At 40.3% G+C, this 57,671-nt stretch carries 44 protein-coding genes and 1 riboswitch (2 of these 45 running past the window's edge); of the genes, 25 read left to right on the top strand and 19 right to left on the bottom strand.

Going from position 1 to position 57,671, the window contains the following annotated elements:
- The 5 genes from CHA01nite_RS03650 to CHA01nite_RS03630 all read right to left on the bottom strand — a co-directional run.
- A protein-coding gene (locus CHA01nite_RS03650) for an efflux RND transporter periplasmic adaptor subunit (protein ID WP_146939871.1) crosses the window boundary here: on the bottom strand, positions 1-957 show its 5' portion. The gene continues 276 nt to the left of window position 1, outside the view; 957 of the gene's 1,233 nt are visible here — the first part of the coding sequence; the start codon lies at positions 955-957; its stop codon lies beyond the left edge, outside the window.
- Position 958: 1 nt separating this feature from the next.
- The gene (locus tag CHA01nite_RS03645; RefSeq protein ID WP_146939870.1) at positions 959-5,317 is read right to left on the bottom strand and encodes a CusA/CzcA family heavy metal efflux RND transporter; all 4,359 of its coding nucleotides are present in this window, start codon (positions 5,315-5,317) and stop codon (positions 959-961) included.
- Positions 5,318-5,542: 225 nt separating this feature from the next.
- On the bottom strand, positions 5,543-5,959 hold the full coding sequence (locus CHA01nite_RS03640) for a DUF6660 family protein (RefSeq protein WP_228458330.1): 417 nt from the start codon (positions 5,957-5,959) through the stop codon (positions 5,543-5,545).
- Between the two features lie 11 nt (positions 5,960-5,970).
- Positions 5,971-7,464, bottom strand: a complete 1,494-nt coding sequence (locus CHA01nite_RS03635) for a RagB/SusD family nutrient uptake outer membrane protein (RefSeq protein WP_146939869.1) — start codon at positions 7,462-7,464, stop codon at positions 5,971-5,973.
- A gap of 18 nt (positions 7,465-7,482) precedes the next feature.
- On the bottom strand, positions 7,483-10,392 hold the full coding sequence (locus tag CHA01nite_RS03630) for a SusC/RagA family TonB-linked outer membrane protein (protein ID WP_146939868.1): 2,910 nt from the start codon (positions 10,390-10,392) through the stop codon (positions 7,483-7,485).
- An 83-nt stretch (positions 10,393-10,475) separates the two neighbouring features.
- A riboswitch (SAM riboswitch) is annotated at positions 10,476-10,574 on the bottom strand.
- 224 nt (positions 10,575-10,798) lie between these two features.
- On the opposite strand from CHA01nite_RS03630, the gene CHA01nite_RS03625 reads away from it, so the two are divergent.
- Positions 10,799-11,206 carry a type II 3-dehydroquinate dehydratase gene (locus CHA01nite_RS03625; RefSeq protein WP_146939867.1) on the top strand — a complete coding sequence of 136 codons (408 nt, stop codon included), beginning with the start codon at positions 10,799-10,801 and terminating at the stop codon, positions 11,204-11,206.
- A 483-nt stretch (positions 11,207-11,689) separates the two neighbouring features.
- On the opposite strand, the gene pckA is transcribed toward CHA01nite_RS03625, so the two are convergent.
- The 11 genes from pckA to rimP form a co-directional block, all read right to left on the bottom strand.
- Positions 11,690-13,309, bottom strand: a complete 1,620-nt coding sequence (gene pckA / locus CHA01nite_RS03620; RefSeq protein WP_146939866.1) for a phosphoenolpyruvate carboxykinase (ATP) — start codon at positions 13,307-13,309, stop codon at positions 11,690-11,692.
- A 130-nt stretch (positions 13,310-13,439) separates the two neighbouring features.
- Positions 13,440-14,342: a GYDIA family GHMP kinase gene (locus tag CHA01nite_RS03615; RefSeq protein ID WP_146939865.1), complete on the bottom strand. Its 903-nt coding sequence runs from the start codon at positions 14,340-14,342 to the stop codon at positions 13,440-13,442.
- A 14-nt stretch (positions 14,343-14,356) separates the two neighbouring features.
- A complete protein-coding gene (gene fabD / locus CHA01nite_RS03610) occupies positions 14,357-15,232 on the bottom strand; it encodes an ACP S-malonyltransferase (RefSeq protein ID WP_146939864.1) in 876 nt (291 codons plus the stop codon).
- Between the two features lie 72 nt (positions 15,233-15,304).
- Positions 15,305-17,212, bottom strand: a complete 1,908-nt coding sequence (locus CHA01nite_RS03605) for a LysM peptidoglycan-binding domain-containing protein (protein ID WP_228458329.1) — start codon at positions 17,210-17,212, stop codon at positions 15,305-15,307.
- 73 nt (positions 17,213-17,285) lie between these two features.
- The gene (gene bshC, locus CHA01nite_RS03600; protein WP_146939862.1) at positions 17,286-18,872 is read right to left on the bottom strand and encodes a bacillithiol biosynthesis cysteine-adding enzyme BshC; all 1,587 of its coding nucleotides are present in this window, start codon (positions 18,870-18,872) and stop codon (positions 17,286-17,288) included.
- 12 nt (positions 18,873-18,884) lie between these two features.
- Positions 18,885-20,816 carry a putative porin gene (locus CHA01nite_RS03595; RefSeq protein WP_146939861.1) on the bottom strand — a complete coding sequence of 644 codons (1,932 nt, stop codon included), beginning with the start codon at positions 20,814-20,816 and terminating at the stop codon, positions 18,885-18,887.
- A gap of 137 nt (positions 20,817-20,953) precedes the next feature.
- A complete protein-coding gene (locus tag CHA01nite_RS03590) occupies positions 20,954-22,429 on the bottom strand; it encodes a RagB/SusD family nutrient uptake outer membrane protein (RefSeq protein WP_146939860.1) in 1,476 nt (491 codons plus the stop codon).
- A 12-nt stretch (positions 22,430-22,441) separates the two neighbouring features.
- Positions 22,442-25,261, bottom strand: a complete 2,820-nt coding sequence (locus tag CHA01nite_RS03585) for a SusC/RagA family TonB-linked outer membrane protein (protein ID WP_146939859.1) — start codon at positions 25,259-25,261, stop codon at positions 22,442-22,444.
- 309 nt (positions 25,262-25,570) lie between these two features.
- On the bottom strand, positions 25,571-28,615 hold the full coding sequence (infB, locus tag CHA01nite_RS03580; RefSeq protein ID WP_146939858.1) for a translation initiation factor IF-2: 3,045 nt from the start codon (positions 28,613-28,615) through the stop codon (positions 25,571-25,573).
- 77 nt (positions 28,616-28,692) lie between these two features.
- Positions 28,693-29,928, bottom strand: coding sequence for a transcription termination factor NusA (gene nusA, locus CHA01nite_RS03575; protein ID WP_146939857.1), 1,236 nt, complete (start codon positions 29,926-29,928; stop codon positions 28,693-28,695).
- A gap of 14 nt (positions 29,929-29,942) precedes the next feature.
- Complete coding sequence (rimP, locus tag CHA01nite_RS03570; protein WP_146939856.1) at positions 29,943-30,410, bottom strand: ribosome assembly cofactor RimP; 468 nt, start codon at positions 30,408-30,410, stop codon at positions 29,943-29,945.
- 219 nt (positions 30,411-30,629) lie between these two features.
- Between rimP and CHA01nite_RS03565 the strand changes: the two genes are divergently transcribed.
- From CHA01nite_RS03565 to CHA01nite_RS03465, 21 genes are all read left to right on the top strand, one after another.
- Entirely contained in the window at positions 30,630-31,943 is a 1,314-nt protein-coding gene (locus CHA01nite_RS03565) for a UDP-glucose dehydrogenase family protein (protein WP_146939855.1), read from the top strand.
- Positions 31,944-31,947: 4 nt separating this feature from the next.
- Positions 31,948-33,027 (top strand): dTDP-glucose 4,6-dehydratase, encoded by a 1,080-nt coding sequence (rfbB, locus tag CHA01nite_RS03560; RefSeq protein ID WP_146939854.1) that lies wholly within the window; start codon positions 31,948-31,950, stop codon positions 33,025-33,027.
- Positions 33,028-33,042: 15 nt separating this feature from the next.
- Complete coding sequence (rfbA, locus tag CHA01nite_RS03555; RefSeq protein ID WP_146939853.1) at positions 33,043-33,906, top strand: glucose-1-phosphate thymidylyltransferase RfbA; 864 nt, start codon at positions 33,043-33,045, stop codon at positions 33,904-33,906.
- A 169-nt stretch (positions 33,907-34,075) separates the two neighbouring features.
- Complete coding sequence (locus CHA01nite_RS03550) at positions 34,076-34,918, top strand: ABC transporter permease (RefSeq protein ID WP_146939852.1); 843 nt, start codon at positions 34,076-34,078, stop codon at positions 34,916-34,918.
- On the top strand, positions 34,918-36,114 hold the full coding sequence (locus CHA01nite_RS03545; protein ID WP_146939851.1) for an ABC transporter ATP-binding protein: 1,197 nt from the start codon (positions 34,918-34,920) through the stop codon (positions 36,112-36,114). The genes CHA01nite_RS03550 and CHA01nite_RS03545 overlap by 1 nt, the downstream gene beginning before the upstream one ends.
- A gap of 8 nt (positions 36,115-36,122) precedes the next feature.
- Entirely contained in the window at positions 36,123-37,205 is a 1,083-nt protein-coding gene (locus CHA01nite_RS03540; RefSeq protein WP_146939850.1) for a DegT/DnrJ/EryC1/StrS family aminotransferase, read from the top strand.
- A gap of 3 nt (positions 37,206-37,208) precedes the next feature.
- The gene (locus tag CHA01nite_RS03535; RefSeq protein ID WP_146939849.1) at positions 37,209-37,844 is read left to right on the top strand and encodes an acetyltransferase; all 636 of its coding nucleotides are present in this window, start codon (positions 37,209-37,211) and stop codon (positions 37,842-37,844) included.
- On the top strand, positions 37,841-38,731 hold the full coding sequence (locus CHA01nite_RS03530) for a glycosyltransferase family 2 protein (RefSeq protein WP_146939848.1): 891 nt from the start codon (positions 37,841-37,843) through the stop codon (positions 38,729-38,731). Before CHA01nite_RS03535 ends, CHA01nite_RS03530 begins: the two co-directional genes overlap by 4 nt.
- Positions 38,731-39,654, top strand: coding sequence for a glycosyltransferase family 2 protein (locus CHA01nite_RS03525; protein WP_146939847.1), 924 nt, complete (start codon positions 38,731-38,733; stop codon positions 39,652-39,654). Before CHA01nite_RS03530 ends, CHA01nite_RS03525 begins: the two co-directional genes overlap by 1 nt.
- Positions 39,651-40,610, top strand: a complete 960-nt coding sequence (locus tag CHA01nite_RS03520) for a glycosyltransferase (protein WP_146939846.1) — start codon at positions 39,651-39,653, stop codon at positions 40,608-40,610. The genes CHA01nite_RS03525 and CHA01nite_RS03520 overlap by 4 nt, the downstream gene beginning before the upstream one ends.
- 23 nt (positions 40,611-40,633) lie before the next feature.
- On the top strand, positions 40,634-41,566 hold the full coding sequence (locus CHA01nite_RS03515; protein WP_146939845.1) for a glycosyltransferase family 2 protein: 933 nt from the start codon (positions 40,634-40,636) through the stop codon (positions 41,564-41,566).
- A 12-nt stretch (positions 41,567-41,578) separates the two neighbouring features.
- On the top strand, positions 41,579-42,247 hold the full coding sequence (locus CHA01nite_RS03510; RefSeq protein ID WP_146939844.1) for an NAD-dependent epimerase/dehydratase family protein: 669 nt from the start codon (positions 41,579-41,581) through the stop codon (positions 42,245-42,247).
- A 13-nt stretch (positions 42,248-42,260) separates the two neighbouring features.
- Positions 42,261-43,190, top strand: a complete 930-nt coding sequence (locus tag CHA01nite_RS03505) for a glycosyltransferase family 2 protein (RefSeq protein WP_146939843.1) — start codon at positions 42,261-42,263, stop codon at positions 43,188-43,190.
- Positions 43,191-43,221: 31 nt separating this feature from the next.
- Positions 43,222-44,151, top strand: coding sequence for a glycosyltransferase family 2 protein (locus CHA01nite_RS03500; RefSeq protein ID WP_146939842.1), 930 nt, complete (start codon positions 43,222-43,224; stop codon positions 44,149-44,151).
- Between the two features lie 178 nt (positions 44,152-44,329).
- On the top strand, positions 44,330-46,126 hold the full coding sequence (gene asnB / locus CHA01nite_RS03495; RefSeq protein WP_146939841.1) for an asparagine synthase (glutamine-hydrolyzing): 1,797 nt from the start codon (positions 44,330-44,332) through the stop codon (positions 46,124-46,126).
- Between the two features lie 8 nt (positions 46,127-46,134).
- Entirely contained in the window at positions 46,135-47,034 is a 900-nt protein-coding gene (locus tag CHA01nite_RS03490) for a GT-D fold domain-containing glycosyltransferase (RefSeq protein WP_170234680.1), read from the top strand.
- The gene (locus CHA01nite_RS03485; protein WP_146939839.1) at positions 47,031-47,984 is read left to right on the top strand and encodes a glycosyltransferase family 2 protein; all 954 of its coding nucleotides are present in this window, start codon (positions 47,031-47,033) and stop codon (positions 47,982-47,984) included. Before CHA01nite_RS03490 ends, CHA01nite_RS03485 begins: the two co-directional genes overlap by 4 nt.
- Entirely contained in the window at positions 47,974-49,047 is a 1,074-nt protein-coding gene (locus tag CHA01nite_RS03480) for a hypothetical protein (protein WP_146939838.1), read from the top strand. The genes CHA01nite_RS03485 and CHA01nite_RS03480 overlap by 11 nt, the downstream gene beginning before the upstream one ends.
- A gap of 3 nt (positions 49,048-49,050) precedes the next feature.
- Positions 49,051-49,848: an FkbM family methyltransferase gene (locus CHA01nite_RS03475; protein WP_146939837.1), complete on the top strand. Its 798-nt coding sequence runs from the start codon at positions 49,051-49,053 to the stop codon at positions 49,846-49,848.
- A 104-nt stretch (positions 49,849-49,952) separates the two neighbouring features.
- Complete coding sequence (locus tag CHA01nite_RS03470; RefSeq protein WP_146939836.1) at positions 49,953-50,894, top strand: glycosyltransferase; 942 nt, start codon at positions 49,953-49,955, stop codon at positions 50,892-50,894.
- On the top strand, positions 50,894-52,204 hold the full coding sequence (locus CHA01nite_RS03465; protein ID WP_146939835.1) for a hypothetical protein: 1,311 nt from the start codon (positions 50,894-50,896) through the stop codon (positions 52,202-52,204). Before CHA01nite_RS03470 ends, CHA01nite_RS03465 begins: the two co-directional genes overlap by 1 nt.
- Positions 52,205-52,356: 152 nt before the next feature.
- Here CHA01nite_RS03465 and CHA01nite_RS03460 read toward each other — a convergent pair whose 3' ends face one another.
- Entirely contained in the window at positions 52,357-53,127 is a 771-nt protein-coding gene (locus tag CHA01nite_RS03460; RefSeq protein WP_146939834.1) for a class I SAM-dependent methyltransferase, read from the bottom strand.
- A gap of 95 nt (positions 53,128-53,222) precedes the next feature.
- Between CHA01nite_RS03460 and CHA01nite_RS03455 the strand changes: the two genes are divergently transcribed.
- The 3 genes from CHA01nite_RS03455 to CHA01nite_RS03445 are packed head-to-tail and all read left to right on the top strand — an operon-like array spanning position 53,223 to position 55,761.
- Positions 53,223-53,768: an acyltransferase gene (locus CHA01nite_RS03455; RefSeq protein ID WP_146939833.1), complete on the top strand. Its 546-nt coding sequence runs from the start codon at positions 53,223-53,225 to the stop codon at positions 53,766-53,768.
- A complete protein-coding gene (locus tag CHA01nite_RS03450) occupies positions 53,765-54,601 on the top strand; it encodes a glycosyltransferase family 2 protein (RefSeq protein ID WP_146939832.1) in 837 nt (278 codons plus the stop codon). Before CHA01nite_RS03455 ends, CHA01nite_RS03450 begins: the two co-directional genes overlap by 4 nt.
- Positions 54,595-55,761: a glycosyltransferase gene (locus CHA01nite_RS03445; RefSeq protein ID WP_146939831.1), complete on the top strand. Its 1,167-nt coding sequence runs from the start codon at positions 54,595-54,597 to the stop codon at positions 55,759-55,761. Before CHA01nite_RS03450 ends, CHA01nite_RS03445 begins: the two co-directional genes overlap by 7 nt.
- Before the next feature lie 18 nt (positions 55,762-55,779).
- On the opposite strand, the gene CHA01nite_RS03440 is transcribed toward CHA01nite_RS03445, so the two are convergent.
- On the bottom strand, positions 55,780-56,310 hold the full coding sequence (locus tag CHA01nite_RS03440; RefSeq protein ID WP_228458328.1) for an acyltransferase: 531 nt from the start codon (positions 56,308-56,310) through the stop codon (positions 55,780-55,782).
- A gap of 75 nt (positions 56,311-56,385) precedes the next feature.
- Positions 56,386-57,671 carry the 3' portion of an ANL family adenylate-forming protein gene (locus CHA01nite_RS03435; RefSeq protein WP_146939829.1) on the bottom strand. It continues 49 nt past the right edge of the window, so the window shows 1,286 of its 1,335 coding nt (coding positions 50-1,335); its start codon lies beyond the right edge, outside the window; its stop codon occupies positions 56,386-56,388.

Here is a 57,671-nt window from a genome sequence, read left to right as displayed (position 1 = left end):
GGCCGGGGTTACGGTTTTATTGAGGCTTACGATTCCCGTGATGTTCATCCCGTCGATCAGTCCGGTTTTGTTTCCGGTAACACTGGCATGAACGGAAATGGTTTTGCTGTCATTTTCAAATGAGGAACCGATGCTGTAAATTTCCGCATCATATTCCGTTTCGGGGTTGTTGGTGAGTTTAAAATGGACCACCTGCCCGGTTCTCATCTTCGGCAGGTCTTTTTCAAACACCTGAAGATCGAGATGGATGGAATTGTTGTCGATGATTTCCGCAACCGGCGACGAGACATCCACATAGCTACCGATCTGTGATGCAATGCTGCTGACCGTTCCGCTGATCGGTGCCGTGATCACCAGGCCGGATCTCATGTTGCCGTTACTTACCGACCCCGGGCTGATTCCCATCATCTGAAGCTGCCGTAAAAGCGATGCCTTTTTGGTCCGAAGGGTTTTCAGTTCCGCATCGGCACTCTGCAGGTTCTTCCGGGCGCCGGCATCATTGTCGAAAAGTTCCCGCTGCCTGCGGTATTCCTGTTCGGCGTAAATAATCCGGCTGTTTGTGGTTAAATAATCTTCCTGCAACCTGATGAATTCCGGATTGTCAATGGTAGCAATTACCTGCCCTTTCTTCACGGAACTTCCGACCTGGATGTTTAGGGTCCTGATGATTCCGCCGTACAGGGAAGTTACCGTTGCTTTGTTGTTGTTCGGAACCCTGAGCTGCCCGTTGGCTTTTATGGTTGCTGTCAGTTCCTTCATCTCGATGCTGCCTAATGTAATGCCGACCGCTTTTATCTGTTCTTCCGTTAAAGAAGCGATGGTCTGAGGTGCTTCCTGATGTTGTTCTTCAGACTGTTCCGTTTTCTCTTCTGCATTTTCCACTGATTCTTTTTTACTGCAGCTGAACATAAAAACAACTGAAAATAAAAGCCGTATGATGTTATATTTTGGGTTCATATTATTTGTTGATGATTGAATTAATGAGAATAACCGATTGATTGACCTGCTGAATGGACTCCAGGTATTTCAGCTGGATGTCGGTGGCAGTTCGCAAGGCGAACAGATATTCCACATAGGAAATTTCGCCTGTTTTGTAGCCTAACTGAGCCGCTTTCACAATTTTTTCAGCATTCGGGACGGCCTGCTTCACGTAGTAATCATATTGCAGAACGTCCTGTTCATACTGGCTCCATGCGTTTTTAAGCTGAATGAAAAGCTGTTTTTCCTGAAACCGGGCATTGGCTTCTGCCGACTGCTTCTGATATTCCAAAGACTTTATTTTCGCTTTGGTGGCTCCGAAAGTAAGCGGGATGGCAACCCCTAAGGTTACGGAATGGAACCGGTCTCCCGAATTGTAAAACTGCTCCTGCCCGTTCCGCGTATGAAAGCCAATCAGCGACTGGTTGGTATAGCCGACGCTGAACTCCGGAAGGCCCTGGGATTTTTCAACGTTTTTGTTTTTCTCTGCGATTTCCATTTCCTGATAAAAGGATTTTACGGTAGGATTATTTTTAACTGCCGTACTGTCCAATACATTTACCGCCTTCAGAGGTTCATAGTTTCTGTTGAGCGGAACTTCGATGCTTCCAGAAGTATTCAGAAGAATCTGCAAGCTGTTATAGGCATTCTTCAGATAGACTTCATTCTGATTCAGCAGCAGACCGATCTCTCCTTTCTGGGTTTCGGCGGTATTGATTTCAATTTTCTTAATGTCTCCTGCTTTGAACCTGACCGTGGCAATTCTGATGAAATCCTGATACAGGCTGTCGAGGCTTTTCAGTTTTAATTGATTATACTGCAGATATTCGATCTGATAATAATAAGTCCTTACCTGTTTCATCAGTTCATTTAAGGTAATTTCTTTATCAATCTGACGGCTTTTCACGGTTTCATTAATCAATTCCCTCCTTGCTTTAAACAGCGTCGGGAAAGGAATGCTCTGCGAAACGGAAAACGACTGGTCGAATTTCGGGCTGTTGTATTGCCCCAATTGGGCGTCGAAATTCAGTTTCGGAAGTTCTTTCGCCGTTCCTCTTAAGGCTTCCGCTGATTGAATGCTTAAATTTTTCGATTGTATGTTTAAATGATTGCCGGCGGCCAGGTCCATTGCCTGTTCAATGGAAACGGATCTTGTCTGTGCATGCATCAGCTGCCCGAAAAATAAAGATGCCAGCATGAAAACGGCCGTTACCGCTTTTGGTTTAATTTTTTTCCTTGAAAAGCCCCTGTTAAAAATAAGATACAGCATCGGCAATACGAATAGGGTAAGGAAAGTAGCCGTTACCAGGCCGCCGATCACGACAGTGGCCAACGGTTTCTGAACTTCCGCTCCGGCGCCTGTAGAAACGGCCATCGGTAAAAATCCTAAGGAAGCAACGGTAGCCGTCATCAGCACAGGCCGCAATCTGATCTTTGTTCCTTCAGACACTCTTTTCAGGATATCCTTTTCCCCTTCTTTTTCCAGCTGGTTAAAGGTTCCGATCAGTACAATCCCATTCAGTACAGCCACACCAAACAGGGCAATAAAACCAATCCCGGCACTGATGCTGAAGGGCATATCCCTGATGACCAGGGCAAAGACACCTCCGATGGCACTCATAGGAATAGCCGTAAAAATTAAAGCCGCCTGTTTAAAGGAACGGAAGGTAAAATACAGCAGCATAAAAATCAGCAGCAGGGAAACCGGAACGGCAATCATCAGTCTTTTGCTCGCCGCCTGAAGGTTTTCAAACTGGCCGCCGTAGGTGAAATAATAACCCGAGGGCAGCTTCACCTGATCCAGTTTTGCCTGAATATCTTTTACCACGCTTTCCACGTCCCGGTCTTTAACATTGAAGCCGATGACGATCCTCCGTTTTCCTTCTTCACGGCTGATCTGTGCCGGACCCAGTTTATAGCCGATATCGGCAATCTGGGACAGCGGGATCTGTGCTCCCGAAGGCGTGGAAATCATCAGATTATTTACATCGTCAATATTCGTACGGTGCAGGCTGTCGAGGCGGACCACCAGGTCAAAACGCCTTTCATTTTCAAACACCTGCCCGGCACTTTTCCCGGCAAAGGCCGTGCTCAGCGCATTATTGACGTTTTCGATATTCAGTCCGTAATTGGCCATCCGGATCCGGTCGTATTCCACATTGATCTGCGGAAGGCCGCTGATGCGTTCGATCTGGGGAGCCGTTACTCCTTCCACTGTCTGAATGGTTTTCGCGACTTTATCTGCATACACGGATAAGGAATCCAGATTTTCCCCGAAAATTTTCACGGCAACATCCTGCCGCACCCCGGTCATCAGTTCATTAAACCGCATCTGGATCGGCTGGTTCTTTTCGAAAAACACTCCGGGAATGATTTCCAGCTTTCCGATCATTTCATCGGCCAGCTCTTCGTAGGTTTTACCGGATTTCCATTCGTCATACGGTTTTAAAACGACAATCAGATCGGAAGCTTCCGGCGGCATCGGATCAGTCGGAACTTCGGCGGAACCTGTCTTTCCGATTACCATTTTTACCTCATCAAACCGTTTGAGTATCCTTGACGCCTGCATCGAAGTTTCTATACTCTGGTTCAGTGAGCTTCCCTGCGGCAAAATGCAGTGGAAGGCATAATCCCCTTCCTGGAGCTGGGGAATAAATTCCCCGCCCATATTTTTAAAAATAAAAAGGGTAATGATAAAAACGGCCAACGTTGCGGAAACGATACCGTATCTGAAGCGGATGGCTTTCCGGAGTAAAGGCTGGTAGACCTTTTGCAGCCTGTTCATCAACTTGTCGGAAAATGTTTCTTTATGCGCGATTTTTTTAGATAAAAACAAAGCGCTCATCATCGGAATGTAGGTTAATGACAGAATCAAAGCTCCTAAAATGGCAAATCCTACGGTCTTGGCCATCGGGGTAAACATTTTTCCTTCCACCCCCACCAGCGTGAGAATCGGAATATACACAATAAGGATAATAATTTCCCCGAAAGCCGCACTGCTCCGTATTTTTGAGGCAGACCGGAAAACTTCCTCATCCATTTGCGCCTGGGTAAGCTGTTGTGTGGATTTTTTCAGCCCCAGATGATGAAGGGTGGCTTCCACAATGATAACCGCACCGTCTACAATCAACCCGAAGTCGATGGCTCCGAGGCTCATCAAATTGGCACTTACCCCGAAGACGTTCATCATTCCCAACGCAAATAATAAAGAAAGCGGAATGGCTGAGGCTACAATGAGGCCCGCCCTCAGGTTTCCAAGGAAAACGACCAGTACGAAAATGACGATCAGAGCGCCTTCGATGAGGTTTTTCTCTACGGTCTTCATGGCCCTTCCTACCAGATCCGTCCGGTCAAGAAACGGTTCGATCACCACATCTGCCGGAAGCGATTTCTGGATGACCGGAATTTTAGCTTTGATGTTGTTCACGACTTCATGGCTGTTGGCACCTTTCAGCATCATGACGACACCTCCTACGGCATCGATCTTTCCGTTGTAGGTCATGGCTCCGTAGCGTACGGCACTTCCCAGCCGGACTTCGGCAACATCCTTTACGAAAATCGGAACACTTCCCGTTTCATTTTTCACCGGAATATTCCTGATGTCCTCCAGGGATTTTACGATTCCGATCCCCCGGATGAAATAGGCATTCGGTTTTTTATCGATATATGCACCGCCGGTATTCCGGTTGTTTTTTTCGAGTGCCGTAAAAAGATCCGTCATGCTTACGCCCATGGCTCTCAGCCGGTTGGGATCTAGGGCGACTTCATATTGTTTCAACTGTCCCCCGAAACTGTTGATCTCCGCAACGCCCGGCGTTCCGTTCAGCTGTCTCCTGACGATCCAGTCCTGCATCGCCCGGAGTTCTTTGGGATCATACTTTTTTTCGCTTTCTTTTTTCGGATGGAGAATATATTGGTAAACTTCTCCCAGCCCGGTACTTACCGGCGCCAGCTCCGGTATTCCGGTTCCTTCAGGAATTTCCTGTGCAGCCTCTTTAAGTTTTTCATTAATCAGCTGGCGGGCAAAATAGATGTCCGCATTTTCTTTAAATACAACCGTCACTACGGATAATCCGAATCTTGAAATGCTCCGGGTTTCTTCGATGTCGGGAATATTGGCGATGCTCTGTTCAATAGGAAAAGTAACCAGCTGTTCAACTTCCTGTCCTGCAAGGGTCGGACAGGAGGTAATGATCTGTACCTGGTTGTTGGTGATATCCGGTACGGCATCAACAGGTAACCGGGAAGCACTCCAGATACCCCAGATGATCAGAAGCAACGTCATGATACCGATGACGATTTTGTTTCTGATGCTGAATTGTATGATTTGATCTAACACAAACTAAGATTTTAATTGACGAAAGCCTTTATTTTGAGTACAGCACCTGGTAAAGAACCGGTCCTTTTTAAAATGAATCCACTTTTCACTCAGCATACTGATAAAAAGGCCATCATAAGTTGAAAATACAGATAGACTGACATTTGAAAATGACAGCTGTAAAAATACCCTGCAATACCCTGCAACGGAATTGCAAAGTTTCAGGAATTTTAAAAATCAGAATGGTTAAATCTTAGGCGGCTGCCAGATATGGTCGTACACCTGATAGGCGAAACCATTGGTATGGAAAAGGATTTTCTTTGAAAAATAAGACTGAACTTTTACCGGGACTTCCAGTAAAACAGTCATTTTAAAAGCGGCTACCGTCATCTGGCAACAGTTGCAGACACATAGCGGCGAACAGATATCCCCTTTATCTTTAGAATGAGAATCGTCCGTTGTAAAAGAAAGCTGCGTCTGCGCAGAACCGGATTCTTTGTGCACGTCTTCACATGGCATCAGTGATAGTGCCATGAAGTAGAACGCCAATAAAAATCGCAAGAGGTTCATTTCAACAAAGGTAGCTAATTTTCCTTTATCATTTGTATGGCTGCTTCCTGTAAACATAAAAAGCCGCTGCAATACACAACGGCTTTTATTCAATTTTTATAAGATTACAGATTCGGGTTGTTCTCTATTTCCTTCTGTGGAATTGAGAAGAGATAATATCTGCTGTCGGGAACAAAGGCCGACTGATCCGGAAAAGCAAAAATACTGTGTCCTCTTCCGTTGACCGTCTTCACCGTTCCGTCCGGAGCCGTCACCTGCACTTTGATGGCCTGGCCGTTTGCATCAGTATAAGGTTTTCTCACCACGGTTCCCTGCGTTCTGATGATGTCGGATAAAGCAAAACCTTCCCCGAAGAGTTCTTTTCTTCTTTCGATCAGAACTTCTTTAATAACATCATTCTGGGCCACAGATCCATTGTAAGCATTTGCATTCCTTGCTGCTTTCAATTGATTCAGAACCGTGATTGCATTGGCAACATTCCCGCTTCTGGCTTCCGCTTCCGCTTCGATCAGGTACATTTCCGCCGCCCTCATATAAACGATATCGGCAATCAGGTTGGCTTTGAATTTAAATTTGGCATATCTCAGCAGACCTTCCCTGCCCGGATTTCCGTCCCATGAAAATAAGGAATAACGGACATCATTGGTATCGAACAAATCCTTGAAATACGGATCGGCCATAAAGCTGTAATAATAACTTCCGGATGAGGAAACATCCAGAAAATGGAAAGCATAACTTTCTCCCGACTGTTCCTGGGTCTGGCCGTGCCCCCAGATCCATTCCCCATTGCTGATATCGTTGAAGCCCTGCCTGTATTTTTCAGCCGTCATCAGGGCATAGCCGTTTCTTGCCTGCCTTGCGGAAGCAGCAGCTTTCGTCCACTCTCCGGTATTGAGATAAGCCCTTGCCAGCAAACCGTTGACCACCGACCGGTCGATCTTATCTTTATTGTTCCGGGAATACTGCTGAAGCAGCTGACCGGCATCCGTTAAATCGTTTTTGATCAAGGTATAGATTTCTTCAAGGCTCGCTTTTTTCTTTCCCACAGAAGCGGTCGTGGTAGGTTCGGTATACACCGGAGCCGTTAAAGCCGATTTGTCCCTGAGGTAACTGAACTGGTAAAAGCTTGCCAGGTTCAGGTAACAGAAAGCACGCAATGCCTTGGCCTGTCCTTTCACCTGGTTTTTCTTTTCGGCACTTCCTTCCGCTGCATCAATTTTTGCGAGAACATTATTCATATTATTGATCGTAGAATACAGCAGGCTCCAGATGAAAAGCGGCCGGCTTCCGGTATTGTTGACCAGATCGGTAAAAGCATAGGCTCCCGGAAAACCGTATTTGTTGGTAAGGACCGCAACATCGCTTCCCATGGCATCGCTGGTCCTTAGTACAGTGGAATACCCGATGTTGGCATACGTTGGTCCGTCATCGTTAAATTTTGCCCATGTTCCGTTGATGACCGTTTCTGCACTTTCTGCATTTTTAAAGACTTCTTCCTCATTCGCCTGATTGGTGGGTGCGGTGTCCAGTTCGCTTTCACAGGCCGTAAAAAATAAAGCGGTGATGAGCAGTAAAGGGAGATATTTCAGTTTTTTCATTGTTTTCAATTTTAAATATTAAAGGGTGGCCTGCAGGCCAAAGGTTACGGTTCTCATGGCCGGATACCGGTAGTAAGTGGTACCGTCCAGCGTCTGTTCGGGATCCATTCCTTTGTGTTTATAGAAAGTCAGGAGATTTTCTGCCTGGATGTAGATCCTGAATTTCTTCAGTCCGAATTTTTCAAAATAATCCGACGGTAAAGTATATCCCAGGCTTACATTTTTCACCCTGGCATAGGTTCCTGAATATAAAAACCGGGAGGATGCCGAGGTCCAGTTGTTGGTCGTGGTGCTTAAGGCAGGAACATCGGTATACCGGTTGTCAGGCGTCCACCGGTTGAGCATTTCTGCACTCCATGCCCTGCCTGCGGAGCTTCCGTTATGCATCAGCATCGTATAATCGTTATCCAGGATTTTACCGCCGATGGCAAAGGACACCAGCGTTGAAAAATCGAAGTTTTTATAGGCCAGGCTTGTGGTAAATCCGCCTATAACCTTAGGAAGGGACGAACCCTGCAGCGTTTTTGTCGCTTTTGCATATTCGGAAGTGGTTCCTTCTACGGTGTTGCCACCGGCATCTGTGGTAATCGTTTTCCATAAGGGTTTTCCGTTTGATGGATCTACGCCCACCCATTCCGGGATGAAGAAATCGTAGACCGAACCCCCGACCCGCAATAATTTGGTTCCGGTAACCACTGATCCTTTCGGAAGACGGGTGATTTCATTTTTCAGGGTACTCAGGTTTACATCCACGTTCCATTCGAAATCTTTGGTTTTCACCGGGGTCGTAAACAGGGAAAATTCAAAACCTGTATTTTTCAGCTCGCCAATATTTGCCTGATATTCGTTAAATCCTAAAGACGGTGCCAACGGCATCCCAAACAGAAGATCCTTGCTTTTCCGCCGGAAATATTCCACATTCCCTTTCACCCGGTTATTTAAAACCGAAAATTCGAGGCCTGCATTAAAGTTGAGGTTGGTTTCCCATTTCAGATCGGGTGTCGGCAATTTGCCGGCTACCGTTCCGCCTTCGCCCAGGTTGTTGTAAAAGGTATACAGGCTCTGGTACGCATAGTAGGTGTTCAGCTTGTCGTTTCCCTGACCGCCGTAGCTGGCCCGGAGGGTCAATTGGTTAAAAACATTAAGGTTCCTGACGAAATCCTCATTGGAAGCTTTCCATGAGGCACCGGCGGACCAGAACGTTCCCCATCTGTTTTCGGGAGCAAACCTTGAGGAGCCATCTGACCTTACCGATCCTGAGATAAAATATTTATTTTTAAAATCATATTCCGCCTTTCCCAGAAAACTCAGCAGTCCGAGCTGATCGCTGTTTCCTGTAAATCCTCCCAGCAGTGCGGCGGCGTCCGGCTCATAATAGTAAGGCAGGGAAAACTGGCTCCTGCTTCCCGAAATCGTCTGGTATTCGTAATGATAGAATTCCTGACCTCCTAAAATATTAAGGTGGTGCTGACCGAATTTTTTATCGTAGGTGATTATATTGCTGGTGGTGTAAGACAAAGTCCTGGAATTGGTTTTGGTAACCGAACCCCCGATTTCCGAACCTTCGCCCACCAAAGGATTGCTGTAGTAATGACCGTTGTAGTTCACGAGATCAACAGAGAAACTGGATCTGAATTTAAGTTCGGGCAAAAAGGTAAACTCTGCAAATCCTTTTCCGGAAAAATTGTCTTCCCGGTTTTCATTTTTATCCAGCGGGAGTGTTGCGGCAGCATTTTCATTCTGCAGCGCACTGGTCGGCCTGTATTTGCCGAAATCGTAAATATAATTGCCATTGGAATCCAGCTTATAACTACCATCGGCATTCCTTTCGTAATAAGGGTAGAACGAAGGGATAATCCGTGCTGCGTTAATGATGTTATCGGTTCTGGAGTCAGAAGACGGCGGCGCGTGCTGCAGACTGTTGGTATATGCCAGGTTGGCTCCTATGTTCAGCCATTTCTTTACTTCGGAATTGAGCTTTAGCCTTGTACTGTACTTTCTGAAACCGGATTCGATGGCAATTCCTTTATCATCGAGGTAACCCAGAGAGAAATAGTAATTGCTCTTTTCATTGCCGCCACTGAAATCCAGGTCGGCCTGATTCCTTGAAGCCACCCGTTGCAGGATATCCTTCCAGTTGTCGTTCCATAATGCCGTTGCGCCCGGCAGAAGTCTTCCGTCTGTTCCAACGGGCTTTTCATACTGCGTTCCGTACGGATTAATGCCTAAAGCATTCACCAGATTATCCGTCGCCATCTGCGCAGCCTGCTGCCCCGGGATCTGTCCGGACTGATAACCGTTCCTTAACGCCTCCCAGTACAGCTGGAAGTACTGATCCGTTGTTACCTGCGCATAATCCTTTACCGCTCTGCCTGAAAACCCCTGGCTTATATTAAAGTTTATTCTGGCTTCGCCTTTTTTACCGGATTTTGTAGTAACGATAATCACTCCGTTTGCTCCCCTGGAACCGTATAACGAACTTGCCGTGGCATCCTTTAAAACACTGATCGACTCAATGTCATTCGGGCTGATGGAATTGATGTTTCCGTCGAAAGGAATCCCGTCCACTACAAACAGCGGATTGCTCGATGCGCTTACCGAGCCGATTCCCCGGATCCTGATAGAAGCGGTGGAACCCGGCTGACCCGAAGCGCTGACGGCCTGCAGCCCCGGCACCTGCCCTTCCAATACTTTCGTAATATTCGTAACCGGCCTGCTGTTGATTTTTTCGCTGGAAATCGTTGCCACCGAACCGGTATAACTGTTTTTCTTCGCTTTTCCGTAGGCCACCACTACCACTTCATCAATTTCCTTCTCATGAAGGGTGTCTTTCCTGATTTTCTGCCCCTGAGCATGCATAATTCCAAGGAAGAATACAGCCACCGGCGGAATCAATATCTTTAGACCTATTGAATTTCTGTTAATCATAATCTATTTTCTTTACTGTTAATTTAATTTTTGGCTTTTATTAAAAAGACAGCAAAAAGAATCATTTATTATGATTAACATTCTGCTCATCTTTCCTTTTTCAAGGCTGAATGGAACACCTTACACAATGCAGGTTGTTAAGATTTCACGGGGTCAGTTCCCTCCATCTTTCTTTATAAGCCGGTACAAATCTAAAAACAAAAAGTCTACAAAACAAGTAGACTTTTAAATCAGCGGTATAAATTTTATAAAAATTAACATAAATTTATTTTAAAAACAACTCTTACAGACCGTTAGATAAAATATGAAATTTTTAAATATGAGAAATATCATTAAAAATTATACAATCATGAAGTGATATTTAAATTTTAAGTTCGTGATTCAAAAAACTTATTAATTTTACAGGATGAAAATTCTAATTATCAACGGCCCTAACCTTAATTTGCTGGGAACAAGAGAGCCGGAAATTTACGGAACGGTTTCCATGGAGGGTTATCTGGATGGTTTAAGATGCGAATTCCCTTCCCTGGAACTGGAATATTACCAGTCCAACATCGAAGGGGAAATGATCAATTGCCTTCAGAAGGACGATTTTGATGCGCTTGTGATCAATCCCGGTGCTTACACCCATTATTCGTATGCGATTGCGGATTGCTTAAAGAACATCAACAAGCCTAAAATAGAAGTCCACATCAGCAATATTTACAAGAGGGAGGAATTCCGGCAGAAGTCGGTGACGGCAGCTCATACGGATGCGGTGCTATCAGGATTCGGAATGGATGGATACCGGCTGGCAGTGCTTAGCCTGATATGATCCAAATTTTATGAATTTCACAGATGATTGCGCGTAATTTTAACACATGAGTCACAAAAGAGAATTTTAAATAGTTTGAAAATATTTTAGATCATGTAAGATTAAAAATCAAAGATTTTTAAAAATTTTTGTGGACTTTCTCAGCATTCAGCTTCATTTTACAGGAAGTATCTCTTTTGCCTCTTTTGCAGTTAAAAATCAGCAGTTTACATTGAAAAGTGTAGCTTCGGTTCCGCTCAGCCACAGGACGGTCGTTCCATTCAGAGATGGTATTTAAAATCTTTGATTTTTACTCTGATGTGCGCTGAAATATGCGCCATCCATCAATCTAAAATCTTATGTGACTTATGTGTCAGAAGCTTTACGGTTAAAATCCAGCAGTTTACATTGCAAGTGTGGCTTCGGCTCCGCTCAGCCACCGGATCATCTTTACCTGGAATCAAAAAAAATCCCCAGCATTTTGTCTGCTGAGGATTCTGTATTTTAATTAGTCGTTTGCGTCTGTAGTTGCGGGCCTGAAGGAATCAGCTTCTTCCCTTCTTCGGTATTGCAGTACTGTTCGAAGTTTTTGATATATCTGGACGCAAGATCTCTCGCTTTTTCTTCCCAGTCCCCGGCATTGCTGTAAGTATCTCTAGGATCGAGGATGCCTTCTGAAACATTCGGCAATTCGGTAGGGACTTCCAGGTTCATCACCGGGATTCTTGTTTTCGGAGCGTTTTCGATAGAACCATCGATGATGGCATCAATAATGGCTCTGGTATCTTTCAGGGAAATCCTCTTTCCGGTACCGTTCCAACCGGTATTTACCAGATAGGCTTTTGCACCATGCTCTTTCATTTTCCCAATCAGGGTTTTGGAATACATGGTCGGATGCAGCGTAAGGAAAGCTTCTCCGAACGCAGGTGAGAAAGATGGTTCCGGCTCGGTAATTCCCCTTTCGGTTCCGGCTAATTTTGAGGTATATCCGCAAAGGAAGTGGTATTGTGCCTGATTTTCATCCAATATGGAAACCGGAGGCAGCACGCCGAAAGCGTCAGCTGAAAGATAAACGATTTTTTTTGCATGCCCTGCTTTCGAAGGCAGAACAATTTTATTGATATGATAAATCGGATACGAAACCCGTGTATTTTCGGTGATAGATCCATCGGTATAATCGGAAACGCCGTTATTTACGACAACGTTTTCAAGTAGCGCATCTCTTTTGATGGCTCTGAAGATGTCCGGTTCTTTTTCAGCAGAAAGATCAATGACTTTGGCATAGCATCCTCCTTCGTAATTGAATACGCCATTGTTGTCCCAACCGTGCTCATCATCACCGATGAGGTATCTTTTCGGATCTGCGGACAAGGTTGTTTTTCCGGTTCCTGAAAGTCCGAAGAAAAGGGCAACATCACCTTCTTCGCCTACGTTGGCAGAACAGTGCATGGAGGCCATGCCTTTTAACGGAAGGTAATAGTTCATCATGGCAAACATTCCTTTTTTCATTTCTCCGCCGTACCAGGTACCACCGATGATCTGAAGTTTTTCCGTCAGGTTGAACATCACAAAGTTTTCAGAATTCAGTTCCTGCTCCTGCCAGTTCGGGTTGGTGGTTTTAGATCCGTTGATTACCGTGAAATCCGGCTCACCAAAGTTTTCAAGTTCGTAATGCGAAGGACGGATGAACATATTCGTTACGAAATGTGCCTGCCATGCCACTTCCATAATAAAACGTACTTTTAACCGGGTATCAGCATTGGTTCCGCAGAATGAATCTACGACATAGATTTTTTTAGCATCAGAAAGCTGGTCCAGCACTAATTCTTTACAAGAGCTGAAAATTTCGGGTGTTGTAGGCAGATTTACTTTACCGTCCCAGAAAATGGTTTCTCTTGTAACATCATCCTGAACTATGTACCTGTCTTTAGGCGAACGACCAGTGAAAATTCCTGTTTTTACTGATACTGCACCAGATTCCGTAAGCTCAGCTCTCTCAAAGCCCTGGTTTTCAGGAGAAATTTCAGCCTGATACAATTCTTCGTACGACGGATTGTAAACGACTTCATAGTTTCCCTTGATCCCTAATTTTTCTAAATCCCGGATGATTTTAGCGTTTTTCATTTTACTTATATTTCTATTTCTTTTTTGGCCTCCAACAAAATTAATATTAATTAATTGTTAAAAGTGGTTTAAATATAATGATATAAGTCAGAATGACAAATAAAAAAACAAGTTTATAAATAACTGAATATTAATAAACTAGATCAGAATAGTCGAAAACTGTGGTAAAACCTTTTCCCCAAAAATAGTTCTTAAAGCCGTCAAATTTTGCACTCATGACAAAATCTCCGCCCCAAGCCCCCAAACTTTTAACAAAAACAGGGCAATCTGCAAAAAACCGGCTCTTAACTGTGGGAATTTCAAGGAAATCCGATATTTTTTGCTCATGAATTAACATTAATCCCGAAAAATTTTCCAATTCGTTACATAGCAAAATATTTCTTGTAAGATCCGAAAATTCATCGACGTGTTTTTGGGACTTATTTTTTGAACGGTAGAAAGCAATTCCTTCCCGGCTGTCCTGCTTCTGATTCAGGTGAATAAAAATCAGTTCATTTTTGAAAGAAGGATCGAAATCCACCTTTTCATATTGAATCTCAGGAACGCTTTGATAGAGAACTGCCGACTTCTCTTTAGCTACCGCAATATCATATCCGCTTCCCCCAAGGCTTATCTTATTTAAATGGAACGGGTCGATCGCTGCCCATTCTGCCAAGTTGGTCATCAGGGTAGAGCTGCTGCCGAGGCCATAGTCTGCCGGGAACTGAAGATTGGTTGTTAAATGGTAAGTCAGGTTATGTTTGAATTTAACCGGAGAAAGTGTCTGGACATTTTTTAAAGTCTTTAGAATAAATTCAGCGCTTGCAGGGATGTTGGTTTCGAGAACCTGCCAGCTTTGGTAATTGATGATCGCTTCCAGCCATGGTTTACCCTGATGAAAAGCCTGCCAGAAGATCAGGGATCGCCCGTCCTGCTTTTCTTCAAATGAAAACTCTTGTCCCAGCCGTGTAGGTACGGCTAAGACAAGAGCTCCGTCCATTGCGAAATATTCTGAAGTAAGCATCAGCTTTCCCGGTGAAAATATCCCGCTCATGATTTTTAATTAATTTAAATGGCTGAAGCCATATCTACGGAAGCATCAATTTTCTTGATCAGTCCCTGTAATGTTTTTCCCGGTCCTACTTCTACAAATTTGGTAGCCCCGTCTTTGATCATATTCTGTACCGACTGTGTCCATTTTACCGGTCCGGTAAGCTGGGCAATCAGGTTTTTCTTGATCTCATCCGGATCGGAAACCGCCGTTGTGGTGATGTTCTGATATACCGGAATCATTGCTTTTCTGAATTTGGTCTGCTCGATTGCAGCCGCCAGTCTTTCCTGTGCAGGCTGCATCAAAGGTGAATGGAAGGCCCCGTTTACCGGCAAAAGCAAGGCTCTTTTGGCACCGGCTTCTTTCAGTTTTGTACAGGCTTCTTCTACAGCGGATGTCTCCCCTGAAATCACCAGCTGTCCCGGACAGTTGTAATTAGCCGGAACTACGATCCCGCTGATCTGCGCACATATCTCCTCCACTTTAGCATCTTCCAATCCCAAAATAGCTGCCATCGAGCTCGGATTGGCATCACAAGCGGCCTGCATGGCTTTTGCCCTTTCGGAAACCAGCTTCAGCCCGTCGCTGAAAGACAGGACGCCATTGGCGACCAACGCTGAAAATTCCCCTAAAGAATGTCCCGCTACCATTTCAGCGCCTAACCCGTTTACCGCCTTTAATGCAGCTACAGAGTGTATAAAAATTGAAGGTTGGGTAACCTCGGTTTTTTTAAGGTCTTCGTCTGCCCCGCTGAACATGATCGAAAGGATATCAAACCCTAAAATTTCATTGGCCGATTCCATCAGATCCTTGATGTCTTTTCTGGAATCATACAATTCCTTTCCCATTCCTACGAACTGAGAACCCTGCCCTGGAAATACAAGTGCTTTCATTAATTTAAAATATTATGCAAATATAGATATAATGTTAAAAATATTCGTTAAAAGCGATTTAAAATCATCATTTTACGGTAGTAACCTGATGACCCGGTAACCGGTGTTTACGTAAGCCCCGTTTGCTTTTGCTTTTACAAACTCGAACTTTGTCGCCAGCTGGGTCTGCACCTTGTTCATCTGTCTGAAGATTTCGCCTTTCCTGTTTTCGCGGGTCAGCATATCATTTACGATATCGAAACCTACGATGGCGAATTTAGGAGGCGTCTTGCAGAACTTATTTTTATAGGCGGCAAGAATTTCTTTCTCGAAGCTGCCTTCGGTATTGATTTTCCTGTCCATCAGATAAACCAGACCGGCCTGGCTGAGATCATCCACCTTTTTCTCAAAAACCGGCGCGTAATACATGCTGAAAGCTTTTACCCCCTGCACTTCTTTGGATAAAACAATGGCACGGTTGGCGAATGCTTCAGCAACAGAATCCGTATCGTTGGCCAGGATCGCGATAACCGGAGCCGACTGGCCTGTCATCATGTTCTTGTCCAACTGGATATCTGCAGGAGTATTGACAATGGTGATATTCGGTGTTTTCAACGTTTTTTCAAGACCTGCCTTGATGTAGTTGGCATTTTCCTTTTTAGCGTCGGCAACAATATATATTTTCTGATCGGAGAAGGTTGATTTTACTTCATCCACGATTTTATCGGCATAGGTCTGATCATTGGTTTCCACAATAATCAGGTTGCTGTAGTTATATAATTCCGGAGAATTGGCAAACGGAGCGACAATCGGGATTTTCTGGTTTTTTGTAAACTCCAGGACATCCACCACATTCGATTTGAAGAACGGGCCGATAATCAGATCCGTATTGTTAGGATTGATCTGGGTAAGCGAACTCCTGAACGATGCTTCATTTCCCGAATCGACGATCTTGATATCCAGTTTCTGCCCGTTGGCGGCATTCCTTTCAATGGCAAGCTTTGCACCCGTAAGGAAATCCAGTGCCATGGTCCGGTATTGGGTTTCGCCTGTGCTGTACCCGAAAGGCAGCATCATGACTACACTCAGGGCATCACCGCTTTTCTTTACATAAGCCGGATCCAGCTTTTTTATTTTCAAAACCATGCCGGATTTCAATCCTCTGGAAAGTTCCGGATTCAGGGCAATCAGTTCATCAATGGTAATTCCGAATTTATTAACGATGGAAAAAACAGTATCTCCCTGCTGAACAGTGTAAGTTACATAATCATCCGCTTCAGCAGTCGCTGCTGCAGATGACGATCTTTCGTTTCCGGCATCGACTTTTGTTTTTGAACCTGTATTTTCCCCAAAGACATCGGCACCGGTACTTTTATTTTCTTGCTTTTTAACTTTGATGGATTCACCGGGTTTTAATCCGCGATCTTCCAATCCGGGATTTAATGCAAACAATTCTTCTTTGGAAATACTGAACTGTTTTGAAATCCTGTAGTAATTGTCTTTTGGCTGAACGGTATATTCGCCTTCGGACGCTGTAGCAGCTGAGGTTTCAGCAACAGTTTCCACAGGCTTTGCAGGTGCTGAAACTGCTACAGCCGTATTTTGCTGGTTTCCGCCGTATTTTTTTATGCTTTCAAGAGGAAGGATTACTTCATCTCCGATTTTCATGTTGGAATCCAGCTCCGGATTTAATTTTCGAAGATCGGTTTCCGAAATCCGGTATTGTTTTGTAATTCCGTAGATGGTCTGTTTCGGCTGAAGAATGATTTTACCGGTCTGAACATTGCCCACCGGCTTTGCAGGAGCTGTTTTTGTAACGGCCGCAGCGGTTTTATCATTCTTAACGGTAAGGACTTCTCCCAAAGCCAGCTTGCCGTCCTTCACTGCCGGATTCATCTTCAATAGTTCATCTACCGTAAGTCCGTATTTTTTTGCAATGTTGTAAGGGGTATCGCCTTTTACAACGGTATGCGATCTTTGGGCAGAGACACCCAAAACCATACATAAACTGGATAGTATAAAAAACCTCTTTATCATATTCGGTGATTATAGGTACAAAAATACTTCTTTAAAATTAAATGGCAACTATTATTAGTTTGGACTCCTCAATTTGCATTTCTTCTAAACAAGTTTCCAGCCACGAATAGCCATGATCTGCGAAGAAAACACTAAAGTTATATACCCTTTCCTGCCAGTTTCCGGAAGGATTGACTTCTAAAAATAAATTCTCCAGTCTTTCGAGCAGTTCGCTTTTCTTTATTTTTTCGGCATGGAGCAGCCGCTTTTTCATTCTTTTAAAAGATTTCAGCTGACGTACTTCTTCCGCTTTCACCATGTTGCCGAAAGATTTTTCGGTAGTTTCCGCCATACACTTCAACTCCGAAAACTGGGTCATCAACAGATTTTCCTTTTGTTCCAGTGTTTCAAGAATAATACTGTCTTCCAATATTTTAGCATTGGTCACAGCAGTAAAATTCCGGAAAAAGTCTTCGATTTTCAGGTCCAGCTTTTCAATCTTTCCTACGGTTTTCTCTTTTAAAAAGAGCATGGAGTTCCGGGGAATCAGCACGGGAAACGGAAGATTAATTTTCGAAAAGTAATCTTTCAGTTCCAGCCAGTACATGATTTCGGCATTTCCCCCGATGTATGCCAGATTTGGCAAAACCGTTTCCTGGTATACCGGCCGCATCAATGCATTGGGACTGAATCTTTCAGGGTGATTGTCCAGTTCGTTTAAAATTTCTTCTTCCGTAAAAGAAATGCCTTTATCTACAATGACGTATTTCGCACCATCGAAATCAATCCGGTCCCGGGTATCGGAAAGGTAGAATAAATTAATTTCACGCGGGTTGACCTGAACTTTCCCGTATTTCTGCGTCAGAAAATTCACCTTGTCTTCAGTATTTTTAGATAAACTGAAATTCAGAAGCTCATCTTTAAAGGTTTCTTTGATCTGTGTTTTGAGCTCTTTTGAGTCCCCATCCAGAATCAGCAGTCCGAATTCCGAGAATAACCGGTTGACTAAGACCCTGATGGCTTCCGTTAAGGTATTTCCGGGTTTATAGGCTTCTTTCAGCATTAGAATCAGCTCTGTTCCGAAAACATAGTCTTTGAATTCCTTTTCAAATTCAGAAGTGAAAAAAGTATCGTTGATCGTAATTCTTCCCACTGCCCCGCCGGATTTTTCGTTGATCTCATAAAAACCGGATTCCGTCTTAAAATGGTTGATTTCCGCAAAATCATGATCTTCGGAAGCCATCCAATAGACCGGAACAAAATTAAAATCCGGAAAGTTCTGTTTCAGGTAAGAACAGGTTTTTATGGTCTGCAGGATCTTGTACACAAAGAAAGCAGGCCCGGAAAAAAGATTGAGCTGATGCCCGGTGGTAATCGTGAATGTATCTGAAAATCTGAGATTGCTTACATTTTCTTTCTGTTTCGAGGAAAGTGGCAGAAGCGTAAGCTGTTTTTCCAGGGCATCCGCTAAAATACGTCTTTGCTGTTCCGTGAAAGAATCCTGCTTCTTATGAATCTGTTTTCTGAAATGGTCCAGAGAAAAGGTATGTTCTTCAAAACCTTCAATCTTATGATTCAGAAAATCCTTTACCAATTGAGGAATGCTTGCTATATCCTGGAAAGATATTTTATTAATCGTTTTCAACGCTGTAAAATTTTAGTTGAACAAATACCATACAATCCCAAGGTTCAGCCTGAAGTCGTAAATAGGGTAACTTGGAAATGCATAGGCTTTGTTGTGTGAAAGGAAAGTACCGATCTGCTGCCCTTCGATAAAAAAGAACATTTTTTTCACTTTCATATTGAAGTAAATATCGGCAATCGGCTGTCCCCCGATTGAAAATGAACCGGCACCCGGCAGGATATATTCGTTCAGGATCGGGAAATAGGTTCTTGAGGCAAACTTCGAGAAATAATAGATTTTGATCCCCGTCTGAATTTCAGCTGCTTTTTTGAAAGCTTTGGTCTGATAGAAGAAATTGGCACGGCCGATGAATCCCGGCAGCGGCAAAAGGTCTTTATTGGTTAAAACATTCTGGAACTGCAGTCTTGTATTGAGATGGAAATCGCCATAGCTGAAGGTAGCATCACCGCCGATCTGGGAAATATTCACCGGGCTTCCGCTTTGCTGCGGTATCGCATTGGAGTCGAAATAGGTATAATTGTCGATCCTGTAATAGTTGGCAAACAGTTCCGTTCTGAACCACTTCAGTCCCAGGCTTCCTCCGATTTCAGAAACCGTCTGGTTCCGGGCATTCTGAAGATAGTAGTTGTAGTTATTGTAGATGGAAGTGTTCAGGATGTAATTGAAGGACGGGTAAGCACTCTGAAAATTCACCTTGGCATTAACAAAATAATCCTTTACCGGTTCGAACTTCAGGTTGTTGGTTGTTTTCAGATAGGTACCGAACTGGTTTCCGTTTGAAAATTCGAGGAATGAATTCAGCTGAATTTTATCGAAAAGCCTGACCTGAAGGTTTCCGACCGCTCCGAGCCGGCTTTCCTTGATTTCAGACGGAATTTGCAGTAAAGGCAGATTGATGGCATTGGTCCCGAATTTCAGCATCTGATACCGTACACCTGCGTCAAGCTTAAATTTTTCATTGTCCCAGACAAGGCTTACCGTATTGCTCAGATTATCCGAATATTTTTTCGAGCTCAGTGGCGCATCGGCCACCAACTGCTGCGGAACGTCGTACCAATAAGCTTCCGGTGCATTCTGGCTGTAATAATACTTATTTCCCTGATGCGATATCGTATGACGTATTTTAAAAGGGATTTTTTCCGAATTAAAAGGTGCAAACTGATGCGTCAGGTAATATCTCCGGTACGAGTATTGGGAACTTGACGAAGCCAGGTTCACCTGCATGTTCTGACGGTTCCTGGAGTTGCTGTCGCCCTGCTGGAAGAGGCTGTCTACGGCAATCCCTCCATTTTCCTGGTTGTTGACGTTCTGGTGCAGGTAATGCGCAAACAATTCATAATTGCCCTTTTTTGAAACGTAATGCCCTGTGAATAAGGTATTGTTGTTGGAAGCGAGCGAGTTCCTGTACATTCCCTGGGAACGCAGCCCGCTGTACTCCAATGAAAAATTGAATCTCTTCCCGATGTTCTGGGTGTACATCGATTTTAAAGCCGCTCCGTTTTTCATCGCATTGTGGTAAATGAAAGTGGCAGTCGGCGTTTTGACGTCGTAATAATTAATATCAGCTGCCCCAAGGATCCAGTACGATTTGTTGGTCGGCAGCAAAGCCAGGTTCTGCTCCGGAATCACTTCATACGTCAGCGGATTGAATCCCGCCCCAATGTTGGCGACCTGTGCCCTTCCGAAATTGTCCCGGTTATTATACTGAGAGAAAATGTAGGTTTTATCAGAAGTCATCACCGTATCAAAGACCTTTTTCTCAGAAAACTGTTTCTGGTACAGATAATCGTTGATGGTCGGCTTAAATATTTTCAGGGAGTCTTTCTTTCCCGAATCCACCACCAAAGTATCCTCTTTCGGAAGCTGGTTGGAATCGGTTTTATTGACCACCTGCGCCTGAATGGTTAGGCTGAGGAAAAATATAATGGAAAGGATGTATTTCATTTGGATGTCATTATACAAAATCCTTTAAAATTTGCGTCTCAGATTTTGTAGAGCAAAAATAAGAAATAATAAGCAATAAAAAACCCCGCATTTTGATGCGGGGTGGGTATAAAAAATATTCAATTTAAAATTGTTTGTTAGTAGCCATCGTTTTGTGGTAGTCCTGGATCCTTATTAATTGAAGATTGAGGAATTGGCCATTGCCATTTAAAGCTATTTGCTGGAATAATCTGAGTAGAAGCAGGCACTCCCGTTCCATCAAAGCTAGGTCCTTCTCCAGATCTTTGAAGTCCTAAACCCAATCTTTTTAATGTATAAAAACGATCCATCTCAAATGCAAGTTCCAATCTTCTTTGAAGTAAAATTTCATTTAAAAGTGACTGACCTGATAAATTGACTGGTACATATCCTGTATAACGTTGTGCTTTTAAATTATTAAGCAGTGTATTCGCAGTTGACTCATTTCCCGCTCTATAAGCTGACTCAGCAACATTCAAATACACTTCAGCTGTTCTTAAGTACTTTACTTCTACAACATTTAAAGGCATAGCAGTATCTGAAGTATTATATGCCCATTTGATAACCGTATTAGCAGTTAAGGTACTTGCGCCTTTAACGTAAGTATATCTTCTCATGTAAGCACTTTTTCTAATATCATTATCTGTAAATAAATTATAGAAACTTTTAGGCACAACATACTCTGCAATTATTTGTCCAGTTCCATCTGGTTTAGCTCCTTGCTGATAAACGGCTCCTGTGCTAACACTTTCTGTTTTTGAATTCAGTATTTTAAATAGTACACCATCTGTTTCATTAGAAGACCATATAGAAGGAAACTTTTGCAATGTTCCTACACTTGAAGACAATGCGATGGATTGCTGTCCATAATTTACCGAGTTCTGGTAGTCTCCTTTATAAAGATAAACTCGAGACAACATTCCCAGGATAGCTGGTTTAGTTAACCTTCCTTTATCTGTTGAAGATGTGCTAATGTTATTTGCCGCAAAAATTAAATCATCTATAATTTTATCATAAACCTGTGAAACAGATAATTTACGTCCTTCAGAGACACCTGCAGGATTAAATTCTGTCACATAATCAATACCTCTAGAAGAATTAGCATCAGAACTCTGAGTCGGTATTTTACAATAAGCTCGAACCAAATCAAAATGAATTATGGCTCTTATCCCTCTTGCTTGTGCTGCAATATCATTCTTCTGAGCTCCATCAGGTAACTTATCTATATATTTTAGTGGTAAATTGGCATAACTAATTGCTTTATATCCAACTATAAATAAATTTGTAACTGAACCTAAGTTTCCAGCAAAATTCCAATTGTAAGCCAAGAAATTAGTAGATCTTCCAAGAGGACTAATAACTAGATTATCTGATACTTCATCCGGAATCGCTAATTGGCTTGTATCACCAGAAAAATAGCCATTATCCTTCATAGCATCATAAGCAGCGTTTATTCCCGTCTGGAATCCGTTAATATCTTTAAATGCATCTTCTAACGCAACTTTTTGCGGAGAATATTGATCCAAATCTCTCTCACAAGAGTTTAAGATTACAATAGCAGCCAGGCCAGTAATTATATATTTTATCTTTTTCATTACTATTATATTTTAAAATTTTAAGTCAAAACCAATTGAGAATGTTTTTACTATTGGATATGTATATGCGTAATATGAACTAGGTACATAATTAGCCGTATTTTCACTTAATCCTACAGCTGCTTCTGGATCTCCTTTAAATTTAGTCCAAATATATAAATTTTGACCTTGAACATATACCCTGAATGAATTTATTAGTGAATTATCTCCAAAGAATGTTTTATCAAAAGTATATCCTACACTTAAACTTCTAAATCTGATGTAATCTGTCTTTTGTAAAAATTGATCAGTACTATATAGGCCTGCGTCAGTTGGTTTTGGAAGAACATTAGTATCACCTGGATTTTTCCAAAAGTTTACAGCATCTGTACTTTTATTGGTATTATATTGAGCAGGATCTAACCTATCAAGTTCTGCATAATTAAGTGCCCATCCTCCATATTTATAAGAAAATTCAGCACTTACATCAAATTTTTTATATGAAAACGATGTTCCGAATCCTCCAAATACTTTTGGAAAAGGTGATTTATCTGTAATATTAGTTGCATCTGAAGAATTATAAACATTTGTTGCTTTACCTCCTTCAAGATTATAAAATGTTTCACCAGCATTGGCCGTGGCTCGATTAGTATAATATAAGGCTTCCCCATTATCTGGATTTACTCCAGCATATCTAACCATTTTAAAGATATAAGGCATTTCACCAACTTTCAATACACTGTCTCCATAAGCACCCGTAATTCTTTCTTGTTCGTTATCTTTTAATGATAAAAGTTTGTTTTTAACATTCGTAATATTTCCATGCAAATTCCAGTTAAAATTATTGTTTTTTACAATGTCATACGAAAGTTCTGCTTCTAATCCTTTGTTTTCAAGATCGCCAACGTTTTTATAAAAAGTATATCCTCCATACACATCGGAGCCGGTAACACTTTGTAGAAAGTCATTCCTTTTTGTAATAAAATATTCAAATGATCCTCGTAATCGATTACCATATACGAAATCAAATCCGTAATTCTGCATCTTTGCTACCTCCCATTTCAAATCAGGGCTACCAGCTACAGTAACAAAAGTTGTTGGTGCTGCGCCGTATAATCCAAATGAACCGTAATCTAAGTTAACATAATCAGGAATCGGAGCATCATTTCCTACAGTACCATAAGAAGCTCTTAATTTAAACGTACTTAATTTCGTATTTGCTAGGAAATTTTCTTTTGCAATATTCCAACCTCCACTTACACTCCAGAAAGTACCATTTTTATTATTTTCTCCAAACCTAGAACTCCCATCTCTTCTTAAAGAAGCACTTACAAAATATTTCTTATCGTAATTGTAATCCAATAGTCCGGCAAACGAATTTAATGTATAAACAGTTCTTGATCCACTAGATGTTAAAGGCGTAGCATAATTAGAAAGTTGATAAGGGTCTAATAAACTATTATTAATTCCTGATTTAGCGGAAGACATTGCATTTGATCGACCATTGTAAAATTCATGGAAAACAGTAGCACTAACATTATGGGAGCCAAAGCTTTTATCAAAATCCAATCTATTATTGATGGTATAATTAAATAAATCATTATTACCCTGTGACAGCCATCCTGTTGGATATCCTAAAATGGTACTTAATGTTGATCCCGAAAATATTGATGACCAACCTTTTAATTGAGCATATGTTCCTAATGCTGTAGATCTGAATTTCAGATAATCAGTTATTTTATATTCGCCAAAAATACTTCCGTTTAATCTTAAGTTTTTATTAAAATTCGGATTAGTCTTTACAGCTTCTAAGAATGGGAAACCTGCTCCAGTAGAATTATAGGATCCATCAGGATTAAAGATAGGATCGTATGGATTAGCACCATACATAAATCTAAAAGGGTTCTGCGCATTATACAGATCCCTTTGATTTTCAACAATTTGATATTGAAGAGATGTATTAACTCCAATTCTAAATTTATCAGAAACCTGGCTTTCAAAATTAAATCTTGCCGTATATCTCTTTAGTCCATCTAAATTACGTATAATACCTGAATTATGATCATAACCTAGAGAATAATAATAAGTATCTTTTTTATTACCTCCACTTGCGCTAAATAAGTATGACTCTTCGGAAGAATTCTGTAAAACATCTTTCTGCCAATCATGGTTTTGTGCTGATAGTAATGCGATTTCTTCTTGGCTCCTAGTAGCAATACCAACTCCATCTGCTACCGAATTTTCCCAATTCAACTTTTGATTAGCATCCATCATCTGAAAATTCAGCTCTTTATCTGAAACTTTCCTAGAGAACCCAAATCTTGTTTGAAACATATAAGTTGGCTTACCACTTATCCCTTTTTTAGTTGTAACAACAATTACACCTGAAGCTGCTCGTGATCCATACTGTGCAGTAGATGCCGCATCTTTTAAAATTGTAACAGATTCTACATCACTAGGATTTAATGCATTATACTGAGCTATAGAAGTATACATACCATCAATAACCACCAATGGATCAGAATTAGATAATCCAGAAATTCCGCGAATTTGAATAGCTCCACCATCTCCAGGCTTTCCGCTATTAGCTTGTACAAATACTCCTGGAGCCTTACCCTGGAGCATATTTGTCATAGATAAAGTTGATTGCTGCTCAGAAAACTCTTTTGAAGAGATAACAGATTGGGCCTGAATAATTTCATCTGCTTTTTTAGTACGATATCCTGTTACAACAACTTCTTCAATTTGTTTTTCTTTGGCAAGAGTATCCTGTTTTGTTCCTGTCTGTGCGAAAGCTGCCTGACCCAAAAAAAACATAACTCCAGCACTCAATACACGTAATTTCACATTCATATTAACAAATTTTAATATTTTTTAGGAAACAAATATGTTAATAATTATTAACACTACCAAACTTTTTTTTATCTGGGTTCTTTAGAAAATAATTTAAACAGCCTGCTATTATACTCAATCAATAATATTATAAAATTAACTTCGCCATATTTAAAATATAGTTGATAAAATTAAATTCTGATAACAGCTTTAACAATCTTTACGTAATATTATAAAAGTTATTTAGAAACATTATAAATTAAAGAATAAAAAAATAATCCCGCTCATTTTTGAGCGGGATTATTTTATCATAATAAGACATTAAAGCAATTACTTCAATTTCTTCTTCACGGCAACTTCTTCATAAACTTCAAGAATATCGCCTTGTTCAATATCGTTATAACCTTTGAGGTTCAATCCGCATTCGTAGCCTTTAGTTACTTCCCGTACGTCGTCTTTGAAACGTTTTAAGCTCTCCAGTTCGCCTTCGAATTTCACGATGCCATCTCTTAGTAAACGTATTTTGGACTGTCTGGTTACCTTACCGGTAAGAACCATACAACCTGCAATCGTACCTACTTTGGAAATTTTGAATACTTCACGGATTTCTACGTTACCGATCACCTGCTCCTGAATTTCAGGAGAAAGCATTCCTTCCATCGCTTCTTTTACTTCATCGATAGCTTTATAGATAATCGAATACGTTCTGATCTCGATCTCTTCACGGTCGGCAAGTTCTTTTGCGTTGGCACCTGCTCTCACGTTGAATCCGATAATAATAGCATCAGACGCAGCAGCAAGGTTGATATCAGATTCGGTAATCTGTCCGACACCGGAGTGAAGGATTTTTACGCTGATTTCTTCTGTAGACAATCTCTGCAACTGGTCGGAAAGTGCTTCTACGGAACCGTCCACGTCACCTTTAAGGATGATGTTTAATTCTTTGAACTCACCTAACGCAATACGTCTGCCCAGTTCTTCAAGCGTCGTATGCTTCTTGGTCCGGATTGATAATTCTCTCTGAAGCTGCTCTCTCTTATTCGCAATGGCTTTACCTTCGCTTTCATCAGCATACACACGGAATTTATCACCTGCTGTAGGTGCGCCGTCAAGTCCTAAGATGGTAGCAGGAATAGAAGGACCTGCTTCCGCAAGGTTTTTCCCTCTTTCATCAAGCAAAGCTTTCACTTTACCATGGTTTTTACCGGCTACTACATAATCCCCAACTTTCAGTGTTCCGGACTGTACCAACATCGTTGCCACATATCCTCTTCCTTTATCCAGGGATGCCTCAATCACTACTCCGTTTGCAGAACGGTCCGGATTGGCTTTTAATTCCAGTAATTCTGCCTGTAACAATACTTTCTCCAACAGAAGATCCATATTATTACCCATTTTTGCGGAGATTTCCTGCGCCTGAACATTTCCACCCCACTCTTCTACAAGAACCGGAGGATTCAGACCGGAAAGCTGCTGACGGATGTTATCCGGGTTGGCATTCGGTTTATCCACTTTGTTGATGGCAATGATCATCGGTACTCCCGCAGCCTGTGCATGGGAGATTGCTTCTTTGGTCTGAGGCATTACATCATCATCGGCAGCGATCACAATAATCGCAATATCCGTAATCTGTGCTCCCCTTGCCCTCATCGCCGTAAAGGCTTCGTGACCCGGGGTATCCAGGAAGGTAATGCGCTGCCCGTTTTCCAGTTTCACGTTATAAGCCCCGATATGCTGGGTAATCCCTCCGGATTCTCCTGCGATAACATTTGTTTTTCTGATGTAATCCAGCAATGAAGTTTTACCGTGGTCAACGTGTCCCATTACGGTAACTACCGGTGCTCTCGACACCAGGTTTTCTTCATTGTCGATTTCTTCATCCGCTTCCGCTTCTTCAAGATCAGCATCGGAAAACTCGATTTTATAACCGAATTCGTCTGCTACCAATAGTAAAGTATCGGCTTCAAGCCTCTGGTTCATGGTAACCATAACTCCCAGAGAGAAACATGCGGAAATCACTTCCGTCGGAGACACGTTCATCAAACTCGCCAATTCACCTACTGTGATGAATTCCGTTACTTTCAACGTTCTGTCTGCCGCATCAATCTCCTGCTGACGTTCATCCTGCTCCCTACGGAAATTTCTTTTATCTTTTCTGTGTTTTGCAGATTTAGATTTACCTCCTTTATTGGTTAACTTTTCAAGGGTTTCCTTGATCTGATTTTTAACCTGCTCGTCAGTAAGCTCAACAGGCATGGTTCTTTGTCCAGGTCTGTTGTTTCCGAAACGGTTTCCGCCCGGACCTCCTTGTCCAGCCGGACGATTGCCCTGTCCAGGAGGACGGTTACCCTGGTTGTTGCCGAAACGGTTTCCACCGCCCTGGCCTGGTCCGCCCTGACCCTGAGGCCGGTTGCCTTGCGCACCACCCTGGTTATTTCCAAAACGGTTTCCGCCCTGGCCACCTTGTCCTTGGGTACGGTTTCCACCCTGGCCTGGTCCACCCTGACCCTGAGGCCGGTTGCCCTGACCCTGGTTGTTGCCTCCCTGGTTATTGTTTCCACCCTGTTGGTTTCCGCCTCCCGGTTTCTCAATTCTTTTTCTTTTCTTCTTAGCGCCGGCTCCCTGCTTAGGGGCAAACTGCGTTAAGTCGATTTTTTCACCAACAATTTTAGGCCCGTCAAGTTTCTGATAAACCGTTTCAATCTTTTGAGATTCATGAGGTTCATCCGGAGTATTTATCATTGTTACTTTTGCTTCATCCGGTTTAGCTTCAGATACGGGTACCTCTGCAACAGGTTTTGGAGTTTCTTTTACAGGCTCTACTGCTGCCGGTTTTTCAACAGGTTTCTTTTCCTCTTCTTTTTTATCCTCCACTTTTGGCTTGTCTTTTTTTACGGGTCTGTTTCTGGACTCGATCTGTGACAAATCTATTTTATCCAGGACTTTGAATTCCTGCTTTTCAGGAGTTGCCTTCACTTCGGGAGCGGGGGCCACTTCTTCTTTTTTCTCTTCTGCCACAGGCTGCGGTTTCGGAGCCGGAACTTCTTCCACTTCAGGTTTTTTAGGCTCCAAGTCTATTTTACCTAAAATTTTAGTTTCCGGTTTGTTTGCTTTAGCTCTTATTACTTCAGGGGTTTTCTTTTCCTCTATTTCCAGCTTTTCTTCCGGAACTTTGGTGATCACCACCTCATGGGACGCTTTTCGCTGCTCGCCGTCTTTGGCAAACTCAGCCTCCAATGCAGAATATGCCGCTTCTTCTAATTGAGCGTTAGGATTGCTTTCAACCTCGATACCCTTAGCCTGTAAAAACTCTACTAATCTGGACATCGAAATATTGAATTCCTTAACCGCTTTATTTAATCTAATTTTTGGCATCTATATTATTTACTATTTTTTAATTTTTAAAATTAAAGTATTTCTTTTTACTGTTTATTAAAATTTACTTAAAAATCCTAATCTTCGAATTCCTCTCTAAGAACACGTTTTACTTCCTCAATGGTTTCCTCTTCCAAATCAACCATATTAAGCAAACTTTCAGTTTCTTTATCCAAAACTGATTTTGCAGTCGTAAGACCTACTTTCTTAAACTCATCCAAAATCCACTGCTCGATATCGTCATTGAATTCTCTTAATTCAACATCATCATCTTCGCTGGACTCCCTGTGTACATCGATCTCGTAACCTGTCAGCCATGAGGCCAGTCTGATGTTCTGTCCCTGCTTACCGATTACTTTGGAAATTTCTTCAACCGGAGTATATACCAATGCATATTGCTGTTCCTCGTTGATGTCGATTTTATTGATGGTCACGTTTCCTAAAGCTCTCTTTACAAGAATTTCAGGATTTTTAGACCATTGGATCACATCGATGTTCTCATTTCTCAATTCTCTTACCACGCCGTGAATTCTCGATCCTTTCACCCCTACACAGGCTCCTACCGGATCTATTCTGTCGTCATAAGCATCTACTGCAATTTTCGCTTTCTCTCCCGGGATCCGAACGGCTTTTTTAAGCATAATTGTTCCGTCCTGGATTTCAGGGATTTCCAGTTCCAATAATTTCTCAAGAAATTTAGGTGCAGTTCTGGAAATAATAATCTGTGGTTTTGAACCTTTGAAATCTACCGTTTCAACAATAGCTCTGATATTTTCACCTTTTTTAAAGAAATCGGATGGGATCTGATTTTCTTTCGGCAGAATGAATTCGTTGTCTTCATCATCCAGCAGGATCACATGCTTGTGACGGATGTGGTGGATTTCCCCAACGACGATTTCCCCGATCCGGTCTTTAAACTGCTCATACAACATGGCATTGTTGTGCTCCTGCAATTTTGTAGCCAAGATCTGCTTCAGGGTAAGGATATTTCTTCTTCCCAGCTGAGCAACAGGAATTTCCATCGTAAAATCTTCACCTACTTCGAAAGTCGGATCGATTTTTTTGGCTTCGGAAATCTCGATTTCCAGGTCATCGTCTTCAGACATGTCGTCCTCTACGATGGTCTTATTTAAAAAGATCTGAAAATCCCCTTTATCAGGGTTTACAATCACATCAAAATGATCATCAGAATCATATCGTTTTCTCAGAAGGGTTTTCAGAGAATCTTCAATGATTGCCATAAGATCAATCTTACTGATCCCTTTTTCGTCTTTAAAATCACCGAAGGATTCAATCAACGCTATATTGTCCATTTACTTTTTTTCTTTTAAAATTTAATTGTTACTAATGCTTTCTTAATCTCAGAGTACGGAATTTCTTTTTCCTCCTCCACATCTACTTTTCCCTTACCGATGTCTTTCGGCTTGCGGTACCGCAGGATCAGCGTGATTTTTTCTTCATCTATTTTCGCCAGTTCGCCTTCAATTTTTGTATCATCATTCAGCAAAACCTCGATTTCCCGGCCGATATTTTTAGCGAACTGTCTTGGAGTTGCCAAAGGTTCGCTTAATCCTGCCGACATTACCTGCAGGCTGAAATCATGTTCTTCGCGATCCATATTGAATTCTATGGCGCGGCTTGCATCCAGGCAATCCTGTAAAGAAACGCCGTTGTCACCATCCAAAATCACCGTAATGTCGTCCCCTGCAGAAAATTTCAGATCAATAAGAAATAAATCTTTTCTGGTTTCGAGGAACTCATGTAATAATTCTTCAATTCTTTTTCTAAACTCCATAAATACTGTAAAATCTTGATTTACTCGTACGAAAAAAGGCTTTCTTCCGAAGGCCTTCCCATATTTTTCCGTAAATCCATTGCAAATATACAACTTTTTATTAAAAAAGCAAAATATCTTATTATCAACGCGATAAGTTAATTTGCATTTGCATCAATTTAAAGGTTTAGATGATGGTATTTTTATTACTTTTGTGTCTTAATTTTAAAAACATATATTTTGAACATTACTATTGTAGGCACCGGCTACGTAGGTTTGGTTACAGGAACCACACTGGCAGAGCTTGGTAATTCAGTATACTGTGTAGATATTGATGAAAAAAAAGTAGAAGGCATGAAAAACGGCATAGTTCCCATCTATGAGCCGAATCTTGAAGAAATGTTCTTACGGAACATTCAGGCGGAGCGATTGTTTTTTACCACCAATTTAAAAGAAGCACTGGATAAAAGCGAAGTAATATACCTCGCCCTGCCAACCCCTCCAGGAGGAGACGGATCCGCAGATTTATCCTACGTGCTGAAAGTAGCCAATGACATTGGGGAACTGATGACCGAATATAAGGTAATCGTTAATAAAAGCACGGTTCCTGTAGGTACGGCAGATAAAGTACGGGAAGTGATTGCTTCCAAAACCCAGATCCCGTTTGATGTGGTTTCCAACCCTGAATTTTTAAGAGAAGGATTTGCTGTGGAAGATTCCATGAATCCCGCAAGAGTAATAGTGGGTTCAAGTTCCGATAAAGCCAAGGATGTTATGGCTAAAATTTACCAGCCTTTTACCAACACCGGAATCCCGATTATTTTTATGGACGAAAAATCGTCCGAGCTTACGAAATATGCCGCTAATTCCTTCTTAGCAGTAAAAATTACCTTTATGAACGAAATTGCCAACTACTGCGAGAAAGTGGGGGCCGACGTGGATAAAGTGAGACTGGGCATGGGAAGTGATGACCGGATCGGCCAGCGGTTCCTGTTTCCGGGCATCGGATACGGAGGAAGCTGTTTTCCTAAAGATGTAAAAGCACTTATAAAATCCGGAAAGCAGGAAGACTTCAATTTTCAGATCCTGGAAGCTACGGAAAACGTAAATCTTACCCAAAAGGTAATTCTTGTTTCGGAAATCGAAAAATATTTCGGCGGAAATGTAGCAGGAAAAACCATTGCCGTATGGGGGCTGGCCTTTAAAGCCAATACCGATGACATCCGGGAAGCTTCTTCGCTCGACAACATTGCCCTTCTGCTGAAAAAAGGGGCGAATATTGTCGCCTATGATGCAATTGCTGAAAACAACGTTAGAAAACTGTTGGGAGATCAGATCCAATATGCCAAAAGCATGTATGAAGCACTGGAAAACGCAGATGCTTTACTGATTGCTACGGAATGGCCCGAATTTAAAAACCCGAATTTTGAGCTGATGGCTCAGAAAATGAACGGGAAGGCCATTTTCGACGGAAGAAACATGTACCCTCTTGAAATTCCTGAACAGAACGGTTTTTATTACAAGAGCATCGGACGTAAAACAATTTTAAATTAATCAAATGAAAAATATAATCATCACCGGGGGAGCGGGCTTTATCGGTTCGCACGTCGTAAGAGAATTTGTGAAAAACAATCCTGATACAACCATCATCAATCTTGATGCGCTTACATATGCCGGAAACCTGGAAAATCTGACGGACATTGAAAATGAGCCGAATTATGTTTTCGAAAAAGCAGACATTACCAAACCTGAGGAATTAAGAGCAATATTCGAAAAATACAATCCGGATGCAGTAGTGCACCTTGCTGCAGAGAGCCATGTAGACCGGAGCATTACGGATCCGATGGCATTCATCAATACCAACGTCAACGGGACCGCCAATCTCCTGAATCTCTGTAAAGAGTTCTGGACTCTGAATCCTGATCATACCCACGGAAGATTCCCTGATGAAAAGAGAACTAACCTGTTCTATCACGTTTCCACCGATGAAGTCTACGGAAGCCTTGGAGAAACCGGATTCTTCCTTGAAACAACCGCCTACGATCCACAGTCGCCGTACTCGGCCTCCAAAGCGGCCTCCGACCATTTGGTCAGGGCATACGGAAATACCTACGGAATGCCGTTTATTATTTCCAACTGCTCCAACAATTACGGGCCGAACCATTTCCCTGAAAAGCTGATTCCTCTTTGTATTTCCAATATCATCAATGAAAGGCCGCTGCCCATCTACGGCGACGGAAGATACACCAGAGACTGGTTATTTGTAATCGATCATGCTAAAGGAATCCACCAGATCTTCAATGAAGCCCGGACCGGTGAAACCTACAACATCGGCGGATTTAATGAATGGCAGAATATCGATCTTGTTAAAGAACTGATTAAGCAGATGGACGCCAAACTGGGAAGACCGGAAGGCTATTCGGAAAAACTGATTACCTTTGTAAAAGACAGACCGGGCCATGATAAGCGCTATGCAATTGACGCGACCAAACTTAACAAAGACTTGGGATGGAAACCATCTGTTACTTTTGAAGAAGGACTCGGTAAAACCATTGACTGGTATCTTGATAATAAAGAGTGGCTTGATCATGTAACCAGCGGAGATTATCAGAAATATTACAAAAAACAATACAATTAATACAGCACAAAACAGATGAAAGGTATCATTTTAGCCGGAGGTTCCGGAACGAGACTTTACCCTCTTACCATCGCAGTCAGCAAACAGCTGATGCCCGTGTATGACAAGCCAATGATTTATTACCCGTTATCTACTTTATTGCTGGCGGGCATTAAAGATATTTTAATCATCACCACTCCGCATGACCAGCCGGGCTTTATTAAGTTGCTGGGCGACGGTTCGCAGATCGGCTGCAACATCGAATACATGGTTCAGCCGAGCCCGGACGGACTGGCACAGGCCTTTATTCTGGGAGACCGGTTTATCGGAAATGAGGCAGCCGCTTTGGTCCTAGGCGATAATATCTTCTATGGTTCCGGAATGGGAACCCTTCTTAAAAACAAAACCAATCCGCAAGGAGGCGTGGTTTTCGCTTATCACGTTTCGGATCCTGAGCGGTACGGCGTAGTAGAGTTTGATGACTCCTTCAAGGCTGTTTCCATTGAGGAGAAGCCTGTACAGCCGAAATCCAATTACGCCGTTCCCGGATTATATTTCTATGATAACGATGTCGTGGAGATTGCCAAAAACATCCAGCCTTCCCCGAGAGGCGAACTTGAAATTACCGACGTGAATAATGTCTACCTCCAAAACGGAAAACTTGAAGTAGGTGTACTGGACCGCGGTACGGCATGGCTCGATACCGGAACATTCGATTCGCTGAATGATGCTTCCGAGTTTGTACGGGTGATTGAGAAAAGACAGGGATTCAAAATCGGCTGTATTGAAGAAATTGCCTTCAGGAATAAATTCATCAACGAAGAAAAACTCCTGGAAACCGCAGCAAAATATGGCAAGAGCGGGTATGGTGAGTACCTGAAGCAACTGGTGAATAAATAATAGATTTATAATAAAATCAACAAATATTGATATTTATATTAATAGTTTTTACTATAATAACAACTATTAAATATATAAATTATTATTTTCCTATTTTTACATGAATAATATTTTATAATGTATAAAATTGGAATCAATTAATTATTATAAATTTGAAAAAAAATCTACTTTGAAAACCGTAGTATACACATCTGATAAAAAAACACATTTTTTTAAGGAACTTACATCTATTTATAAAGATATTCGATCATCCAACTTTTTAGCTGTTCAAATGACCAAAAGAGATATACAAGCTCAGCACAGACAGTCATTATTAGGTTTCTTTTGGATTTTGGCACCTGTATTAATCAACTCTCTTGTATGGCTATTTTTAAATGGTTCAGGTGTTGTAAATGTAAATACTCCCATAGGAATACCATATCCCGTTTTTGTAATTTTGGGAACTACTCTTTGGAATATCTTTTCTGAAACCATTCAAAGTCCTATAAATTCGGTCATGACCGGAAAATCAATTATTTCAAAAATAAATTTCCCAAAAGAATCCCTTTTAATGAAGGGATTATATACTACTCTATTCAATCTGATAATAAAAATGATTCCCGTCATTATTATTTTGATAATTTATCAGATTAGTCCATCCTGGAATTTGATATTATTTCCTTTTTATATTTTTTCATTAATAATTTTTGCTTTTACTTTAGGTCTTTTAATAACTCCTTTAGGCTTGATTTACACAGACATAAGTAAAGTTTTAACAACAGGTATTCCTTTTTTAATGTACGTAACTCCTATAGTATATGCAGCTCCTACTGTAGGAATTTTTAAGTTTCTATTTAAGCTGAACCCCTTAACTTATATGATTAATGATACCAGAAATACATTGACCGGAATAGGAACACAATCATTGATATTTACAATAGGCTTAACAGTTTTAAGTTTATTATTTTTACTAATAGGATTAGTTATTTTCAGAAAATCAATGCCAATCATTATTGAAAAAATTGCCGGGTAATGAAAAAGGATAAAGAAATATTAGTTTCTGTAAAAAATATTTCAAAAAAATTCAGCAGGAATCTTAAAAGTTCTCTGAAATATGGGGCTTTGGATATTATTAGAAGTACTTTTGGACTATCTGTAGACAAAAATTTGCGTCCTCATGAATTCTGGGCCGTTTATGATGTTAGTTTTGAGCTTCGCAGAGGAGAATGCATTGGACTCATAGGACACAATGGAGCAGGAAAGTCTACACTTCTAAAAATTTTAAATGGGCTTTACAACCCGGACAAAGGACAGATCGTTATGAAAGGTAAGATCGGAGCTTTGATCGAATTAGGAGCAGGCTTTAACCCTATCCTTACCGGCCGGGAAAATATTTATAATAATGCATCAATCTTAGGATTTACCAAAAAAGAGGTTGAAGAAAAAATGAATTCGATCATTGATTTTTCTGAAATTAAGGAATTCATAGATACTCCTGTACAAAATTACTCATCTGGAATGAAAGTTCGTTTAGGCTTTGCAATTGCCGCCCATCTTGAACCAGATATTCTGATAATTGATGAAGTGCTGGCGGTTGGAGATTTGGGTTTTGTTTTAAAATGTTTCAGTAAAATAGATGAATTACTTCCCCATACTGCTGTTATTTTTGTTTCTCATAGTATGCCTATGATATCCAGGATATGTAATGAAATAATCTTAATGGATCATGGAAGAGTCGAATATTGCGGAAAAGAAATCGGAAAAGGAATACAGCTTTACTATAATAAATTTTCAAATAATAATCAAAATAAGGTATACGATAATCAGATTTTTAAATTAGTTTCTTTTCAGACTGATCTTTTAAATAATGAAATTCATCGCCATCAGGACTTCAATTTAACATTTGAATTTGAGGCCAATACTACTATTGACAGATTACCCGTACTATATCTTGAATTTAAGGATAAAGAACAAAAACCAATTGCAGGCATAACTGTTAAAGAGTATAAAGATAATATCAGTAAAGGATCAAAAATAATTTACAAAACCACTGTCAAAAATCCTCTTTTTACATTAGGAAAATATATTCTGGATTTGGGACTTTATGATCCGTCAACAGAATCTCCTCATATTCGTATTAACAATATTCTTGAGTTTACTGTAGGTGGCGAAAAAGAACAATGGATTCCATTTGAATTAGAGAGCGAAAATATCATAACTTTGCATTAAAATTTATTATGATTCCCGTAACCCAACCCTTTCTTCCGCCTCAGGAAGAATATCAACAATATCTGGATGGCATCTGGAAAAGAAACTGGCTTACCAATATGGGTCCTTTGGCCAGCCAGTTGGAAATGGAGCTGAAAGACCATTTGAGGGTTAGCCATCTACTCTTCGTGACGAACGGAACAGTAGCCATGCAGATGGCATTGAAAGCCCTGGATATTAAAGGGGAGGTGATCACGACTCCTTTTTCCTTTATTGCTACCACCAGTTCCATCGTCTGGGAAGGATGTACACCTGTTTTTGCAGATATCGACCCGACCTCCTTAAATATAGATCCTTCTAAAATAGAAGAAGCAATTACCGCAAATACCACTGCTATCCTGGCAACTCATGTCTACGGAAACCCTTGTGATGTCGAAGCGATCGACCGTATTGCCAAAAAACATAATCTAAAGGTAATTTATGATGCAGCGCATGCTTTCGGGGTGGAAATAAACGGAAAATCAATCTTCGAATACGGCGATATTTCAACCTGCTCCCTACATGCTACCAAACTTTACCATTCCGTGGAGGGAGGATTAGTTATCACAAAAGATTCTGATCTTTTAAAAAAGTTAGCATACATCAGAAACTTCGGAATTTCAGGATTTGATTCATTTGCAGAATTAGGACTTAACGGAAAAAATTCTGAATTTCATGCGGCTATGGGACTTGTAAATCTTAGATATATCTCAGATATATTTCAAAAAAGAAAAGCTCTTGCTGATTTATATGATGAAAAACTGAAAAATTTAAAAGCCGTAAAACCTGTTTGGCATTCTCATGCAAATAATAATAATGCTTATTACCCTATCGTTTTAGAAAGTGAAGAACTTCTTCTGAAATTAAAGACCGAAATGGATAAACAAGAAATTTTCACAAGACGTTACTTTTATCCAAGCCTTGCTGTATCACTACCTTATTTATCAAAGGTAGAAATGTTAGTTACTGATGATATTGCTAAAAGGGTTATGTGTCTGCCTTTTTACTATGATTTAACTTTTGAAGAAGTAGAGCTTATTGCAAGAACAATGTTGAGAATTCAAAATAATTAAATTATGTTAATTGTAGGTGCAAAAGGTTTTGCCAAAGAAGTTTTAGAAATATGTCATATTAATAATGATTTGGAGAATCTTGTATTTTATGATGATGTAAATATAGATGTTGGTATTACACTTTTTGATCAATTTCCGATCTTAAAAAATATTGAAGAAGCTGAAAAATATTTTTTAACAATTGATAAAAGATTCGCAATTGGAATAGGAAATCCTTTATTAAGAAAAAAAATACTTGATAGGTTTATAAAGGTAGGAGGCGTAGTAACATCTACAATAAGCTCCAGAGCTGATATTGGATCCTATAATGTAAATATAGGTGAAGGAACAAATATCTTAGATGGAGTAAAAATTTCCAATGATGTAATCATTGGTTGTTCATCCATCATATATTATAACTCTATAATTACACATGATGTAAAAATTGGAGATTTTGTAGAAATTTCTCCAGATGTAAAAATATTAGGAAGAGCATCAATAGGCAATTTTTGTCAATTAGGTGCAGGATCAATTATTCTTCCAGATATTAGTATTGGAAACAATGTAATTTTAGGTGCAGGTACAGTAGTCATAAAAGATTTACCTGATAACTGTACAGCTGTAGGAATACCCTCAAAGATTATAAAACAGAACTCATGAGCAAGCCAAAAGTAAGTGTTGTAATGATCACTTATGGTCATGAAGAATATATTGAAGAAAGTATAAATGGAATTTTAACTCAAAACTTTGATGATGAAATTGAACTTGTTATTTCTGACGATTGTTCTCCAGATAATACACAATCTATTATAGAAAAAATAATTGTAGATCATCCAAATGGTCATTGGATAAAATATATAAGACAGAGTAAAAATAAGGGAGCCATACCAAACTTTGCATGGACAATAGCACAAGCAAAAGGAAAATACATTGCAATTTGTGAAGGAGATGACTACTGGACCAATCCTTTAAAACTCCAAAAACAAGTAGATTTTTTGGAGAATAATAAAGAATACAGTCTTTGCTTTCACAGAACAGATGAACTTTATCCCAACGGAGAAATAAAAGTTTCAAGTTATACAAAATCAGATGCACATGAAAAAACATTTACTTTATCAGATTTATTTAGTGGAAACTTCATGCATACACCAAGTGTAATATTCAGAAATTCAATTTCTATTCCGGATTGGATCAAGGATGCCTATATAGGAGACTATATTATTTGGCTTTGCGCCGCGGAAAAAGGAAAAATAAAATATCTTCCTGATAACATGGCAATATATAGGTCCGGAATTGGAATATGGAGTTCTCAAGATAAGGAACAAATGGAACTCAAATGGATGAAATCGTTGGCTGTTATTATTATGAATGTAGAAAATCCTGAAATAAGGAATGGCTTACAGCAGTCATTTTATAATAGTTCTATTCGATTTATGTCGTCTGTTTATCCTAGTTACCTTTCATTAATTAACCAACATATTTACAAATATTATAATGATTTAAGTTTTTCAAAACTACTCAAAATGACTATAAAAAAAGTATTTTGATGAATCCAAAAGTTTCAATCATTCTTCCTAATTACAACCATGCTAAATTTCTACGGCAGCGACTAGATAGCATTTTTGGCCAAACTTACCAAGATTATGAGGTCATATTCCTGGACGACTGCTCCCAAGATAACAGTACCGAAATTTTAGGAAAGTATGCCGCTCATCCTAAAGTTTCCCATACGGTTTTTAATAAAGAAAATTCAGGAAGCGCTTTTGCCCAATGGGAAAAGGGGATTGCCCTGGCAAAAGGCAAATACATATGGATTGCGGAAAGCGACGATTTCTGCGAAAATACTTTTTTAGAAACCCTCATGCCTTTTTTTTCACAGAACGAAAATCTGGGCCTGGTCTACTGCCGGTCAAATAACGTCGATGAACACGGCAGCTATCATGATGTTTTCTGGCCGGATGACCTGGATGCCCACAAATGGAAACAAGATTATTGTAATAACGGAATTGATGAGATTAAAACCATTTTGAAATACCGGAACACCATTCCTAATGCCAGTGCATGTATTTTCAGGAAAGAAGCATTTGATTTCTCGGAAATCAAAAATATGTTTTATGCCGGAGACTGGATGTTCTGGACGAAAATCCTGGTTAAAAGCGATATCTGCTTTAGCAGTAAAACCCTAAATCATTTCAGATTCCACCCAAATACAACACGCACTGTAAACCCTTTAAAGAAAAATTACAGAAAATATTCCGAATACCTTAACGTCTTACTGTTTATTTACAGGAGCATTAATGAGAGATTCTCTTTCGACAGGAAACATTTCTGGATCTACAACGAATTTTATAAACAATCTGTATCTTTACTGCATTTATTCCTGCATTTAAGGCCGTTCTTTTATCCTTATTTAATTTTTAAATATAAATTAGCGAAACACCAGATCAGAAATCAATACCTAAAGAGATGAATCAAAACAGAACATTTTGTACCATTATTACCAACAATTACTTCTCATGGGCCCTTTCCCTGTATGAGTCGCTTCTGGAATTTGATAAAGAAATCTCCCTTCACGTAGCAATTGTGGATACCGGAACAGAAGACCACTCCTCCAAAATTGCAGGCAAAAATATCACTATACTTACATTGAATGATTTTGAGAATATCCCGTTCTCAAAAGAAATGATCCGTAAATACGATTCTAACCTAAGTACTTTAAGATGGTCGCTGAAACCGCTTCTTATGATGAAATGTCTCGAATCCTATGAAAAAGTGATCTTCGTAGACGCTGATATTTATTTTTTCGCTTCCTATCAGTTCTTATTTGAAAGCCTGGATAATCATTCCGTTATTCTTACACCACACTGGAGAACTTTAAGCCCCGAAAAGGATCCTGTGGAATTTTATGCAACGTTCAGACATGGTATATATAATGCCGGATTTATCGGAGCGAATACAAATGCCGGTAAAGCATTGGAATATTGGGCTGAAAACTGCCTGGCCGCTTGTGTAAATGACATTAAAAGAGGTTTGTATTATGATCAGATTTATCTGAACCTGATTCCTATTTACTTTGAAAATGTACAAATTCTTAAACACCAAGGCTGTAATGTGGCAAGCTGGAATATAGAAGTCTGCAAAAGAACAATGGATCCGGAAACACAGGAAATAAAAATAAATAATAAATTCCCAGTCGTTTTTATTCATTTTACCAATGTTACCATCGATAAAATCCTGAAAGGAGAAGATAGCTTGTTAAAAAAACATCTCATTAAATTTAATAAAAGCTTAATAAAAAACGGATTTAAGGATGTCGTTAAAGACAGGCTGGAATATTTTGATCGTCTCATCAAAGAAAAAAATGCTCCGTTTAGCGATAAAATTATAAAAAAATTAAAGCTTGTTTATTATAAAATAAAATATTAATCAAACATCTGAACTCATCTATTATGGATGTAAGCATTTGCATAACCACCTATAAGCATGAAAAATACATTAACCAATGTCTTGAAAGTATTTTTGCCCAGGAATTCAGCGGTACGTATGAAATTATTGTCTGTAATGACAATTCCCCGGACCATACGGAAGCGATTATTCTGGAAATCATAAACACCCATCCCAAAGGAAGTACAGTTAAATATTTTAAAAATATTCCTAATCTCGGCTACGTAAAAAATACTTTATTTTCTTTTTCAAAAGCCTCGGGTAAATACATTGCCATTCTGGACGGTGATGACTACTGGATCGACCCTTCCAAACTGCAGCAGCAATTTGAATTTTTGGAGTCCCATCCTGATTTTGCCGGAACCGGAGCAGATTCTTTGGTTATTTACGAAGACATGGACATCGAAAGCCACCGTTTTTCAAATCACACGGGAGCTGTATTGGATAAAAATGATCTAACGGATCCCAAGATCTGCCAGACCTCCACGTTCTTTTTCAGAAAGAGTATCCTGAAAGAAGACTTCCCGACGGAAATTATCTCGGCAGACCGCTGCCTTTATCTGCTCACCGGATGTTACGGCAAAATAAAGATTCTGCCGGAACCGATGAGTACTTACCGGCAGTTTTCTGCAAGCATCTCAAAAAATGTAACGGATGAAGTGATGAAGAAAGACTTTGTCATCATCCCATTCATTAAAAAATATGGTCCGGATTACAGTACGCTTAAGTTAAAAGCCTATTTTTACTATACCCTGATGTCTTATTCCAATAAAATAACGAAATTGAGCTTTTATAAAGCGGCAGCAGGATATTTTTTAAATAATGTTTTATCAAAATTTTCTTTCCATCCTTTAAAGTTATATCATACTGTTAAATGGAGTAAGCATACCATTGATAAAAAGTACCAGATAAAAGTTGAAAACAATAGCTTTCTCTAAAAAACACAGAAAATGATCATAGGAAACGGACTTATTGCCCAGTCTTTGCAGTTTATCGACAAGGAAACCCATTTATTTTTTGCTTCAGGGGTTTCCAATTCCCTCGAAACCAGAAGTTCCGAATTTGAAAGAGAATTTATCCTTTTAAAAAACAGTCTTGAAGAATATCCGGATGCCAGACTGGTGTATTTTTCAACCCTGAGCATAAACGACCAGTCCAAACAGGACAGCCATTATGTGCTTCATAAGCTGAAGCTTGAAGAATATATCCGCAACCATGCTTCCAGTCACCTGATTTTAAGAATAGGAAATATTGTTGGAAATGGAGGAAATCCGAATACTTTATTCAACTTTCTTAAAACCCGGATCTCCCATGGGGAAACTTTTACCATTCATCAGCGGGCCCGGAGGCTGCTGCTGGACATTGATGATGTTTCAAAATTTCTGCAGGTGAATGGCCCCTATTTAAATAATCAAATCATTAATTTTGCTTATCCTTACTATTTTGACCTTAAAGAAATCGTACAGGCCCTGGAAACCAGGATGCAGAAAAAAGCAATATACCGGGAAGCCGATGAAGGGGATTTTTATAAGGTGGATTTTGATGAAACTGCCAATAGTTTTTTTAACGGGATTAACGCAGATGACTATTTAAGGGTTCTGGCCGGAAAATATATTTAAAAATTAAACACAAATGCCTAAGATTTATTTTATTATCGTTACTTATAATGCCATGAACTGGGCAGAAAAATGCTTTACCAGCCTGAGGCATTCTTCCGTGCCGGTTCATTGTATTGTAATTGATAACGGATCTACGGACGGTACCCAGGAATATATTGCAGGTTATTTTCCGGAAGTAGAGCTTATCCGGTCCAAAGAAAATTTAGGATTCGGCAAAGCCAATAATATCGGGATCGAACAGGCCTACCGGAACGGAGCTGATTTCTTTTACCTGATGAACCAGGACGCCTGGATTTATGAAAACAGCCTTGAAAAGCTTCTGGAAGTGTATCATTCTTATCCGGATAAAAAAGAAATCGGCATTCTGAGCCCGATGCACATGGATGGCACGGAAAAGAAACTGGACATTTTTTTCGAAAGGTACCTGGCACGGAATACCCACTTCAACAGAATATTTTCTGATGCATTTGAAAATACATTGCAGCAAAGCTATGAAATAGACTTCGTCAACGCCGCCCATTGGTTTTTACCAAGAAGAACAATAGAGGAAATCGGAGGATTCAATCCCTATTTCTTTCATTATTCCGAAGATTATGAATATGTACAGCGTATTTCTTTTTTCGGAAAAAAAATTATCATCTGTCCCCGGAGCAAAGTAGTGCATGACGGCAGGCAGGACTTTAACAAGACGGCTCATATTGATGCCCTTCGCGTACAAAGAGAACAACGCTACCTGAATCCGGCTTATGATTTCGATAAAAAAATAATGAATCGAGAATTTATTCCGAAAATGATCAAACAGATGCTGATGCTGAAATATTCAGCTGCCTTTAATACCTGGAGGGAATACCGGTACCAATGTTCGAAATTCCACGAAATTATTCATTTCCGGTCTGTTTTAAAAAACACAGGTCCTTCGTTTCTGAACATTCTTAATAATTAATAAGGTTAATAATTACAAAATCATTCTACTGATGAATCCAAAAGTATCCGTGATTATGCTCACTTATCATCATGCTCCTTATCTGAAGCAGGCGATTGAAGGGGTTCTCTTACAGCAAACGGGCTTCCCGTTTGAGCTGATCATCTGCAATGACTGTTCTCCGGATGATACGGATAAGATAGTAAAGGATTTCGCGGAGAGACATCCGGATATTATAAAATATTTTAAGCATGAGAAAAATATAGGATTCGTAGAAAACCAGCGGTTTGCCTTCCGCCTGGCCAAAGGAGAATATATAGCCTATTGTGAAGGGGACGATTACTGGACGGATCCTGAAAAGCTGCAATTTCAGGCAGACTTTCTTGATGAGAACCAGGAATATGTCATGACGACCGCAAGGAACTTTCTATACCACCAGAATGAAGAACGCCTGACCGGCGATGGAAAAGACCCTATGTTCAGCGGTAAAGATTTTGTGGACTATACTCAGGAAAGCTTTTTTACCGCCCGTCCGACGCAGACCTTTACTTACATGATCAGGAAAAAGTTTCTGGATCTTAAATGGGTTGATGTCTATCCGGATTACCGGGATCTCTATTATTTTTATCATCTCCTCGAATTTGGCAAAGGTCGGTCTTTCAACAGAATGATGGGGGTCTACCGTCTTCATGACGGCGGTGTATACAGCTCGCTTAAAATAGAAAATAAATACCGTACTTCAATCAATATTTTTAAAAACATCCGGCAGATCAATCATGATAAAAGGGCAAACACACAGATCATCAAGGACCTGGATCAGCTGATCCTGCAGTATTATTACAGAAAAGAGTTTAAAACCCCTTTGGTTAATTTTAATCTTTATCAATCCATATTCGAAAGGTTTTTCCTCTCGGGAAATGTAAAGATCTTACTGGCGCAGTTGCTTAAAGTAATGAAATATACTTTTAAGAGACAGAAGTAAAAAACAGGGTGCTACACGGCAAAGTGCATGGCTGAAATGTAAAAGATGGATAATGTATTAAAAAGACCGGGAAATTGTTAATTTTGCATAATAGCAGCATCTACCGGAAAATACTTTTATAATATATTGTAAATTTATCCCGTGAAAGTTTAATATAAATGATGAAAAACAAAATTTTATGTGCGGAATAGCCGGAATTATCACTCCGAATGCCAGAAATTACCAGGAGGCCCTGATGAAAATGACGGATGCTATCGCCCATCGAGGCCCCGACTCGGCACATCATGAATTTTACGAGAATGCAGCCCTGGGTCATCGCAGACTTTCTATCATTGATCTTTCCGAAGGCGGAAAACAGCCGATGTTTTCCAGTAAAAAAAAAGAATGTATTGTCCTGAACGGGGAAATCTATGGCTATCAGGATATCAAATCTCAATATGCCGAATATCCTTATCGGGGGAATTCCGATACTGAAGTGATCCTGGCGATGTACCAGCGGAAACAGGAGAACCTTATCCACGATCTGCCCGGCATGTTTGCTTTTGCCATCTGGAATGATGAAAAACAGGAATTGTTCTGTGCCAGGGACCGTTTCGGAGAAAAACCTTTCTATTATGCTTTCGGAAGAAATAATGAATTTATCTTTGCTTCCGAGATAAAAGCTATTCTTGCATCGGGACTTGTCCGTCCGGAAGTGAGTACCGAAGCGATGTCACACTACCTTCAGCATGGCTATGTAAGTACCTATCAGAGTATTTATAAAAACATTCATACGCTGCCACCGGCCTACCAGCTGATCTGGAAAGAAGGCCGGGTAAATATTTCCAGATATTACAGCCTTCCTAAAAAAGACCGGGTGATCAGCCCGTCCGATGCAAAGGACGAATTTACTTATCTTCTGAAAAAAGCAGTAAAAAAACAGCTCGTGGCAGATGTTGAGGTAGGCAGCTTCCTGAGCGGAGGCCTGGATTCTTCTTCTATTGTCGCTTTGGTTGCCGAGTTTTTACCGAAGCAGACAACCATCAGTTTCGGCTACGATCATGAGGACAGCGAACTTAAATTTGCCAAAGAAATTGCTGATAAATACAGAACGAATCATATTGAAGTTCATGAGAAGAAGCAAGACCTGGCAACATCCCTGCTCAAAATTTCTCCGTTTTTCGATGAACCTTTCTCCGACATTTCTTTTATCCCGCATTTCGAGATTTGTAGGAACGCCAGAAAAAACCTGACGGTCGTTTTATCGGGAGATGCCGGCGACGAATTATTTGGCGGATACAATTTTTACAGGGTAGAAAATCAGCTGAAGAACCATTTCAGCTATAAAAATATTATTGCTCAGTTCGGATTAAATTTATACCAGAAGGTGAAACCCATCTCTTTTGTTTCCCAAAACAATATAAAACATAAAAATATCCTGGATTTTCACCGGAATTTTGTCCGGAACGCTTTCAATACTGAAGAACGGCTTGCCTTGGGTATTTCCTCGAAATATGAACAGCCCTACAGCTTTGTTCCTGATCCGGATTCTTTGAATGATCTGATGAGACATGATCTTGAGACCTATGTCCCGGCCAATATGATGGTAAAATCCGACCGGATGGCAATGGCCAATTCGCTGGAAGTAAGAACGCCTTTTCTGGATATTGATTTCGCTGAATTCTGCATCCAGCTTCCCGAACAGCTTAAGCTTACCAACGATAACGATAAAATCATCCTCCGCGAAGCGATGGGATCCTACTGGACGGAGACCATCAGAAAACGCCGTAAGCAGGGCTTCGGGATGAGCATCAAAACCTGGTTTGAAGAAGAGAACCTCATCAGATTGTCGGACCAGCTATTGAAAGATCCAAACCAGAAAATATTCAGCTATGTCGACTTTAAAGCTGCCCAAAAGTTTTTAAACAGGGATCATAAGCACTGGAACCTCTTGCAATTGGCGCTTTGGGCTCATCCTAATAAAAAATATTTTTAATGAAACAAATGAAAAAAAAAATCAGTGCTAACTTTTACTATTATCAGTGGGTATTTAATACACGAGGACTAAGAAAAAATTTCCCGAAATTTAAAATATTAAGTTTTACCGAAACCATTCGTCAGATCATAGAAGATAAAAAATCAATCAGCCGCTTCGGAGATGGGGAATTCCGTCTGTTTTTTCCGGAATTTGCCCTTGAATTTCAGGAAAACAGCGAAGAAATCAGTAAAAAATTAAAAGAGGTGGCAGCATCAGATCTTCCCAATCATCTGGTTTGCCTTCCTGAACCCTTTTATAGCTCAAAAAATTTTGATATCCCAACCAAATATTGGTGGAAAAAATTTATCAATGGGTACGGACAAAGAATCCTTCTTTTTTTAAACAGTGATAAAATCTATGGAAACCAGTTCATTACCCGGTTTTATATTGGATATAAAGATAAATCTGATCCTACCATTCTCCACACTGTTTCTCTATTAAAAAAAATATGGGAAAAACAGGAAATTTTGATTGTTGAAGGAAGATACTCACGATTGGGAGTAGGTAATGACTTGTTTGATAATGCAAAAACACTTGAAAGAATTATATGTCCTGTAAAAAATGCTTTCCGGTGTTACGATAAAATATTAAATGCCGTAAAAGAGCATGGTAAAAATAAGCTTGTTTTAATCTCATTGGGACCTACCGCAACCATCCTTGCTTATGATCTGGCCAAAGCAGCCTACTGGGCTCTGGACGTAGGACATATCGATATAGAATACATGTGGTTTTTGATGAAAGTAAAAGATAAAGTGTCAATAAGAGGACGTCATGTAAATGAAGCCAGCGAACAACAATCTTTTGATATCCCTGACGAGCTCAAGGATAAATACGAAAAAAGTATTATTTTAGACATCAACGAATGACCCTGACTGTTTCTATTATCATTCCCGTCTACAATGCTTCCCGGTTTTTAAGAAAATCGGTTGATTCTGCCTTGCAGTTTGATGAAGTGAAAGAAGTTATATTGGCAGAAGACGGCTCTACAGACGGTTCATTGGCCATCTGTAAAGAATTGGCTGCCGGAAATCCCAGAATACGTCTTTTCCAGCATCCAGACAAAGGCAACCATGGTGCCGGTGCCACCCGCAACCTCGGAATCGACCGGGCAACGCAGGAGTTTATCGCTTTTTTGGACGCCGATGATTATTATCTTCCCAACCGTTTTGATGCTGAAAAAGAAATTTTCAGAAATCCCGGAATAGATGGAGTGTTCGGAGCTATTGGAGTAGATTATCTATCAGAAAAAGGTAAAGAGGAATATCAGGCAAAATTTAAAGATGCACCGTTGACAACTGTAAACTACGCTGCAGAAGGAAAGGAAGTTTTTAAAGGGCTCCTGGGACTTACTCCTGAATTTTTCGGTTCGTTTTTTCATTTGAATGCACTGACGGTACGAAAGTCGGCTCTGGAAAAAACCGGACTTCGTTTCAACGCTGATCTCCGCGTACATCAGGATTCAGATTTTAACCTTAAGCTTTCCTATCATGGTTATCTGAAATCCGGAATCATCGATAAAGCTGTTGCGATGAGGGGTGTTCATGACGATAACCGGATTACCAAAATAAAACCCTATTCTGCAAAATTCTACCGGAACAGCCTTTTTTATAATGAATCCCTTTATCTATGGAGTAAAGCCAATAAACTGGAAAAAAAATATGCAAAAAAAATAAGGCTTAATTACCTTAGTTTTAAAATAGCCCACCAGAAAGGCTTAAAAAAATGGATCTCGTTTTTACTGACAGGTTTGAAGCATCCTGAATTTTTTAAAACAAGATATCGGTTTCATGCCCTAAACCATCCGTATGATCAATAAAAGAATAAATCAGGTCAAAAGGCTTATCAGTGATACTGTAGCCTTTTTGCATTTAAAACTTTATATCCCTCCTGAAAACGATAAGGTATTGCTCATCAGTTTCACCAATCCTAACCTTTATCACCGGTTTTTCTATCTGATGGTCAAGTTTTATCAGCTTTCAGGATATACCATCTGCTACCCTATGAATTTTTCAAGATTCAGGAATCTCAGGAATAAAGACCGCTACCTCGGACTTATGGTACGTGAAAAAAACTTTCTGAGCATCAATAAAAAAAATCTTCCACCAAATGTAATTGAGTTAAAGGATGAAATGTTCAGCCCGGATTACTTCGTCAATTATTTTGAACAACAGAACAAACAAGATAATGTATTTCATGTACCGATGAGCTTCCATCCGTTCATGTATAACCAGGGAATCTGGGATCATACAATCAATACGGACAGAAAACGGTTTAATTCAATCTTCTGTTACGGAAATTTCGACGAACAGGCTTATCTGGATATAAAAAGAACGGAGTTTACGGTAGAAACAAGAACCGGTCTGCTGGCATTTTTTCAGAAAAAGGAAAATTTCATCTCAATCCGCGGAAGAGAGGAAGTTATTTCTGCTGGTGATACCCTGAATGAAAAATATGTATTTGCCATAAAGGAAAACTATGGCATCAGGATGGAAGACATCCGGGAACTGCTTTCCCGCTTTAACTTTTATCTTTGCTGCCCGGGTGTTGTGATGCCCTTATGCCATAATGTGATTGAGGCCATGTCGGTAGGAACCATCCCCCTGATCCAGAAAGAATATGCCGAGGTCATGTATCCTAATCTGAGGCACCGGACCAATGCCGTTCTCTTTAAGGACCTCAATGAATTGGAGCATCTTATTCATAATGAGATATTTAAATATTCCGGACAGGAAATCCTGACCATGAAAAATAATGTCCTGGAGTATTACAAAAAATATCTTTCCCCTGCTGGAATGGTGAAGAACCTAAACCAAAGTATTTTGGAAAAAAAACTGATATATTTACAGGCAGAACACAGAAGTGTAAAATTTATTAAATAAAATATGGGAATTCTACAAGGCCAAATGGCCGGATTTTATGGAAAGAAAGCTTTTCAGGCTTTTTTTGAGCGCCTTTTCTTTATTGCTTTGAGAGGGATGAATTACGGTAACGGTTCGGATTATGAAAAAAGCGGTGAAAAATATATTTTCGGACTCATCAACAGAATTTTCTCTGATAAAGAAATTGTGATTTTCGATATCGGAGCCAACATTGGAGGCTACAGCAGAGCGCTTATTCAAAATATAAAGACTCCCTTCCGGATCTATGCATTTGAGCCTACTACATTCTGTGTGAATGAATTGGAAAAGATAGACCATATAAATTTCATCTATCATCAGTTGGGATTCAGCAACAATCCCGGAACAGCTGAAATACATTACGACTATGATGGTTCCGTATGGGCATCAATAGAAAACAGCGGGTATGAAAGGATTAAAAAGCAGCTCAGCAGAACAGAAACCATTAAGCTTGAAACAATAGATCGTTTTTTGGAAGAACATTCGATTTCTCATATCGACTTTTTAAAAATAGATGTTGAAGGGCATGAGCTGAAAGCTTTTCAGGGAGCAAAAGATGCTATTGAACACGGCCGTATTACAATGATACAGTTTGAATTCGGATTGGCAAGCCTGTATGCCGGAAACCGGTTAACAGATTTCTTCTCAATACTACAAAATTATGACATTTACAGGATCCTACAGGATGGCTTACAAAAAATGACGTATCACGAATCATTTGAAATTTACCTGACTACTAATTATTTAGCCGTAGATAAGAAGGCAAATTTTAAAATATCTTAAATATACACCCATTTTATAAAGATTACCCGCTGTAGAACTTCTTTTTATGATCCCAATTTTCTGAATATAGGTTTTATTCTGCTCTTGTAAGAAACACATCAATTATGAAAATCTCCGTTATCATTCCCGTCTACAATGCCGAAAAATATGTAACCCAGGCCGTAGAATCCGCTCTTCAGTTTGATGAAGTGCACGAAATCATTCTGGTTGAAGATAAGTCGCCGGACAATGCGTTAAAAGTCTGTAAGTATTTGACAGAAAAACACGACCGGGTAAAGCTTTTCCAACATCCCGATAAAGGAAATCATGGAGCCGGACCTACGAGAAATCTCGGGCTCGAAAAGGCCACCGGTGATTTTATCGCCTTTCTGGATGCCGATGATTATTATCTTCCTAACCGTTTTGATGCTGAAAAAGCGCTTTTTAAAGATCCGAATGTAGAAGGGGTCTATGGAGCACTTGGTGTACATTATTATTCCGAGAAAGCAAAAGAACAGTATTATCCGCTGTTTGAAGACAAACTGACCACGGTTTACAAAAAACATGACCCGAAAGAAGTATTTCCGGGCCAGCTGAATATGAGGGGAAGTTTCGGACTGTTCAGTATCGATTGCCTGACCATAAGAAGAGAGCCGATGTTCAGAAAACTGAAGCCGCTTTTTAAGACCCACCTGAGGCTTCATCAGGATACGGAGTTTTTATTCAGGCTTTCATACTACCTGGATCTTTATCCCGGAATTTTGGATCAGGCCATCGCTGTGAGAGGCGTTCATGAAAACAACAGGATTACTACGGTAGATTCAAAAAAAGTAAACCCCGCAATAACCAGGGTACTGCTCTGGAAGGAAATCAACGATTGGGCGCAAAATGAACAAACGGTTCCTGAAGAAGTAAAACGGCATATCAAAAGAATGCACCGCAGTTACGAAATCTCCCTTGCTCCCCCCTTTAAAAAATGGGGAATGATTGCAAAATATTTCATCACGGACTATCCAAGTATCCGATCCGGGCTCTATAATATCAATTTTAAGAAATATTTATTTTAATGATTATTCCTGATCATAAAAAAAACGATTTTCTCAATTATTTGCTTTTTTCCGGAACCATTCTGTTTATTATACTCAGAATTATTTTTTCCTCAGGACTGGTATCCCCTGACAGTATTGAATATTTCCTCCAGGCAAAAAATTTCTGGCACTATAAAACTGATTTTGCATTAAGCTATCCTTTTTTGATTAAAATTTTCAGCTTTTTATCAGGCGGGGAATTTATAGCTTCAAAGCTGATTAACCTACTTTCATATATAGCAATCATTACATTTTCTTATTCAAAAAAGTTCTTTTTCCCTCAAACCTTATTGGTTTTCTCATTTTATCCCTTGCTTCCTTTATATACGACCAGCTTGTCGGAGCCTCTTTATTTTTTGGTTAATTATGTTATCATTTATCATATCTATAAGCTGATTTGTGAAGGATATAGCGTGAAACGTACTGTTGCATTAGGCTTACTGTTCTTTGTATTGGTATCGGTAAGATTTGCAGGTGTTTTTGTATTTATATCATCAATCGTATTTTTTGGTTATTTTACGCTTATTAATAAATATTCTTTAAAACATTTCCTGCTTCTGCTTTTATTAACAGCCGCAGGTGTATCGTTTTATCTGCTTATCAATTACTTTTACTGCGGGTATCTTTTCGGGAACCGAAATCACCTTCATATTGAACAACATAGTTTTATTGATTTTATTGGCAAAATATTATCATCAAGCTTAAGAGATCTAAGTTTTATTAATGTAATAATCCATGAAGGAATAAAGTCCAGACTTTCTTTCCTGAATATCTGGGTCGGCCTGTTGATTTTAGTTGGCGTCACATTTATCATGATTAAGAAAAAACTTAATTATTTTGATATTTACCTGATTTTCTCATTTCTAATGGTATTTGCAGGGATTATATACAGCTACTATACCACCAAAATAGATAATTCGGCCCGCATAAAGAGCAACGCCAATTTATATCTGCTGCTATTTTTAATATTAAATATGAGATTTAAATACATTAACCTTTTTAAGATATTTATCATCTTCATCCTGTGTGTCAACACTCTCACTTTAATAAAATATTATGAGCCTATTTCTGGTTATTCTAAAAAATTCAGCAGCCTGATTTGCAGACCCGATACTGAAAATGTATGCATTGTCTATAAAGATTACCAGACCGAAAGAGTAAAGCCTAAAGTAATGATGTTTAAAGCATTTTTAATAGAAAAGGGCTATAAAATCATAGAAAATAAAGATTCCGCCCAGTATAAAAACCCATCTGATTGTTATATTCAGACGGATCGGATAATGAAGTGACGTGACGTGCGTGAAATAGAAGGAATAATAATTTAGATCCTGCAAAACAAAAAACCAAAGCAAACATCTTTCTGCTTTGGTTTAATTTATTTTAACTGATAATGTGCATTCCTATTTCAGGAATGCCGTTAAAGATCGTATAATAATCAATTTTACTTTACAAAAACCCCAATGTATTTTCCTTCGTACTCCACCACTGTTGTTTCAAAATGATTCTTTTCACAAAAGTCCTGGTAGGCGGAGTTGTCGCCGATATCATCACTGATAAAAATCCCTCCCGGCTTCAGACGCTTATAAAGTTCGTTATACGCCCAGAACCTTCCGTTGTAGCTCTTATCCGAATCATAATGGATCACATCGAAAGCAGGGGTTTCAGTAAAAATTTTAGGCAGGGATTCTTTATCGGCAAACCGGAAAAGTTTCCAGTACGGTTTCAGATTTTCCGGAACCACGCATCCCACATACTGATCTCCGTCCTGTGCCAGATAAGGCATATCGGAACTGTAAAGGGTTCCGTTTCTTTTTTCAAGAGATAAAAGGGCTGCCAGAGAAGACCAGCCATAGGCAACGCCCGTTTCTACAACATGCTTTGCTTCTACGGATTCACAGGCGTAATAAATCAGTTCCAATGCTCCGGCACCCCCCATTTTGATGGGGCACTCCTTTTGTTTCTGTTCCGATTTTTTTAATACTTCAGCATAAAGGGTACGGAAGGAATCCATCTTCATTCCGAAAAGTTTTGCAATGGCTTCCTGCTGGGAAACAGCCCTTGAAGCCGCCCAGGAATTTGTTTTTTCTTTTCCTTTGAAGGCGTTTTTTCGCTGTAAAGTGTTTTTTATGATTTTCCTTCTCAACTCGGGATAGAGGTCAGGCCTTTTAAGATACGCCAGAAGTGTTTTGAGAACCGATGATATTTCACTCACTGTGTTGAATTTAGGCCACAAAAATAATATTTTTTATGGTATAATACAATTAATTATCTTTGCGGTACAAATTATGAATTAAATATAATCCCAACATGCTGCACCTTATTTTTGAAAAGCTCCAACGCTGGCACCAGCTTTCCAAACTGAAAAAACATCCCAACACCTTTGTCAGAAGCATAAAAATAGGCATTAACAATCATTTTATTTTATCCGGAGAGGTAAAAAAAGTAATGATCGGGACGGCTGTGAATTTCAGGAATTACATCCATATTTTAGTAGATAAAAAAGCGGAGCTTATTATTGAAGACGGTGTTTTTATGAATAATTTCTGTTCGGTGAACTGCCTGAATTCAATTTTTATCGGGGAAAATACCCTTTTCGGGGAAAATGTAAAGCTTTACGATCACAATCACGCTTATGCGGCTGTCCCTGAATTTAAGGTTTCCCGTTCGGAATTTTCTACGGCACCGGTCAGGATCGGAAAAAACTGCTGGCTGGGAAGCAACGTTACGGTGCTAAAGGGCGTATCGATCGGCGACAACTGTATTATCGGGGCCGGATGTACCATTTTTAGAGATATTCCGGACAATACCAAAGTTTTCAATCAGCAGCAATTAATCTTTAAGCCCGTTGTATGAAGTTTTCGATCTTAATTGCCAATTATAACAACGGAAAGTATTTTAAAGAATGCTACGATTCCGTTATGGCCCAGGAATACCGGAACTGGGAAGCGGTGATCCTTGACGATGCCTCCACGGATGATTCCGTCAGTATCATCAAAAATATCATTAAAGGCGACAGCCGGTTCAGGTTTTTTGAAAACCCTGCAAACAGCGGTGTAGGCATTACCAAAAGTAAGCTTATTGAACTCGCAGAAGGTGATGTATGCGGATTCGTAGATCCGGATGATGCCATTACCCCTACTGCCGTTTCTTCCAGCATCAAAAATTTCCGGAAAAAAGTAGTCCTTACCTATTCCGTATTCATGAGCTGTGACGAAAATCTTAAGCCGCTGGCTCCCTTCAAAACCCGGCAGGTGAAAAACAATGATTCCTTTTTCTTTAACTACCCGATCCAGATCGCACATTTTGTATGTTTTGACAGAAAGATTTATCTGCAGACGGAAAAAATGAATACGACGATGAGAATTGCGGAGGACCAGGACCTGTACCTGAAGATGTATGAAAAAGGGAAAGTAAAATTCATTAATGAAGTCAATTACCTGTACCGGCTTCATTCGGGAGGAATTTCCCAGAATGACAATAAGCCGCAGTCTTACGAATACTTTGCGAAAGTAATTTTCCTTGCCATGAAACGCAGAAATTTAAAAAAAATAAACGGCAGGATTATTCCCGACGAATATACGCGTTCTCAGGATATTTATGATCTTCTGGAATATCAGCATTCCATTCCGTACAGGATAAAGAAAAAGATCGGAATCTTTACACAACAAATCTTCGGTTCATGGTAAAAAACAAGAAAATAAAAGTGCTTTTCAGACACCGGTCGATGGAAATGGGCGGCGTAGAAAAGGTCATGCTGAGTCTGCTGAAGAATCTCGACAGGGAACAGTTTGAAATGACGGTCTGTCTGAATATCAACCAGGGAGAGTTGAGGAATGAATTTCCTGAGCATGTACGAAAAGTCTACCTGACACCCGGTAAGGAAGATCTGTCCGGAAACGCGGCACTCCGGAACATCCAGCTCATTAAGAGAAGGATGCAGTTAAAAAAAATACAGCAGAAGCCGTCCCTTGCCGACAGTCTCTTAGGTGAAACATACGATATCGAGATTGCCATGACGTACGGTGATTTTGCATCAGTCCTTAATTCTACAAACAGACATTCAAAAAAAATCGGCTGGTTCCATTCTGAAATCAATCTGCCCAAACTGCAGCCCCTCGTACCCGGAATTCTGAAGAATTTCCCGGAATTTGACCAGATGATCTACTGCTCCCAGAAAATCAAGGATCTGATGCACCAGTATTACCCTGATCTCCGGTATCCACCCGAAGAAGTCATCATCAATGCTATTCCGATTGAGGAAATCCGGAAAAAGGCGGAAGAACCTCTTCAGCATCCGTCTGCAGGGCCGACCTTCGTATCAATCGGAAGACTGCATTCCAGAAAAGGTTATCATAAACTGATTGATGCTCACACAATGCTTATCCGCGAAGGTTTTTACCATACGGTCATTGTAGTGGGAGACGGAGAAGAACTGAAGAATCTCCAGCAGCAGATTGCGGGTAATAAAGTAACGGAATCTTTTATACTTACCGGAAGCCTGATGAATCCTTATCCATACGTTAAAAATGCAGACTATTTTATTCTTCCCTCGGAATCCGAGGCCTGGCCTCTGGTTATTGCAGAAGCCCTAATTCTTCAGAAACCCACGATTGCAACCCGCACCGGAGATATTCCTGCCATGATCAAGCATGGAAAAACGGGATATCTGATCAATTATGAAACCGATGAGATGTATGCATCAATGAAAAAATTTCTTACGGAACCGGAACTGGCAGATACGATAAGAAGGAACTTAGAAAATATCGATGCGCAATTCGATAATCAGAGAATATTCCACGCCGTAGAAGAAGTAATCCGGAATCTTCACACGGCCGGTCAGCATTAAAAAAACCGGATAGCCGGGCTATTCGGTTTTTATGGTCTTTTTGTATACTTTCGATTTTTTGTATTCATACGGCAGATTTTCCTTAAGCCATCCGTTGAGTTTTTCCCTGTCGTTCTCCAGATCCCTTGGATAAAGGGTATTCTGGTCGAGGAGCGATTCGGCATATTGTTCCGTGGAGCAGATAAATCTTGCCGGATTTCCTGAAAACACAACATTGTCAGGAATAGAATGCGTCAGTACGGAACCAGCTCCCAGAATGCAGTTGTCCCCCATCTCAACATCCTGCTGGATCACACAATTGGAACCGATGGTGCAGTTTTTTCCTATTTTTATCCTTCCGAAAATCCGGATGTCTTCAAATCCCTGAAGTCTTCTCAGCGTTTTCGTCGTTCCGCCGTGGTTGACGAATCTTGTTCCGCCGGCAATCTGGGTTTTATCCCCGATCTCAATCAGAAATGGTTCAGAACCGAAATACACCCGCTCGAAAATCTTTACGTCTTCCCCCAGCTTCAGCCCCTGCATCCGGCATACTTTTATATAAACCTTCATATACAGTCTTTCCCAAAAAGTAAAGGAGAAAAGCAGAACTCGCCAGAATAGGTACATAATCTATAAATGTATTAGTTATATTTCTTTTTTAAATCGTGTCGTAAAATCAATGGAGTGGGTGATAATCATTTTGCTCGGCACCTTGTACCGGTCCAGCTCCTCCCTGCATTTTTTCAGGATTTCCTTTTTCATTTCCTTTTCATCCAATCCTTCCTTAATAACAACCTTCGCACAGACCATCTGTCCGGTAATGGCATTATCTTTTGCAAAGACAGTGGAATCGATAACTTCCGGAAACTGATTAATAATATCTTCCACCTCTTTCGGAAGAACTTTCAGGCCTCCGACATTGATTACTTTATTTATTCTTCCTACTATTTTCAGATAGCCGTCTTCATCCACCTCTACCAGATCACCGGTAGCAAACCATCCTTCTTCCGTAAACTGGTTGCTTTCCTGGTTTACATAACCCGAAACCTGGACTTTCGATTTTAAATACAGTTGGGAATCTTCTATTTTATACTGATAATTCGGATCGATGATCCTGAAAAAAAGGCTGGTGGACGATTTACTTTCCGTTTTTAATATCCCGGTCTCGCTGGTGCCGAAAGTCTGCATGAATTTCACCGACGGAATTTTTATTTTAAGTTTATCCAACAGATGCTGCGGCATTCTTTCGGTACCGTAAGTGATCATTTTAAGACTCGACAGATCATAGGTATCGAAATCCTCAGTCATGAGCATCAGGTTAAGAAAAGTAGGACTTGTAGGAAGTACCTGGATATTTTTATCCTGAATGAGCTGTAAAATATATTCGGGATTTCTGTTTTCGGGAATCGTAATCTGTGAACCGTTATTCAGACAGCCCAGCAGCGTATTGATGCCTCCGATATGATCGAAAAGCAAAAAGAGGATAAAATTGAGGTTTTTCTGTTTTCTCGGCGCTTTGAATTCAGCAATAAGCGCACTGAGATCATGCACCATTACTTTGGGGACACCGGTGGTTCCGCTTGAAAAAAGCACAAGGCCGGCATGGTTTTCTTCCATGATCCGGTGATACTGATCAACTTTTTCCAAAGAGCCATTCTGTATTGAAATAACGGCAGGCTCCTCCTGTTTAAAAGTAATTACTTTATTCACTTTTGCGGCTTTCAGCTTATTCTGTACTTCAGAATCCGTGGTCGGGACAACAGGAACAATAATACAGGGATATTCCGATAATGCCAGCAGCAAAGCGATGCTTGCAAAACTGTAATCCGACTGAACGGCAATGACATCGCCTGAAGAAATATTTTCCTCAAGCCACTGTTTATAGGCCCCGATCTTTGCAAAAAGTTCAGGGTAGGTATAGGATCTGTTGT

The organism is Chryseobacterium hagamense (genome assembly GCF_007991455.1).
GTDB lineage: Bacteria > Bacteroidota > Bacteroidia > Flavobacteriales > Weeksellaceae > Chryseobacterium > Chryseobacterium hagamense.
This window is presented reverse-complemented; position numbering and strand designations above follow the sequence as displayed.

What these genes read in the sequence shown, in the direction of transcription:
- CHA01nite_RS03635 (WP_146939869.1), bottom strand. Translation starts at nt 7,464, where the DNA reads ATGAAAAAACTGAAATATCTCCCTTTACTGCTCATCACCGCTTTATTT.
- CHA01nite_RS03630 (WP_146939868.1), bottom strand. Translation starts at nt 10,392, where the DNA reads ATGATTAACAGAAATTCAATAGGTCTAAAGATATTGATTCCGCCGGTG.
- CHA01nite_RS03625 (WP_146939867.1), top strand. Translation starts at nt 10,799, where the DNA reads ATGAAAATTCTAATTATCAACGGCCCTAACCTTAATTTGCTGGGAACA.
- pckA (WP_146939866.1), bottom strand. Translation starts at nt 13,309, where the DNA reads ATGAAAAACGCTAAAATCATCCGGGATTTAGAAAAATTAGGGATCAAG.
- CHA01nite_RS03615 (WP_146939865.1), bottom strand. Translation starts at nt 14,342, where the DNA reads ATGAGCGGGATATTTTCACCGGGAAAGCTGATGCTTACTTCAGAATAT.
- fabD (WP_146939864.1), bottom strand. Translation starts at nt 15,232, where the DNA reads ATGAAAGCACTTGTATTTCCAGGGCAGGGTTCTCAGTTCGTAGGAATG.
- CHA01nite_RS03605 (WP_228458329.1), bottom strand. Translation starts at nt 17,212, where the DNA reads ATGGTTTTGGGTGTCTCTGCCCAAAGATCGCATACCGTTGTAAAAGGC.
- CHA01nite_RS03595 (WP_146939861.1), bottom strand. Translation starts at nt 20,816, where the DNA reads ATGAAATACATCCTTTCCATTATATTTTTCCTCAGCCTAACCATTCAG.
- CHA01nite_RS03590 (WP_146939860.1), bottom strand. Translation starts at nt 22,429, where the DNA reads ATGAAAAAGATAAAATATATAATTACTGGCCTGGCTGCTATTGTAATC.
- CHA01nite_RS03585 (WP_146939859.1), bottom strand. Translation starts at nt 25,261, where the DNA reads ATGAATGTGAAATTACGTGTATTGAGTGCTGGAGTTATGTTTTTTTTG.
- infB (WP_146939858.1), bottom strand. Translation starts at nt 28,615, where the DNA reads ATGCCAAAAATTAGATTAAATAAAGCGGTTAAGGAATTCAATATTTCG.
- nusA (WP_146939857.1), bottom strand. Translation starts at nt 29,928, where the DNA reads ATGGACAATATAGCGTTGATTGAATCCTTCGGTGATTTTAAAGACGAA.
- rimP (WP_146939856.1), bottom strand. Translation starts at nt 30,410, where the DNA reads ATGGAGTTTAGAAAAAGAATTGAAGAATTATTACATGAGTTCCTCGAA.
- rfbB (WP_146939854.1), top strand. Translation starts at nt 31,948, where the DNA reads ATGAAAAATATAATCATCACCGGGGGAGCGGGCTTTATCGGTTCGCAC.
- rfbA (WP_146939853.1), top strand. Translation starts at nt 33,043, where the DNA reads ATGAAAGGTATCATTTTAGCCGGAGGTTCCGGAACGAGACTTTACCCT.
- CHA01nite_RS03545 (WP_146939851.1), top strand. Translation starts at nt 34,918, where the DNA reads ATGAAAAAGGATAAAGAAATATTAGTTTCTGTAAAAAATATTTCAAAA.
- CHA01nite_RS03540 (WP_146939850.1), top strand. Translation starts at nt 36,123, where the DNA reads ATGATTCCCGTAACCCAACCCTTTCTTCCGCCTCAGGAAGAATATCAA.
- CHA01nite_RS03535 (WP_146939849.1), top strand. Translation starts at nt 37,209, where the DNA reads ATGTTAATTGTAGGTGCAAAAGGTTTTGCCAAAGAAGTTTTAGAAATA.
- CHA01nite_RS03530 (WP_146939848.1), top strand. Translation starts at nt 37,841, where the DNA reads ATGAGCAAGCCAAAAGTAAGTGTTGTAATGATCACTTATGGTCATGAA.
- CHA01nite_RS03525 (WP_146939847.1), top strand. Translation starts at nt 38,731, where the DNA reads ATGAATCCAAAAGTTTCAATCATTCTTCCTAATTACAACCATGCTAAA.
- CHA01nite_RS03520 (WP_146939846.1), top strand. Translation starts at nt 39,651, where the DNA reads ATGAATCAAAACAGAACATTTTGTACCATTATTACCAACAATTACTTC.
- CHA01nite_RS03515 (WP_146939845.1), top strand. Translation starts at nt 40,634, where the DNA reads ATGGATGTAAGCATTTGCATAACCACCTATAAGCATGAAAAATACATT.
- CHA01nite_RS03510 (WP_146939844.1), top strand. Translation starts at nt 41,579, where the DNA reads ATGATCATAGGAAACGGACTTATTGCCCAGTCTTTGCAGTTTATCGAC.
- CHA01nite_RS03505 (WP_146939843.1), top strand. Translation starts at nt 42,261, where the DNA reads ATGCCTAAGATTTATTTTATTATCGTTACTTATAATGCCATGAACTGG.
- CHA01nite_RS03500 (WP_146939842.1), top strand. Translation starts at nt 43,222, where the DNA reads ATGAATCCAAAAGTATCCGTGATTATGCTCACTTATCATCATGCTCCT.
- asnB (WP_146939841.1), top strand. Translation starts at nt 44,330, where the DNA reads ATGTGCGGAATAGCCGGAATTATCACTCCGAATGCCAGAAATTACCAG.
- CHA01nite_RS03490 (WP_170234680.1), top strand. Translation starts at nt 46,135, where the DNA reads ATGAAAAAAAAAATCAGTGCTAACTTTTACTATTATCAGTGGGTATTT.
- CHA01nite_RS03485 (WP_146939839.1), top strand. Translation starts at nt 47,031, where the DNA reads ATGACCCTGACTGTTTCTATTATCATTCCCGTCTACAATGCTTCCCGG.
- CHA01nite_RS03480 (WP_146939838.1), top strand. Translation starts at nt 47,974, where the DNA reads ATGATCAATAAAAGAATAAATCAGGTCAAAAGGCTTATCAGTGATACT.
- CHA01nite_RS03475 (WP_146939837.1), top strand. Translation starts at nt 49,051, where the DNA reads ATGGGAATTCTACAAGGCCAAATGGCCGGATTTTATGGAAAGAAAGCT.
- CHA01nite_RS03470 (WP_146939836.1), top strand. Translation starts at nt 49,953, where the DNA reads ATGAAAATCTCCGTTATCATTCCCGTCTACAATGCCGAAAAATATGTA.
- CHA01nite_RS03465 (WP_146939835.1), top strand. Translation starts at nt 50,894, where the DNA reads ATGATTATTCCTGATCATAAAAAAAACGATTTTCTCAATTATTTGCTT.
- CHA01nite_RS03455 (WP_146939833.1), top strand. Translation starts at nt 53,223, where the DNA reads ATGCTGCACCTTATTTTTGAAAAGCTCCAACGCTGGCACCAGCTTTCC.
- CHA01nite_RS03450 (WP_146939832.1), top strand. Translation starts at nt 53,765, where the DNA reads ATGAAGTTTTCGATCTTAATTGCCAATTATAACAACGGAAAGTATTTT.
- CHA01nite_RS03445 (WP_146939831.1), top strand. Translation starts at nt 54,595, where the DNA reads ATGGTAAAAAACAAGAAAATAAAAGTGCTTTTCAGACACCGGTCGATG.
- CHA01nite_RS03440 (WP_228458328.1), bottom strand. Translation starts at nt 56,310, where the DNA reads ATGAAGGTTTATATAAAAGTATGCCGGATGCAGGGGCTGAAGCTGGGG.